The organism is Streptomyces sp. NPDC055189 (genome assembly GCF_053606765.1).
In genome coordinates this window covers 1-55,211 of sequence record NZ_JBSGSG010000039.1, presented here as the reverse complement: position 1 = coordinate 55,211, position 55,211 = coordinate 1, and the positions used below count along the sequence as shown (strand labels likewise).

56 protein-coding genes, 1 pseudogene and 1 riboswitch (1 of these 58 running past the window's edge) are annotated in these 55,211 nt (G+C 70.7%); of the genes and pseudogenes, 32 read left to right on the top strand and 25 right to left on the bottom strand.

All coding sequences use genetic code 11. The annotated features are described in order from the left end of the window. Positions 1-81, bottom strand: the 5' end (the start) of a protein-coding gene (locus tag ACWFR3_RS25690; RefSeq protein WP_453736978.1) for an MMPL family transporter. The gene continues 2,160 nt to the left of window position 1, outside the view; the window shows 81 of its 2,241 coding nt (coding positions 1-81); it begins with the start codon at positions 79-81; its stop codon lies off the left edge, out of view. A 132-nt stretch (positions 82-213) separates the two neighbouring features. On the opposite strand from ACWFR3_RS25690, the gene rpe reads away from it, so the two are divergent. From rpe to ACWFR3_RS25665, 5 genes are all read left to right on the top strand, one after another. Beyond that, positions 214-900 (top strand): ribulose-phosphate 3-epimerase, encoded by a 687-nt coding sequence (gene rpe, locus ACWFR3_RS25685; RefSeq protein WP_453736977.1) that lies wholly within the window; start codon positions 214-216, stop codon positions 898-900. A gap of 223 nt (positions 901-1,123) precedes the next feature. Then, the gene (locus tag ACWFR3_RS25680; RefSeq protein WP_453736994.1) at positions 1,124-2,122 is read left to right on the top strand and encodes a sugar-binding transcriptional regulator; all 999 of its coding nucleotides are present in this window, start codon (positions 1,124-1,126) and stop codon (positions 2,120-2,122) included. A gap of 75 nt (positions 2,123-2,197) precedes the next feature. Then, complete coding sequence (locus ACWFR3_RS25675) at positions 2,198-2,578, top strand: ribonuclease domain-containing protein (protein ID WP_453736976.1); 381 nt, start codon at positions 2,198-2,200, stop codon at positions 2,576-2,578. Positions 2,579-2,590: 12 nt separating this feature from the next. After that, positions 2,591-2,953: a barstar family protein gene (locus ACWFR3_RS25670; protein WP_453736975.1), complete on the top strand. Its 363-nt coding sequence runs from the start codon at positions 2,591-2,593 to the stop codon at positions 2,951-2,953. A gap of 174 nt (positions 2,954-3,127) precedes the next feature. Beyond that, the gene (locus ACWFR3_RS25665) at positions 3,128-4,570 is read left to right on the top strand and encodes a GuaB1 family IMP dehydrogenase-related protein (protein ID WP_453736974.1); all 1,443 of its coding nucleotides are present in this window, start codon (positions 3,128-3,130) and stop codon (positions 4,568-4,570) included. A gap of 72 nt (positions 4,571-4,642) precedes the next feature. Here the strand turns inward: ACWFR3_RS25665 and ACWFR3_RS25660 are convergent, their stop codons facing one another. Further along, complete coding sequence (locus ACWFR3_RS25660) at positions 4,643-5,455, bottom strand: NAD(P)H-binding protein (protein ID WP_453736973.1); 813 nt, start codon at positions 5,453-5,455, stop codon at positions 4,643-4,645. Between the two features lie 104 nt (positions 5,456-5,559). Here ACWFR3_RS25660 and ACWFR3_RS25655 point away from each other — a divergent pair, with 104 nt between their 5' ends. Further along, positions 5,560-5,988, top strand: coding sequence for a winged helix-turn-helix transcriptional regulator (locus ACWFR3_RS25655; protein WP_453736972.1), 429 nt, complete (start codon positions 5,560-5,562; stop codon positions 5,986-5,988). Here the strand turns inward: ACWFR3_RS25655 and ACWFR3_RS25650 are convergent. From ACWFR3_RS25650 to ACWFR3_RS25635, 4 genes and pseudogenes are all read right to left on the bottom strand, one after another. Beyond that, a complete protein-coding gene (locus tag ACWFR3_RS25650; RefSeq protein ID WP_453736971.1) occupies positions 5,964-6,938 on the bottom strand; it encodes a GDSL-type esterase/lipase family protein in 975 nt (324 codons plus the stop codon). The genes ACWFR3_RS25655 and ACWFR3_RS25650 overlap by 25 nt on opposite strands. Next, complete coding sequence (locus ACWFR3_RS25645) at positions 6,935-7,744, bottom strand: SDR family NAD(P)-dependent oxidoreductase (RefSeq protein WP_453736970.1); 810 nt, start codon at positions 7,742-7,744, stop codon at positions 6,935-6,937. Before ACWFR3_RS25645 ends, ACWFR3_RS25650 begins: the two co-directional genes overlap by 4 nt. Beyond that, a complete protein-coding gene (locus ACWFR3_RS25640; RefSeq protein WP_453736969.1) occupies positions 7,741-8,541 on the bottom strand; it encodes an LLM class flavin-dependent oxidoreductase in 801 nt (266 codons plus the stop codon). Before ACWFR3_RS25640 ends, ACWFR3_RS25645 begins: the two co-directional genes overlap by 4 nt. Positions 8,542-8,645: 104 nt before the next feature. After that, positions 8,646-8,855: pseudogene (locus ACWFR3_RS25635) on the bottom strand (LLM class flavin-dependent oxidoreductase); the annotation flags it as partial. A 330-nt stretch (positions 8,856-9,185) separates the two neighbouring features. On the opposite strand from ACWFR3_RS25635, the gene ACWFR3_RS25630 reads away from it, so the two are divergent. Both ACWFR3_RS25630 and ACWFR3_RS25625 read left to right on the top strand, forming a co-directional pair. Further along, positions 9,186-10,649, top strand: a complete 1,464-nt coding sequence (locus ACWFR3_RS25630) for an amino acid permease (protein WP_453736968.1) — start codon at positions 9,186-9,188, stop codon at positions 10,647-10,649. Positions 10,650-10,659: 10 nt separating this feature from the next. Then, positions 10,660-11,115, top strand: a complete 456-nt coding sequence (locus ACWFR3_RS25625) for an Lrp/AsnC family transcriptional regulator (RefSeq protein ID WP_190084898.1) — start codon at positions 10,660-10,662, stop codon at positions 11,113-11,115. A gap of 66 nt (positions 11,116-11,181) precedes the next feature. Here ACWFR3_RS25625 and ACWFR3_RS25620 read toward each other — a convergent pair whose 3' ends face one another. Beyond that, positions 11,182-11,814, bottom strand: coding sequence for a Repetin (locus ACWFR3_RS25620; RefSeq protein ID WP_453736967.1), 633 nt, complete (start codon positions 11,812-11,814; stop codon positions 11,182-11,184). A 342-nt stretch (positions 11,815-12,156) separates the two neighbouring features. On the opposite strand from ACWFR3_RS25620, the gene ACWFR3_RS25615 reads away from it, so the two are divergent. Beyond that, positions 12,157-12,945, top strand: coding sequence for a carbon-nitrogen hydrolase family protein (locus ACWFR3_RS25615; RefSeq protein WP_453736993.1), 789 nt, complete (start codon positions 12,157-12,159; stop codon positions 12,943-12,945). A 58-nt stretch (positions 12,946-13,003) separates the two neighbouring features. After that, positions 13,004-14,698 carry a flavin monoamine oxidase family protein gene (locus tag ACWFR3_RS25610; protein WP_453736966.1) on the top strand — a complete coding sequence of 565 codons (1,695 nt, stop codon included), beginning with the start codon at positions 13,004-13,006 and terminating at the stop codon, positions 14,696-14,698. Between the two features lie 79 nt (positions 14,699-14,777). Here the strand turns inward: ACWFR3_RS25610 and ACWFR3_RS25605 are convergent, their stop codons facing one another. Continuing rightward, on the bottom strand, positions 14,778-15,710 hold the full coding sequence (locus ACWFR3_RS25605) for an LLM class F420-dependent oxidoreductase (RefSeq protein ID WP_453736965.1): 933 nt from the start codon (positions 15,708-15,710) through the stop codon (positions 14,778-14,780). 88 nt (positions 15,711-15,798) lie between these two features. Continuing rightward, positions 15,799-16,503 (bottom strand): DUF5995 family protein, encoded by a 705-nt coding sequence (locus tag ACWFR3_RS25600; protein ID WP_453736964.1) that lies wholly within the window; start codon positions 16,501-16,503, stop codon positions 15,799-15,801. Between the two features lie 242 nt (positions 16,504-16,745). Here ACWFR3_RS25600 and ACWFR3_RS25595 point away from each other — a divergent pair, with 242 nt between their 5' ends. Beyond that, on the top strand, positions 16,746-17,873 hold the full coding sequence (locus ACWFR3_RS25595) for a glycoside hydrolase family 6 protein (protein ID WP_453736963.1): 1,128 nt from the start codon (positions 16,746-16,748) through the stop codon (positions 17,871-17,873). Here ACWFR3_RS25595 and ACWFR3_RS25590 read toward each other — a convergent pair. Together ACWFR3_RS25590 and ACWFR3_RS25585 are read right to left on the bottom strand one after the other, a co-directional pair. After that, positions 17,852-19,297: a uracil-xanthine permease family protein gene (locus ACWFR3_RS25590; RefSeq protein ID WP_453736962.1), complete on the bottom strand. Its 1,446-nt coding sequence runs from the start codon at positions 19,295-19,297 to the stop codon at positions 17,852-17,854. The two genes, ACWFR3_RS25595 and ACWFR3_RS25590, sit on opposite strands and share 22 nt — an antisense overlap. Positions 19,298-19,454: 157 nt before the next feature. Next, a complete protein-coding gene (locus ACWFR3_RS25585) occupies positions 19,455-20,666 on the bottom strand; it encodes an MFS transporter (RefSeq protein ID WP_453736961.1) in 1,212 nt (403 codons plus the stop codon). Between the two features lie 96 nt (positions 20,667-20,762). Here ACWFR3_RS25585 and ACWFR3_RS25580 point away from each other — a divergent pair, with 96 nt between their 5' ends. The 11 genes from ACWFR3_RS25580 (at position 20,763) to ACWFR3_RS25530 (ending at position 30,842) form a co-directional block, all read left to right on the top strand. Then, positions 20,763-21,923, top strand: coding sequence for an ROK family transcriptional regulator (locus ACWFR3_RS25580; protein WP_453736960.1), 1,161 nt, complete (start codon positions 20,763-20,765; stop codon positions 21,921-21,923). Between the two features lie 81 nt (positions 21,924-22,004). Then, positions 22,005-22,135, top strand: a riboswitch (FMN riboswitch). 150 nt (positions 22,136-22,285) lie between these two features. Next, positions 22,286-23,407: a bifunctional diaminohydroxyphosphoribosylaminopyrimidine deaminase/5-amino-6-(5-phosphoribosylamino)uracil reductase RibD gene (ribD, locus tag ACWFR3_RS25575; RefSeq protein WP_453736959.1), complete on the top strand. Its 1,122-nt coding sequence runs from the start codon at positions 22,286-22,288 to the stop codon at positions 23,405-23,407. 1 nt (position 23,408) lies between these two features. Next, entirely contained in the window at positions 23,409-24,065 is a 657-nt protein-coding gene (locus ACWFR3_RS25570; protein ID WP_453736958.1) for a riboflavin synthase, read from the top strand. 56 nt (positions 24,066-24,121) lie between these two features. After that, entirely contained in the window at positions 24,122-24,718 is a 597-nt protein-coding gene (locus tag ACWFR3_RS25565) for a nicotinamide mononucleotide transporter family protein (RefSeq protein WP_453736992.1), read from the top strand. Next, positions 24,715-26,013: a bifunctional 3,4-dihydroxy-2-butanone-4-phosphate synthase/GTP cyclohydrolase II gene (locus ACWFR3_RS25560; RefSeq protein WP_453736957.1), complete on the top strand. Its 1,299-nt coding sequence runs from the start codon at positions 24,715-24,717 to the stop codon at positions 26,011-26,013. The genes ACWFR3_RS25565 and ACWFR3_RS25560 overlap by 4 nt, the downstream gene beginning before the upstream one ends. Before the next feature lie 39 nt (positions 26,014-26,052). Continuing rightward, positions 26,053-26,538, top strand: a complete 486-nt coding sequence (gene ribH / locus ACWFR3_RS25555) for a 6,7-dimethyl-8-ribityllumazine synthase (RefSeq protein WP_453736956.1) — start codon at positions 26,053-26,055, stop codon at positions 26,536-26,538. Between the two features lie 35 nt (positions 26,539-26,573). Next, positions 26,574-26,846, top strand: a complete 273-nt coding sequence (locus ACWFR3_RS25550) for a phosphoribosyl-ATP diphosphatase (protein WP_055564821.1) — start codon at positions 26,574-26,576, stop codon at positions 26,844-26,846. Positions 26,847-26,908: 62 nt separating this feature from the next. Further along, positions 26,909-27,757: an ATP phosphoribosyltransferase gene (hisG, locus tag ACWFR3_RS25545; protein ID WP_453736955.1), complete on the top strand. Its 849-nt coding sequence runs from the start codon at positions 26,909-26,911 to the stop codon at positions 27,755-27,757. 23 nt (positions 27,758-27,780) lie between these two features. After that, positions 27,781-28,227, top strand: a complete 447-nt coding sequence (locus tag ACWFR3_RS25540) for a PH domain-containing protein (RefSeq protein WP_453736954.1) — start codon at positions 27,781-27,783, stop codon at positions 28,225-28,227. Between the two features lie 198 nt (positions 28,228-28,425). Beyond that, on the top strand, positions 28,426-29,769 hold the full coding sequence (locus tag ACWFR3_RS25535) for a hemolysin family protein (protein WP_453736953.1): 1,344 nt from the start codon (positions 28,426-28,428) through the stop codon (positions 29,767-29,769). Further along, on the top strand, positions 29,766-30,842 hold the full coding sequence (locus ACWFR3_RS25530; RefSeq protein ID WP_453736952.1) for a hemolysin family protein: 1,077 nt from the start codon (positions 29,766-29,768) through the stop codon (positions 30,840-30,842). Before ACWFR3_RS25535 ends, ACWFR3_RS25530 begins: the two co-directional genes overlap by 4 nt. A gap of 37 nt (positions 30,843-30,879) precedes the next feature. Here the strand turns inward: ACWFR3_RS25530 and ACWFR3_RS25525 are convergent, their stop codons facing one another. Together ACWFR3_RS25525 and ACWFR3_RS25520 are read right to left on the bottom strand one after the other, a co-directional pair. Beyond that, complete coding sequence (locus tag ACWFR3_RS25525; RefSeq protein ID WP_453736951.1) at positions 30,880-32,751, bottom strand: AAA family ATPase; 1,872 nt, start codon at positions 32,749-32,751, stop codon at positions 30,880-30,882. A 433-nt stretch (positions 32,752-33,184) separates the two neighbouring features. Beyond that, on the bottom strand, positions 33,185-33,829 hold the full coding sequence (locus ACWFR3_RS25520) for a uridine kinase family protein (RefSeq protein ID WP_453736950.1): 645 nt from the start codon (positions 33,827-33,829) through the stop codon (positions 33,185-33,187). A 219-nt stretch (positions 33,830-34,048) separates the two neighbouring features. Between ACWFR3_RS25520 and ACWFR3_RS25515 the strand changes: the two genes are divergently transcribed. Then, positions 34,049-35,413, top strand: coding sequence for a peptidase C39 family protein (locus ACWFR3_RS25515; protein ID WP_453736949.1), 1,365 nt, complete (start codon positions 34,049-34,051; stop codon positions 35,411-35,413). Positions 35,414-35,464: 51 nt separating this feature from the next. On the opposite strand, the gene ACWFR3_RS25510 is transcribed toward ACWFR3_RS25515, so the two are convergent. From ACWFR3_RS25510 to ACWFR3_RS25480, 7 genes are all read right to left on the bottom strand, one after another. Beyond that, entirely contained in the window at positions 35,465-36,106 is a 642-nt protein-coding gene (locus ACWFR3_RS25510; protein WP_453736948.1) for a hypothetical protein, read from the bottom strand. 43 nt (positions 36,107-36,149) lie between these two features. After that, the gene (locus ACWFR3_RS25505) at positions 36,150-36,782 is read right to left on the bottom strand and encodes a hypothetical protein (protein ID WP_453736947.1); all 633 of its coding nucleotides are present in this window, start codon (positions 36,780-36,782) and stop codon (positions 36,150-36,152) included. After that, positions 36,769-37,182: a hypothetical protein gene (locus tag ACWFR3_RS25500; RefSeq protein ID WP_453736946.1), complete on the bottom strand. Its 414-nt coding sequence runs from the start codon at positions 37,180-37,182 to the stop codon at positions 36,769-36,771. The genes ACWFR3_RS25505 and ACWFR3_RS25500 overlap by 14 nt, the downstream gene beginning before the upstream one ends. A 65-nt stretch (positions 37,183-37,247) precedes the next feature. Next, on the bottom strand, positions 37,248-38,603 hold the full coding sequence (locus ACWFR3_RS25495) for a hypothetical protein (RefSeq protein WP_453736945.1): 1,356 nt from the start codon (positions 38,601-38,603) through the stop codon (positions 37,248-37,250). After that, positions 38,600-38,812, bottom strand: a complete 213-nt coding sequence (locus tag ACWFR3_RS25490; protein ID WP_453736944.1) for a hypothetical protein — start codon at positions 38,810-38,812, stop codon at positions 38,600-38,602. Before ACWFR3_RS25490 ends, ACWFR3_RS25495 begins: the two co-directional genes overlap by 4 nt. A 190-nt stretch (positions 38,813-39,002) precedes the next feature. Beyond that, a complete protein-coding gene (locus ACWFR3_RS25485; protein WP_453736943.1) occupies positions 39,003-39,221 on the bottom strand; it encodes a hypothetical protein in 219 nt (72 codons plus the stop codon). A gap of 108 nt (positions 39,222-39,329) precedes the next feature. Further along, positions 39,330-40,826 (bottom strand): M1 family metallopeptidase, encoded by a 1,497-nt coding sequence (locus ACWFR3_RS25480; protein ID WP_453736942.1) that lies wholly within the window; start codon positions 40,824-40,826, stop codon positions 39,330-39,332. A gap of 266 nt (positions 40,827-41,092) precedes the next feature. Between ACWFR3_RS25480 and ACWFR3_RS25475 the strand changes: the two genes are divergently transcribed. Beyond that, positions 41,093-41,248: an SCO1431 family membrane protein gene (locus ACWFR3_RS25475; protein WP_453736941.1), complete on the top strand. Its 156-nt coding sequence runs from the start codon at positions 41,093-41,095 to the stop codon at positions 41,246-41,248. On the opposite strand, the gene ACWFR3_RS25470 is transcribed toward ACWFR3_RS25475, so the two are convergent. Genes ACWFR3_RS25470 through ACWFR3_RS25460 form a run of 3 tightly spaced genes read right to left on the bottom strand, consistent with a single transcriptional unit; the run spans position 41,226 to position 43,752 of the window. Then, entirely contained in the window at positions 41,226-42,149 is a 924-nt protein-coding gene (locus ACWFR3_RS25470; protein ID WP_453736940.1) for a hypothetical protein, read from the bottom strand. The genes ACWFR3_RS25475 and ACWFR3_RS25470 overlap by 23 nt on opposite strands. Next, on the bottom strand, positions 42,146-43,126 hold the full coding sequence (locus tag ACWFR3_RS25465; protein ID WP_453736939.1) for a DUF6114 domain-containing protein: 981 nt from the start codon (positions 43,124-43,126) through the stop codon (positions 42,146-42,148). Before ACWFR3_RS25465 ends, ACWFR3_RS25470 begins: the two co-directional genes overlap by 4 nt. Further along, on the bottom strand, positions 43,117-43,752 hold the full coding sequence (locus ACWFR3_RS25460) for a DUF6230 family protein (RefSeq protein WP_453736938.1): 636 nt from the start codon (positions 43,750-43,752) through the stop codon (positions 43,117-43,119). Before ACWFR3_RS25460 ends, ACWFR3_RS25465 begins: the two co-directional genes overlap by 10 nt. 134 nt (positions 43,753-43,886) lie before the next feature. On the opposite strand from ACWFR3_RS25460, the gene ACWFR3_RS25455 reads away from it, so the two are divergent. Then, a complete protein-coding gene (locus tag ACWFR3_RS25455) occupies positions 43,887-44,549 on the top strand; it encodes a TetR/AcrR family transcriptional regulator (RefSeq protein ID WP_453736937.1) in 663 nt (220 codons plus the stop codon). Positions 44,550-44,634: 85 nt separating this feature from the next. Here the strand turns inward: ACWFR3_RS25455 and ACWFR3_RS25450 are convergent, their stop codons facing one another. Beyond that, complete coding sequence (locus ACWFR3_RS25450) at positions 44,635-45,891, bottom strand: glycoside hydrolase family 18 protein (protein ID WP_453736936.1); 1,257 nt, start codon at positions 45,889-45,891, stop codon at positions 44,635-44,637. 375 nt (positions 45,892-46,266) lie between these two features. Between ACWFR3_RS25450 and ACWFR3_RS25445 the strand changes: the two genes are divergently transcribed. The 3 genes from ACWFR3_RS25445 (at position 46,267) to ACWFR3_RS25435 (ending at position 50,309) form a co-directional block, all read left to right on the top strand. Beyond that, positions 46,267-47,442: an acyl-CoA dehydrogenase family protein gene (locus ACWFR3_RS25445; RefSeq protein WP_453736935.1), complete on the top strand. Its 1,176-nt coding sequence runs from the start codon at positions 46,267-46,269 to the stop codon at positions 47,440-47,442. A 586-nt stretch (positions 47,443-48,028) separates the two neighbouring features. Continuing rightward, complete coding sequence (locus ACWFR3_RS25440; RefSeq protein WP_453736934.1) at positions 48,029-49,156, top strand: hypothetical protein; 1,128 nt, start codon at positions 48,029-48,031, stop codon at positions 49,154-49,156. Positions 49,157-49,217: 61 nt separating this feature from the next. Next, positions 49,218-50,309 carry a phosphotransferase family protein gene (locus ACWFR3_RS25435; RefSeq protein ID WP_453736933.1) on the top strand — a complete coding sequence of 364 codons (1,092 nt, stop codon included), beginning with the start codon at positions 49,218-49,220 and terminating at the stop codon, positions 50,307-50,309. A 3-nt stretch (positions 50,310-50,312) separates the two neighbouring features. Here ACWFR3_RS25435 and ACWFR3_RS25430 read toward each other — a convergent pair whose 3' ends face one another. After that, positions 50,313-50,756 (bottom strand): hypothetical protein, encoded by a 444-nt coding sequence (locus ACWFR3_RS25430; RefSeq protein WP_453736932.1) that lies wholly within the window; start codon positions 50,754-50,756, stop codon positions 50,313-50,315. Between the two features lie 199 nt (positions 50,757-50,955). On the opposite strand from ACWFR3_RS25430, the gene ACWFR3_RS25425 reads away from it, so the two are divergent. The 4 genes from ACWFR3_RS25425 to fxsA all read left to right on the top strand — a co-directional run bounded on the left by ACWFR3_RS25425 (position 50,956) and on the right by fxsA (position 55,122). Further along, on the top strand, positions 50,956-51,396 hold the full coding sequence (locus tag ACWFR3_RS25425; protein WP_361192179.1) for an Lrp/AsnC family transcriptional regulator: 441 nt from the start codon (positions 50,956-50,958) through the stop codon (positions 51,394-51,396). A gap of 68 nt (positions 51,397-51,464) precedes the next feature. Continuing rightward, entirely contained in the window at positions 51,465-53,108 is a 1,644-nt protein-coding gene (locus ACWFR3_RS25420; protein ID WP_453736931.1) for an amidohydrolase, read from the top strand. Between the two features lie 490 nt (positions 53,109-53,598). Continuing rightward, positions 53,599-54,459, top strand: a complete 861-nt coding sequence (locus tag ACWFR3_RS25415; protein ID WP_453736930.1) for a polyprenol monophosphomannose synthase — start codon at positions 53,599-53,601, stop codon at positions 54,457-54,459. Positions 54,460-54,540: 81 nt separating this feature from the next. Further along, complete coding sequence (gene fxsA / locus ACWFR3_RS25410) at positions 54,541-55,122, top strand: FxsA family membrane protein (RefSeq protein ID WP_453736929.1); 582 nt, start codon at positions 54,541-54,543, stop codon at positions 55,120-55,122. Positions 55,123-55,211: the final 89 nt, after the last annotated feature.

Here is a 55,211-nt window from a genome sequence, read left to right as displayed (position 1 = left end):
CCGCCCGCACACCAGCCACGCCACACCGCGGCTCGCCCGGCGCTGTCCGTCAGACCGTCGCTCCGACCGTTCGTCTGGCATGGCTACCCCCGCTGCCCCACGTGGTGCCGGTGGACCGCCCAGCATGGCACGCGGTCCATGGTCAGAGGAGCCCGGAAGCTCACGCTTCGGACCGCGGGAGGCAACGAGCGCCGGGCATGGCAGTCTTGGGGCATGGCCGTGCAGATCAACCCCAGCATCCTGTCCGCGGATTTCGCCCGTCTTGCCGAGGAGGCAACAGCGGTCGAGGGCGCCGACTGGCTCCACGTGGACGTCATGGACAACCACTTCGTCCCGAACCTCACCCTGGGGGTACCGGTCGTAGAGTCCCTGGCACGGGCGACGGACACGCCGCTGGACTGCCATCTGATGATCGAGGACGTCGATCGCTGGGCTCCGCAGTACGTCGAAGCGGGCGCCGGATCAGTCACCTTCCACGCGGAGGCCGCCGCCGCACCCGTCCGTCTTGCCCGTGAGATCCGTGCCAAGGGCGCCCGCGCGTCCATGGCGCTGAAGCCCGCGACCCCCATCGAGCCGTACGAGGATCTGCTCTCCGAGCTCGACATGCTGCTGATCATGACGGTCGAGCCGGGCTTCGGGGGGCAGGCGTTCCTCGACATCATGCTCCCCAAGATCCGCCGCACCCGTGAGCTGATCAGCAAGCATGGCCTCGAACTCTGGCTCCAGGTCGACGGCGGCGTCTCGGCCGAGACCATCGAACGCTGCGCCGAGGCCGGCGCCGACGTCTTCGTGGCGGGCTCCGCGGTGTACGGCAAGAACGACCCGGCAGCGGCGGTACGTGCACTGCGCACCCAGGCGGCCGATGCGACGGCGACCGCCGCATGGGCATGCGGCCACTGAGCCACGAGTACGTGAACGCAGTCCTTCAGGGCTGATCAAGTACGTCGGATCTGCAAGGATGAACGGCGAACCCAGGTTGCGCTGCGGCAATGCGCGATAAGCCGTGGCAATGCGCGCGAAGCCGCACCAATGCGTGTGAATGGCTATGCGCGTGAATGCGTGAACGACAGTTGCTTGAAATGACAGTGAGGAGATCGTCGTGTCGACGGGCGGCCGGTCAGCCATGCGGATGGGACCCGCGGAGCTGGTGCAGGCGGCGGCCATGGCCCGCCGCTTCTATCTCGAGGGCAAGTCGAAGATCCAGATCGCCGAGGAGTTCGGCGTGAGCCGCTTCAAGGTGGCCAGGGTCCTGGAGACGGCTCTGGAGCGGGATCTCGTACGGATCGAGATCCGGGTGCCCGCCGAGCTGGACGCGGAGCGCTCGGACGCGCTGCGCGCCCGCTACGGCCTGCGGCACGCGGTCGTCGTCGAGTCGCCCACCTCGGTCGACGAGATCGAGGAGTCGCCCGATCCCGAGAATCTCGGCGAGGTCGCGGCCGATCTGCTCGGCGAACTGGTGACCGAGGGCGATGTGCTCGGCCTCGCGTGGGGGCGCTCGACCATCCACATGGCCGCCGCCCTCGATCAGCTGCCGCCGTGCACCGTCGTGCAGCTGACGGGCGTGTACGACGCCGGAACGGCCGAACGCGGCTCTGTCGAGGCCGTGCGGCGTGCCGCGCAGGTCTCCGGCGGCGAGGCCCACCCCATTTACGCGCCGATGCTCCTGCCCGACCCGGCCACGGCCGCCGCGCTGCGGAACCAGACCGGGATCGCGCGGGCGTTCGAGTACTTCGACAAGGTCACCGTCGCCGCGGTCTCCATCGGCTCCTGGGAGCCCGGCATCTCCACCGTCCACGACATGCTCAGCGACGAGGAGCGCGCGCACTACGCCTCGCTCGGTGTCGCGGCCGAGATGTCCGCGCACCTCTTCGACGCCGAGGGGCGTCGGGTCGGGCGTGATCTGGGGGAGCGGTGCATCACCGTCGAAGCCGATCGGCTTCGACGGATTCCTGAGGTCGTCGCCATTGCCGGCGGGCAGCGGAAGGCGGCGGCGATCGACGCGGTGCTGAGGTCTGGGCTTGTCACCAGCCTGGTCACTGATACCGCCGCGGCTGATCAGTTGCTGGTTCGAGGGGCTACTCCGCATCCTGCGTTGGATCGGGAAGACCCGGACGGTAGCTGAGTATCTGCGGACCGGTGAGGGCTTGTCGCGCAGTTCCCCGCGCCCCTGACGGGGCCTCGTGGCAGCATCTGTCGCATGTCGACCCGGTTTGTCCCCCGTGCCCTGGCGGCGGTGTTCTTCTGCCTCGCCGTTCTCGTCGCGGGGTGTTCCTCCGCGTCGGGGCCGGAGTGGGCCCACGGCATGGGCACCGTCCAGGCCGACCGGCTGCCCGTCGAGGCCCGGCGGACCTTGCGGCTCATCGATGACGGCGGGCCGTTCCCGTATGCCAAGGACGGTTCCGTCTTCGGGAACTACGAGGGCGAACTGCCCAAGCAGCGGCGCGGGCACTACCGGGAGTACACCGTGCCCACCCCCGGCGAACGTGACCGGGGCGCTCGGCGCATCGTCACCGGGAGCGGCGACGAGACCTACTACACCGACGATCACTACGCGTCCTTCAAGGCGGTACTGAGATGAGGCGGTACTGAGATGACGTCCGAACCGCTGGCGCCGGTCCTGGAGGCCGTCCGTGCCGCAGGCCTGAGCACCGTCTCGCTCGATCTGGGCGGGGTGAGCGACAAGGCGGCCTTCATGGACCGCTGCGCTCTCGCGCTCGGGCTGCCCGACTGGTTCGGGCGCAACTGGGACGCGCTCGCCGACAGCCTCACCGACCTGCGAGGAGGGTCCGGCTCACCCGGATGCCTCCTCGTCGTCACCGGCTGGCAGGAGTACGCCGAAGCGGCTCCTCAGGACTGGATCGTCGCCCGGGAGGTCTTCACCGACGCGGTGCAGTACGCGCGGGAACGCGGGACGGGCCTGGAGATCGTTCTCGCGCTCGGCACCCGAACCTGAGCGGACCGTGATCGCCGCGAGGGGCATTTGGAGGATCCGACCAGGGCCTCCGAGTCCCGGCTGGGTGATCATCCCAGGCGGCGCAGGGCCCCGGACATGGGACACTGAAGTACGTGCTTTTCCCTCGGCCTAACTGTCCGGGGGCCACCTCTGATCGACTGGGATGAGCAGCACGTGCGTTTCCTCAATGACATCCAGCCTGCGTACGACCTGACGTACGACGACGTCTTCATGGTGCCGCGGCGTTCCGCCGTCGGATCGCGTCAGGGCGTGGACCTCTCGTCGCCGGACGGCACCGGCACCACGATCCCGCTGGTCGTCGCGAACATGACCGCCATCGCGGGACGCCGGATGGCCGAGACGGTCGCCCGCCGCGGCGGCCTCGTCGTGATCCCGCAGGACATTCCGATCGAGGTCGTCACCGAGGTCATCTCCTGGGTCAAGACGCGCCACCACGTCCTGGACACCCCGATCGTCCTGGCCCCCACGCAGACCGTCGCCGACGCGCTCGCCCTGCTCTCCAAGCGCGCGCACAACGCGGCCGTCGTCGTGGACGCCGACCAGAAGCCGGTCGGCGTCGTCACCGACACGGACCTGAACGGCGTCGACCGCTTCACCCAGATCTCCGAGGTCATGTCCAAGGACCTCGTGCTCCTGGACGCGGACATCGACCCGCGCGACGCCTTCAACAAGCTGGACGCCGCCAACCGCCGCTACGCCCCCGCCGTGGGCAAGGACGGCCGCCTCGCCGGCATCCTGACCCGTACGGGCGCCCTGCGCGCGACCCTCTACTCGCCCGCACTCGACGCCAACGGCAAGCTGCGCATCGCCGCCGCCGTCGGTATCAACGGCGACGTCGCCACCAAGGCCAAGCAGCTGCTCGACGCGGGCGCCGACACGCTCGTCGTGGACACCGCGCACGGCCACCAGGAGTCGATGATCGCCGCGGTCAAGGCCGTGCGCGCGCTCGACCCGCAGGTGCCGATCGTCGCGGGCAACATCGTCGCCGCCGAGGGCGTACGGGACCTGATCGAGGCCGGCGCCGACATCATCAAGGTCGGTGTGGGCCCCGGCGCCATGTGCACCACCCGCATGATGACCGGTGTCGGCCGCCCGCAGTTCTCCGCGGTGCTCGAATGCGCCGCCGAGGCCGCGAAGTTCGGCAAGCACGTGTGGGCCGACGGCGGTGTCCGCCACCCCCGTGACGTCGCCATGGCGCTGGCCGCCGGTGCGTCGAACGTCATGATCGGTTCGTGGTTCGCCGGGACGTACGAGTCCCCGGGCGACCTGCAACAGGACGCCAACGGCCGCCTCTACAAGGAGTCGTTCGGCATGGCGTCGGCGCGTGCGGTCAAGAACCGCACCAGCGAGGAGTCGGCGTACGACCGTGCCCGCAAGGCGCTGTTCGAGGAGGGCATCTCGACTTCGCGGATGTTCCTGGACCCCGAGCGGCCCGGCGTCGAGGACTTGATCGACTCGATCATCGCGGGTGTCCGGTCCTCCTGCACGTACGCGGGCGCCGGCTCCCTGGCGGAGTTCGCCGAGCGGGCCACCGTGGGTGTGCAGAGCGCCGCGGGCTATGCGGAGGGCAAGCCCCTGCACGCCAGCTGGAGCTAGCCGCTTCGCGGGGAGCTGTGCCATGCGGCTGCGGGTCCACCGTGGCTGGTCGCGCAGTTCCCCGCGCCCCTTTCAGGGGCGCACCGTGGCCGCGTATACATCGAGTGCCGGGAGCGGCTCCCTGCCCAGCAGGGTGCGCAGTGCCCCGCGGTCCTCGATGGACGTGCCGTCCAGGAAGCCGCCCGCTATCGCCGCGTACGTGCTCAGGAGCATCGGCACCTGGAAGGGCAGTGCCTGGCCGGCCGCGGTGATCGCCTCGCGGGTCGCGGCGAGCGTGCCGGGTTCGTACGAGCCGCCGATCGCGGCGGCCAGCTCGGCGCCGCCCAGGGCGTGTTCGCCGACCAGCTCGTAGGTGCGGCCCGCGTGGGCGGCCGGATCCGTCGCCACTCGCACCGCCACGTCGGCCAGGTCTTCGCGGGCCACGGCGGCCAGGCGGCCTGTCCCCAGCGGCGCGGCGATGGTCCCTTCGGGGCTCGGCGCGGCGACGGCGGCGAGGAACTCCGCGTACAGGCCGTTGCGCAGGACCGTCCAGTTCAGCGAGGAGCCGCGCAGTCTGCGCTCGGTCCAGCGGTGGGCGAGCGCGTACGTCAGATGGTCGCCGTCGCCGCTGAGGCTGGTGTAGACGAGGTGGCCGACGCCCGCCTTCTCGGCGGCGGATATCGCCGCCTCGTGCCGGGCGATGACGACGTCGTCCTCGGCGGCGCCCGCCGAGATGACGAGCAGGGTGTCGACGCCGGTGAAGTCAAGCGACGCCGGGTCGTCGAAGTCGACGCGGCGGCCGCCGGGGGCGGGGCTGCGGCTGCCGATGACGACGTCGTCGCGGTCCGCGAGGCGGGCGGTGACGAGCTTGCCGAGGGCGCCCGTGGCACCGGTGAGCATGAGCATGGGAAGGTTCCCCCCGTGGTGAGTGGTTGCCTGGTGACCGGGCTTGTGACCGGGCTTGTGACCATGGTGATCCGCGCGGCGCTGCCGCATAAGGAGGCACATTCATGTCAGCAGGGCACACGGCGGTAACCACTCCGCAGGCCACCGGGATCCCCGCCGAACCGGTGATCCGCTGTGACACCCCGCAGGACGAGTGCGGCGTGCGGGACGTCCTCGACCGGCTCGGCGACAAGTGGTCCGTGTACGTGGTGGTCGAACTCGCCGCGGGAGTCCTGCGGTTCAAGGAGCTGCAGCGCCGGATCCCCGGCGGTGTCTCGCAGCGCATGCTGACCCTGACCGTGCGCCGCCTGGAGCGGGACGGCCTGGTCACGCGGACGGTGTACCCGACGATTCCGCCGCAGGTCGAGTACGAGCTGACCGAGCTCGGCCACAGCCTCACGCACCTGGTCAAGGCATTGGCCGACTGGTCCATCGACCACCGCCCGGCCATCACCGCCGCCCGCGAGGCCTACGACGAAGCAGCGGGGAAGTGACCCCCGGGCAGCCCCTTCCGCAGCGCTGACGTCACCGCCTCCGCGAGGACGCCGTGGCCCGCGTCGCCCGGATGCACCCCGTCCACCAGCTGCCCGGCGTGCAGCAGCCCGCCGCCCGGCAGCAGATCCGCCCCCGCGTCCATGGCCGCCCGCTCCACCGCGGTCCGCAGCTCCCCGAGCGTGGCGCCGAGCGCGTTCGGCGCCGACTCGGCGTCCGGGCGGACCACGGGGGAGACCACCAGGAGGGGGACCTGCGGATGGCCGCGGCGCACCAGGCCCAGGAACGCCCGCGCCGTCTCGTACAGCAGCCCCGCCGAATGAGGCGTACGCGACCAGCAGTTGGTGCCGAAGGCGACGGTGAGCAAGTCGGCTTCGAGCGAGGCGAGTTGCCCGGCCGACGCCAACTCCCCGCGGGCCGCGCCCGCGTATCCGAGGTTCACCGACTCCACGCCCAGAGCCCGCCCCGCGAGCGCGGGCCACGCCAGATGCGGACGCGAGACCGACCACCCCTCAGCGATCGAGTCGCCGTAGACGAGCCAGCGCGGCCGACGGGCGGCGGGCGCCAGGGTGCCGTCGACCGGGCGCACTCCGCGAAGGACCGGTCGGAGTGATTCCGGCAGGTGCAGGGTGAAATCGCCGTCGCTGTGGGGGAGTTGGATCAGCGTCCGGTGCTCGCCCGGCGATGCGGGTGTGTCGATGGCTTTTTCGCCCGTGAGCAGCGTGAACATTGCGGGTGCGTCGCGGTAGGAGTCCTCCGCCGAGGGAGGTGACGCGGTGTACGCGATCTCCACGGCGCTCACTCCGCGCGCGGTGAACTCCAGGCGCACCCCGGCCGGGAGCCCGGCCCGCTCCCATGTGTCCCCGGGCAGCCGCTCGCGGTCGGCCGGGTCGGCGCGCACCACCCGGCCGTCCTCGGTCCACCAGGCCGCACCCCGCACGAACTCCCTCACCGCGCGTCCCCGATGGTCGGATACGGGAACTTCACGCCGACCCCGCCGTCCACGACGAGCGTCTGCCCGGTGATGTACGAGGAGAGCGGCGAGGCGAAGAAGAGCAGGGCCGACGCGATGTCCGATGTCCCGGCCACCCGGTCGAGCGGGGCGTTGCGGGCGTTCTGCGCGCGGCCCGCCTCGCCGATCAGGCCCGCCACGCGCGGCGTCCAGACGACGCCGGGCGCCACCGCGTTCACCCGTACCCCGCGCGGGCCGTACTCCACCGCCGCCGAGCGGACCAGGGAGATCAGGCCCGCCTTGGCCGCGCCGTACGCGGCGTGCAGGGGCGCCGCCGTCAGGCCCGACACCGATGCCACGAAGACCAGCGGGCCGCCGCCCGCGTCGGCGAGCGCCTCGCCGCCGTACTGGACCGCGAGCCACGCGTGCCGCAGGACGAGCGAGAAGTGCCAGTCCCAGGAGGCGTCGTCAAGGTCGGCCAGGGGCGTGTAGCGGGCCATTCCGACGATGTCGACGACGCCGCCGATCCCGCCCGACTCCCGCCGCGCGTAAGCGAAGAGCTCCCGCACCTCCTCGCGCCGCGTCACGTCCGCCACGTACGCGATGCCGCCCGTCTCGGCCGCGACAGCTTCGGCGCGCCCCTTGTCGAGATCCACGCACAGGACCCGCGCGCCCGCCGCCGTGAGCGCGTGCGCGGTCTGGCGGCCGATGCCGTTGCCCGCGCCCAGGAGGACGAACGTACGGCCGTCCAGGCGGTGCAGGGCCGCGTAGTCGGGTACGGGCGATGTGTCGAGCGGCTCGCTCACGGCGCGGCCCGCCGGGGCCGGTACGAAGCCAGTTCCGGGATGACTTCCTTGCCCAGGATCTCGATCGTGCGCAGGATCTCCTGGTGCTCCAGATAGCCCCACTGGACGTAGCAGATGAGCTGGTCGATGCCGAGGTCGGCGTAGCGCTTGGCCTTGCGGACGATGGTCTCCGCGTCGCCGATGAGGATCATGTCGCCGTCGTTGAACTCCTCTACGGGGACGTTCCCTTCGATGATCGGGGTGAGGAAGGGGAAGGTCCGCTCCCGCTCGTCGGGGGTCAGGTGCGGCAGCTCCCAGTCGAGGGTGAACTGGGCCAGGTTGCGGTACCACCAGGCCACCGAGTCCCAGACCCGCCGCGAGGGACGGTCCGCCACGTGCACCAGGGTGTACGCGCTGACGCGGTCCGTGGTGACGTCCGTGATGGGCGACGGCGTGCGCGCCGCCGCGCGGTAGGCGGCGACCTGACGGGCCATCGCGTCCAGCGGCTGCATGATCGAGAAGGAGAGCAGGCCGAGGCCCGCCGCGCCCGCCACCTCCGCCGAACCGGGGGACGTCGCCGCCATCCAGCAGGGCGGGTGCGGATCCTGGACCGGCTTGGGGGTGACCATCCGCCGGGGGAAGGTGAAGCGCTCCGACTCGTAGGCGAAGTACTCCTCGCGCCACATGCCCGTGACGATCTCGACGGCCTCGCGCCAGTCGGCGCGCGACTGCTCGCGGTCGACGCCGAAAGCCGTCTGCTCCATGGGAGTTGACCGGCCGGTGCCCCACTCCACGCGTCCGTCCGAGAGCACGTCCACGGCCGCCACCTTCTCCGCGATGCGCTGCGGGGGAGTGAAGCCGAAGGGGTGAGCGTGACGCCGAAGCCGAGGCGTATCCGCTCGGTGAGCGCCGCGAGATGCCCGAGCAGGACTTCGGGGGCGGGGCAGTGCGAGCGGCCCTCGCGGAAGTGGTGCTCCACGGCCCACACCGTGCGAAAGCCCACCCGGTCCGCGAGCCTGATCTGCTCCACGGCCTCGCGGTAGGCGCGCTGCTCGGCGGTGCGCTGGCCGAGCGGGTGGGGTCCGTTCCACGGCTTCGGTACGTCGATCTCGTACAGCACATCGAGGTCCATGGCCTGCTGACTCCCTCTCGACGGGGGTGTGCGATCGGCTCGACCGGAGTGCACGATGGGGGAGATCTGACGAAGTGTCAATGACCGACCAGGACCCTTTGCACGCAACGGACGAAACGGACTGCGCAACGAAGACCCGCAGGAAGGGGATGTACGCAACGATCGTTCGGGCTTGCGCAAGGTTGCTTCATTACATACGTGAAGCGTGCCTCATAGAGTCGTCCGCTGTACGTGGTGTGGCGGGGACCGCCTGCTCGGCGGTCCCCGGCCATGTCCGGGTGCTGCCGCCGGTCCCGCCGCCCTGACCAGGCAGCGATGAAGGAGCCATGCGTGCTCGACCAAGGCGCACCCCCGCAGAACCGCCCAAGCCCCTCGGGGGCCCGGGGGCTCGGCGGTCGCTTGATGCGGCGCAAGCCGGTGGAACTCCTGGTCGCGGAGGGCGGCCAGGGTGAGGGCGGCTCGCTTCGGCGCTCCCTCGGCATGTGGCAGCTGACCATGATCAGCATCGGTGCCACGCTGGGCACCGGCATCTTCGTCGTCCTCGGCGAGAGCGTCCCCAAGGCCGGGCCCGCCGTGACCCTGTCCTTCGTGCTCGCCGGTCTCACCGCCCTGTTCTCCGCGCTCTCCTACGCCGAGCTGGCGGGCTCCATTCCGGTCGCGGGGTCCTCGTATTCGTACGCGTACGCAACGATGGGCGAACTGATCGCCTGGGTCTGCGGCTGGTGCCTGGTCCTGGAGTACGGCGTGTCGGTCGCGGCGGTCGCCGTCGGCTGGGGCGAGTACCTCAACGAACTGCTCAACGGCACCATCGGCGTCACCATCCCGGACGTGCTCTCCTCGGCACCCGGTGAGGGCGGCATCATCAACCTGCCGGGCCTGATCGTCGTCCTGCTCGCCATGGTGTTCCTGCTCGGCGGCGCCAAGGAGTCGGCGACGGCCAACACGATCATGGTCATCGTGAAGATCGCCGCGCTCGTGCTCTTCTGCACCATCGGCTTCATGGGCTTCAAGTCGGGCAACTACTCCGACTTCATGCCGCTCGGCACGGCAGGCGTCAGCGCCGCCGCGGCCAGCCTCTTCTTCTCCTACATCGGCTTCGACGCCGCATCCACCGCCGGTGAGGAAGCCAAGAACCCGCAGCGCGACCTGCCCCGCGCGATCATGCTCTCGCTGATCATCGTCACGGCGCTCTACGTCCTGGTCGCCGCCGTCGCCGTCGGCGCCTGGAACTGGGCGGACTTCGAGGGCTCCGAGGCCACGCTCGCCGCGATCATGAACGACGTCAGCGGCCAGAGCTTCTGGGGCACGCTGCTCGCCGCCGGCGCGGTCATCTCCATCGCCTCCGTCGTCCTGACCGTCCTCTACGGCCAGACCCGCGTCCTGTTCGCGATGTCCCGCGACGGTCTGGTCCCCAAGGTGTTCGGCAAGGTCAGCAAGAAGACGGGCACGCCCCGCGTGAACACCGTCATCGTGTCGCTGTTCTGCGCGGCGCTCGCCTCCGTCATCCCGCTCGGCAAGCTCGTCGACGCCACCAGCATCGGCACGCTCTTCGCCTTCGGCCTCGTCAACATCGCGGTGATCGTGCTGCGCCGGACGCGCCCGGACATGCCGCGCACCTTCCGGGTGCCGCTCGGCTGGCTCTTCCCGGTGCTCGGCTTCGGATTCTGCGCGTACAACATGTTCAGCCTCGACTCCATCACCTGGATCGTCTTCGGTGTCTGGATGGCCGCCGGCCTCGTGTTCTACTTCCTGTACGGCATGAGCCGCTCCCGATTGGCCTCCGCAGAGAAGTGATCCACCCCCAGTGCGACTGAACGATCTCGACGAACGCATCGTGCACGCCCTCGCCGAGGACGCCCGCCGTTCCTACGCCGACATCGGCCAGCTGGTGGGGCTCTCCGCGCCCGCCGTCAAGCGGCGCGTGGACCGCCTCCGGGAGACCGGCGCCATCACGGGATTCACCGTGCGGGTCGACCCGGCCGCGCTCGGCTGGGAGACCGAGGGGTTCATCGAGATCTACTGCCGTCGCAACACCTCGCCGGAGGCGATCCGGCGAGGGCTCGAGAGGTATCCGGAGATCGCGTCCGCCTCCACCGTCACCGGGGAGGCGGACGCCGTCGTCCAGGTCTTCGCCGCCGACATGCGGCATTTCGAGCGGGTCCTCGAACGGATCGCCGGGGAGCACTTCGTGGAGCGGACGAAGTCCGTCCTCGTGCTCTCGCCCTTGATGCGCAGATTCTCCTCGGGGTCGCCGGCCTAGTGCCTTCGGTGCCGGTCCGCTGTGGCTGGTCGCGCGGTTCCCCGCGCCCCTGCGGGGCGCTCCGCGTCAGCCGGTCGGGTACGTCAGCTGCCAGGGTGTGACGTCGAAGTCGCCCGTGCCCTTCCTGACCTTCTCGAAGGGGGCCGAGCTCGTGCACTTGGTCAGGTTCTTCGTCCCGTCGGGGCCGCCCACCGCGGCCCAGCTGTAGCCCACGCGGTCCTGCTTGCCGCCCGTGTCGTGGACCGTGAAGCCCACGCGGCCGCCCTTGATGTCCTTGAGGTTGGTGTCGGTGATGATGCCCGTGGCCGTGGCGACCTTGCCGCCCGTGATCAGGCAGTCGATGCGGCCCTTCGCCCAGCCGCCCTTGCCGCCCGGCTTGTCGAGGTGGACGAAGCGGAAGGTGCCGGTCGCCTTGTCCGGGCGCATGGTGTCCCGCTTCGCCAGATGGGCGTCGAAGGTGAACGTCACGTCCTCGGTGGTCTTGCGGTAGAGCTTCGCGCTGCCGGTGAGCGCGGCGGCCTCGCGGGACTTCGCCTGGGACGCGGTCTTCTGCGGGGTGCGGCCTTCCGCTCCGTCCGACGCCACGGCCGCCCCCGCGGCTCCGGCGCAGATCAGCAGGGCGGTTCCGATGGCGATCGCCCGGCTGCGGGTGCCGGCCGGGCGGCTGTCGGTGGTCCGGGTGCTTGCGTTGCGGCTCACGGGGAGCCTCCGTCCGAAGTGCCGTTCACCCGGTCCTTCCGGGCGAGCTCACGGTCTCGCGGCAGGGGGTCGCGGCACGTCCGGCCACGGGCGGCAATCCGCCTCCGCCGCACGGCGGGGGAGCCCCTCGTACGCCGTGCGCCCGCCGGTGGACACCCCTACGACCCCGGCCCCACGTACCCACGCAACGAATCGCCGCTCAGGGCCCGCGACGCGCAACGGATCGTGTGGCAGCCCGCAACGCTCGCGCCTTGTCCGGGCGAGGCCGCCGACCGTACCGTCTAAACGTCCCCACCAGCCCTTCCGCCCCTTCGCATGCCCCGAGGTCCCGCCATGCCCCCGCTGCGCACCGCCCTGCTCCAGAGCTCGGGCACCCTTGGTTCCGTCGCCGCCAATCTGAAGGCGCTCGACGAGGCCGCCGCCCGTGCCGCCGCCGCGGGCGCGGGTCTCCTGGTGGCACCCGAGCTGTACCTCACCGGGTACGCCATCGGTGACGACGTGCCGCGCCTCGCCGAGGCCGCCGACGGGGCCTCGGCCGCCGCGATCGCCGGGAGTGCCGCACGCCACGGCGTCGCGATCGCCTACGGCTATCCGGAGCGGGACGGCGAGCAGGTCTTCAATTCCGTGCAGCTGATCGGCGCCGACGGGGCCCGCCTTGCGAATTACCGCAAGACCCACCTCTTCGGCTGCTTCGAGAAGGACTCCTTCACGCCGGGTGAACAGGCCGTCGTCCAGGTCGAGTTGGGCGGTCTGCGGATCGGACTGATGATCTGCTACGACGTGGAGTTCCCGGAGAACGTCCGCGCGCACGCCCTCGCCGGCACCGACCTGCTGCTCGTGCCCACGGCCCAGATGCATCCCTTCCAGTTCGTCGCCGAGTCCGTCATTCCGGTGCGGGCCTTCGAGAACCAGATGTACGTCGCCTACGTGAACCGGGTCGGCGAGGAGGGAGAGTTCGAGTTCGTCGGGCTCTCCACGCTGGCCGGACCCGACGGAGTCGCGCGCACCCGCGCCGGACGGGGCGAGCAGCTGGTGTTCGCCGACGCGGATCCGGCCTTCCTCGCCGCGTCGCGCGAGGCCAACCCGTATCTGAGCGACCGCCGCCCGGGTCTGTACGCGTCCCTGGTCTGACCCGCCCCGAAGCTTCCCCGTCTTCTGTTCTGCCGTTCCCGCAAGGAGTCCGTACCCCATGACGTCCACGGTGCCCACCGCCGTCCAGCACACCGACGCCCAGCCGCCGATCACCATGTTCGGTCCGGACTTCCCGTACGCGTACGACGATTTCCTCGCCCATCCGGCGGGCCTCGGTCAGATACCCGCGACCGAGCACGGCACGGAGGTCGCGGTCATCGGCGGCGGCCTCTCCGGCATCGTGGCGGCGTACGAACTGATGAAGATGGGCCTCAAGCCCGTCGTCTACGAGGCCGACCAGATCGGCGGCCGACTTCGTACCGTCGGCTTCGAGGGCTGTGACGGCGACCTGACCGCCGAGATGGGCGCGATGCGCTTCCCACCGTCCTCGACGGCGCTCCAGCACTACATCGACCTGGTGGGCCTCAAGACCCAGCCGTTCCCCAACCCCCTCGCGGAGTCGACCCCCTCGACGGTCGTCGACCTCAAGGGCGAGTCGCACTACGCCACCTCCGTCGACGACCTTCCCCAGGTCTACCGCGACGTGATGAACGCCTGGAACTCCTGCCTGGAGGAGGGCGCCGACTTCTCCGACATGAACCGCGCCCTGCGCGAGCGCGACGTACCGAAGATCCGCGAGATCTGGTCCAAGCTCGTCGAGAAGCTCGACAACCAGACCTTCTACGGATTCCTCTGCGACTCCGAGGCCTTCAAGTCCTTCCGGCACCGCGAGATCTTCGGCCAGGTCGGCTTCGGCACGGGCGGCTGGGACACCGACTTCCCGAACTCCATCCTGGAGATCCTGCGCGTCGTCTACACCGAGGCCGACGACCACCACCGCGGCATCGTCGGCGGCAGCCAGCAGCTGCCGCTGCGCATGTGGGACCGCGAGCCGCAGAAGATCGTGCACTGGGAGCTCGGCACATCCCTGAGCTCGCTGCACGAGGGCGGTGTGCCGAAGCCCGCCGTGACCCGCCTTGACCGCACCGCGGGCAACCGCGTCACCGTCACCGACTCCTCGGGCGACATCCGCACCTACCAGGCGGCGATCTTCACCGCCCAGTCCTGGATGCTGCTCTCCAAGATCGCGTGCGACGACACGCTCTTCCCCATCGACCACTGGACGGCGATGGAGCGGACCCACTACATGGAGTCCTCCAAGCTCTTCGTCCCGGTCGACCGGCCGTTCTGGCTGGACAAGGACGAGGAGACCGGCCGTGACGTCATGTCGATGACGCTCACCGACCGCATGACGCGCGGCACCTACCTGCTCGACGACGGCCCGGACAAGCCCGCCGTCATCTGCCTCTCCTACACCTGGTGCGACGACAGCCTGAAGTGGCTCCCGCTGTCGGCGAACGAGCGCATGGAAGTCATGCTCAAGTCGCTCGGCGAGATCTACCCGAAGGTCGACATCAGGAAGCACATCATCGGCAACCCGGTGACCGTGTCCTGGGAGAACGAGCCTTACTTCATGGGCGCCTTCAAGGCGAACCTGCCGGGTCACTACCGCTACCAGCGGCGGCTTTTCACGCACTTCATGCAGGATCGCCTTCCGGCGGACAAGCGGGGGATCTTCCTTGCGGGGGATGACATTTCCTGGACGGCGGGGTGGGCCGAGGGTGCGGTCACGACCGCCCTCAACGCCGTGTGGGGTGTCATGAACCACCTCGGGGGTGCGACCGACTCGACCAATCCCGGGCCCGGCGACGTGTACGACGAGATTGCTCCCGTCGAGCTGCCGGAGGACTGAGCGCCGTTTTCGCAGGGGCGCGTGGGAATCTGCCGGGCCGTCGTGGCTGGTCGCGCAGTTCCCCGCGCCCCTTCAGGGCTCATACCCCCGCCGCCCTCGCCTCGGCGTACACCTCCGCCGCCAAGTCCTTCAGTTCCTCCGCGTCCCTCGTGCTGCCCGCCAGTTCGATGAGGATCTCGTCCGCCGCGCCCGTCGACGCGTGTGCTTCCAGGTCCTCGATGATCTGGGCGACGTTGCCGCGGAAGGGGGCGCGGTTCTCGCCCTCGTACGGGTTCGGCGTGTAGCGGGTGTTGACCCGCAGGACGCTCTGGACCGGTTCCGTGCGGCCCCGCTCTGCGGCCAGTTCCTTCAGCGCTTGCGCCTGCTCGGCCAGCTTCTCGGCGCCCATGCCGATCGGCATCCAGCCGTCGGCGCGGTCGACCAGCCTGCGCAGGGCGCGCGGGCTGTTGGCGGGCAGCAGGATCGGGACGGGGCGTGCGGGCTTGGGGCCGACCACCGAGGGCGCGATCGTGGTCAGCTCGCCTTCGTACGACACCGGGTCCGGGCCCCACACCGCCCGGCAGACGTCGATCATCTCGTCCAGGACCTTGCCGCGCTTCTCGAAGGGGGCCACCCCCGATGCCGCGTACTCGTCGTGGGACCAGCCCGTGCCCAGGCCCGCGACGACACGGCCGCCGCTCGCCGCGTCCAACGTGGCGAGCGTGCGGGCCAGTTGGAACGGTACGTGCAGCGGGGCGATCAGGACGCTGGTGCCCAGGCGGGCACGCTCGGTGGCGGAGGCGGCGAGGGTCAGCGTGACCAGCGGATCGGCGACCGAGCGGTACGTGTCGGGCCAGGGCAGGCCCTCGATGCCGTACAGACCCTGCGTCGCGGGCTCGGGGAACAGGACGCGTTCATAGACCCACAGGCTCTCGTACCCGATCTCCTCGGCAGCGCGGGCCACCGCCGGTACGTCGCGTCCGATGCTGTACTGCCGGCCCTGCGGGAGGCTGAGCCCGAGTCGTGTGGCCATGCTGGTGCTCCTTTGCATCCGGGGTCACTGGTTTCAACGTACAGCTATTGCGGGGGAGTTGACCGGATCCGGACGCGAAGCGACCGGATCAGTCCGGCAGGGGAGTGAGCAGCATCCGGCCCACCAGCCCGACCGCTCCGTCGAGGCGGTCGCGGAACTGCTCGGCGACCACCGGCAGTTCGCGCAGGGCCCGCATCGCGAGGGCCGCCGCCCACGCGCCGTCCCTGGCCCGCTCCAGACTCCACGAGCCGAGCAGGTGGGTGAGCGGGTCGGCGATCTGGAAGAGGTCGGGGCCCGGCATCAGATCCTCGCGGATGCGCTCCTCCAGGGAGACGAGGATGTCGCCCACGCGGTCGAACTCGTCGGCCAGGTCCGCCGGTTCGCAGCCGAGCGTACGACAGGCGTCCACGACGGCCAGCGGAAGGTCGTGCCCGATGTGCGCGTTGATGCCCGCGAGGGCGAACTGCAGCGGACGTACGCCGGGATGGCGGCGGAGCTCGAACAGCGGTCGCCAGCAGGCGGGCGGCCTGCGGTCGGCGGCCACCGTTTCGACCGCCGTCAGATAGCGCTCGGCGAACAGGACGTCCAGTGTGATCGCCGCTCCGCGGTCCGGGAAGCTGCCGCTGTCCACGTGCCGGCCGACCTCTTCGGTGACCGACAGATAGACCCGGTTGAAGACCCCGACCCCGTCGCCGGAGGGGAAGCCGTCGCCCAGCGCGCGCATCCGCGTAGCCACGCCGTCAACCCCGTGTGCCGAGCCTGTGAACTCCGCGAACCGCTCCAACTGCGCCATGACGGCAGGGTCCCAGTCCTAGGCTGGCCCGAGTGCCGCCGCACCGGCCGCTTACCCAGAACGAGGGAAAAGCGACCGTTTGTGCCCCCGGGGAGGGGAGCCGGCATGCACGCCGTGTCAGGGGACGCGGGGGAGGGGGGAACGCCGTGGCAGGCAAGCGGGCGCGACATCGCGCCGGACGAAGGGGCGGAGGAAGCACCGGACGAAGCGCCGGACGAGGGCGCGCCGCCCGCCATGGGGTCATGGTCTCCGTGGCCTCGGTCGTGGCCGCCGTCGGCGTCGTCGCCGGAATGGTCTCCGCCCTGGACGAAGGCGGCGACGAGGACCGGGCCCGCCCGAAGGCGACGAAGTCGCCGACGCTCGAACCGCTCCCCGCGGTGCCGACGCCGTCCGCGTCCGAGTCCTCGGCCAAGCCGTCACCTGCGAAGTCCTCCGCCGCGCCGAGCCCGAAGCCGACGCCGAAGCCCTCGACGCGGCGCCCCGAGAAGCAGAGCACCGCGGCGCCCGCCGCCGACTCCCTCTACCGGCACGGCGATTCCCAGGTCCTCGACTGGGTCAGGGCCAACCGCGGCGACTCCCGGCGCCCGCTCATCGAGTCACGGATCGCCGCAAGGCCCGCGGCCGTGTGGTTCGCGGACTACGCGCCGGGGACGATCACCTCACGGGTGCGCGCGGTGACGTCGGCAGCCGGGAGCCGGGTGCCCGTCGTCGTGCCGTACGCGATACCGGACCGCGACTGCGGGGGCGCGTCCGACGGCGGGGCGCCGGACCTGGCGGCGTACGACGCGTGGATCGGGAAGTTCGCCGCGGGCCTCGGCTCGGGCGAGGTCATCGTCGTCCTCGAACCGGACTCGATCGCCCAGTCCGAATGTCTCCCGGCCAAGCAGCGCACCGCCCGCAACGCCTCGCTCGCCCGCGCGGGACGCACGCTGAAGGCCGCCAACCCCAAGGCCAGGGTCTATTACGACGCCGGGCACTCCGGCTGGAACTCCCCGGCCAAGCAGGCCGGGCGGCTGCGGGCGGCGGGCGCGGCGTCCGCCGCGTCGTCCGACGGCGTCTTCACGAACGTCTCGAACTTCCACCGCACCGCCGACGAGGCCGCCTACGCCCGCAAGGTCCTGGCAGCCATGGGCGGCCCGGCAGGCCAGGGCGCCGTCATCGACACCAGCCGCAACGGGAACGGCGCACCGGCGGACGGCGAGTGGTGCGACCCGGCGGGCCGGGGTCTCGGGTCGAGCCCGACGCTGCGCACCGGCGAGGCCCGCGTCGACGCCTATCTGTGGGTCAAGCTGCCGGGCGAGTCCGATGGCTGCCGGGGCGAGCCGGGGACGTTCTCGCCCGGCTACGCCTACGACTTGGCGCGCGGCTGAGAGCCGCCGGCACCTGCCTCAGGGGCCTCGTCGGCCTGGTCGTGGCCTCCGTCGCCCTCGTCGTACGTGGACGTGCCCGAATCGAGCAGGGGCTCCTGCGACTTGAGGTGCGGCGGGGCGAAGGCGCGAAGCACGTGGTAGCCCGTGATCACGACGATGGTGCCGAGCGCGATGCCGCTCAGCTCGAAGTTGTCGCTGATCTTCAGCGATACGCCGCCGACGCCGATGATGATGCCCGCCGCGGCCGGGACCAGGTTCAGCGGATTGCGCAGGTCGACCCCCGCGTTGATCCAGATCTGGGCGCCGAGCAGGCCGATCATGCCGTAGAGGATGACCGTGATGCCGCCGAGCACGCCGCCGGGAATGGCCGCCACGACCGCGCCGAACTTGGGGCAGAGGCCGAAGAGCAGGGCGAAGCAGGCGGCGGCCCAGTAAGCGGCCGTGGAGTAGACGCGGGTCGCGGCCATCACGCCGATGTTCTCGGAGTACGTGGTGTTGGGCGGGCCGCCGACCGCGGTGGAGAGCATGGACGCGGCGCCGTCGGCGGAGATCGCCGTGCCGAGCTTGTCGTCCAGGTTGTCGCCGGTCATCTCGCCGACCGCCTTGACGTGTCCGGCGTTCTCGGCGACCAGCGCGATGACGACGGGCAGCGCGACGAGGATCGCCGACCACTCGAAGCTCGGCGCGTGGAAGGTCGGCAGGCCGATCCAGTCGGCGTTGCCGACGGCGGAGAGGTCCAGACGCCAGTGGTCGACGACCTTGCCCGAGCCGTCCGCCGAGTGGATCTTGCCGAAGGTGAGGTCGAGGACCCAGGAGAGGACGTACCCGAAGATCAGGCCCAGGAAGATCGCGACGCGTGACCAGAATCCGCGCAGGCAGACCACGGCCAAACCGGTGAACAGCATCACCAGGAGCGCCGTCCACTGGTCCTGCGGCCAGTACGTGGAGGCGGTGACCGGCGCCAGATTGAAGCCGATCAGCATGACGACGGCGCCGGTGACGATCGGCGGCATCGCGGCATGGATGATCCGCGCCCCGAACTTCTGGACCGCGAGGCCCACCAGGAACAGCGCCGCGCCGACCACGAAGACGGCGCCCGTCACCGTCGCCGACGATCCGCCCTGCGCGCGGATGACCGCGGCCACGCCCACGAAGGAGAGCGAACAGCCCAGGTAGCTGGGCACCCGGCCGCGGGTGGCCAGCAGGAAGATGACGGTCGCGACGCCCGACATCATGATCGCGAGGTTCGGGTCGAGGCCCATCAGGACGGGCGCCACGAAGGACGCGCCGAACATCGCGACCACGTGCTGGGCGCCGAGCCCGAAGGTCCGCGGCCACGAGAGCCGCTCGTCGGGACGGACGACTGCTCCGGGCGCGGGGGTGCGCCCGTCGCCGTGCAGTCTCCAGCGCACGCCGAGATCCATGGTTCTGTTCCGCCTTCTGTGCGCCGAGCTGTGGGCCTGACCCGTGTCCGGGCACGACCCGTGTCCGGTAATGGCCCGTGAAAATGACCTGAAAGATCAGCGCAATGTTAGTGCGGCGTAAGTCGGGCTACCCGTCGGGGCGGATGCGGCGGCGGGCTCAGGGGCGCGGGCCGGGCGCCGCCGCATCCGCGGCGCCTGCCACGGTGGCCTCGCGGCTCTCCGTGCGCAGGACACCCGCGAACACCGCGAGCCCGCAGGCCAGCAGCGTCACCAGGCCGAAGGAGACCACCAGGCTCGTCGCGTCGGCGAGCGTGCCGATCGCCGACGGGGCGATGAGGCCCGACGTGTACGTGATGGTGGCGACGCCCGCGATGGCCTGGCTCGGATTGGGGCCGCTGCGACCCGCCGCGGCGAACGCGAGGGGCACCACGACCGCGATGCCGAGCCCGAGCATCGCGAACCCGCACATGGCGAGCGCCGGATGCGGGGCCAGGACCACGAGCAGTCCGCCGAGCGCGGCGATGACGCCGCCCACCCGCACCGTGCGCACCGACCCGAAGCGGTCGACCACGGAGTCGCCCGCGAGCCGCGCGATCGCCATGGTGAGCGTGAATCCGGTGGTGGACGCGGCGGCGACACCGGCCGACGAGTCGAGGACGTCCCGCAGATAGACCGCGGACCAGTCCAGGCTCGCGCCCTCCGCGAAGACCGCGCAGAAGCCGACGGCGCCGATGAGCAGGGCCGACTTGGGCGGCAGCGAGAAACGCGGCGGCGCGGCCTCCTCGGGCGCCGCCTGGAGGTCGAGCACGCCCTGGCAGGCGACGAGGCCGATCGCGGTGAGGGTCACGGCGGCGAGCGCGTGGTGCAGGCGGGCGTCCGAGCCCAGGTGTGCGGCGACCGTGCCGGCCGCGGAGCCGATCAGGGCGCCGACGCTCCACATGCCGTGCAGGCCCGACATGATCGACTTCTTCATGCGGGTCTCGACCTCGACGCCAAGGGCGTTCATCGCCACGTCGGACATGCCCGCCGTCGCGCCGTACACGAACAGGGCCATGCAGAGCGTGAGCAGGTTCGGGGCGAGCGAGGGCAGGATCAGGGCCATCGTCCACAGGGCGAGCAGGCCGCGCAGCGCCGTCCGCGCGCCGAAGCGGTGGCTGACCCAGCCCGCGAGGGGCATCGCCACGGAGGCGCCGATCGCGGGGAAGGCGAGGGCGAGGCCGAGGAGCCCCGCGCTGAGATCGGCGTGCTCCTGGATCCAGGGCACGCGGGTCGCGAAGGAGCCGGTGACGGCTCCGTGTACGCAGAAGACGGCGGCCACGGCATACCGCGCCCGCTTCAACTGCCTTACGTCCAGGACCAGTTCACTCATCGATTGTCCGCCCCTCCCGAGTTCCGCCCCACTACGGCGACGTAAACTATCAGGAACCCTGCCTGATAGTTAGCAGGTTTATGGAAGGATCCCGGCATGCCCGCATCACCGAGCACCGCCCGGGCCATCAACGACCGGCTCGCCCTGGGGCTCCTGCAGCGCGAAGGACCGCTGACGGCCAACCAGTTGAAGCAGCTGACCGGCCTGTCCCGGCCCTCGGTCGCCGATCTGGTCGAGCGCCTCCAGGGCTCCGGACTGATAGCGGTCGTGGGGGAGGCGGGTGCCCGGCGCCGGGGACCCAATGCCCGGCTCTACGGGATCGTCGCCGACCGGGCCCACCTCGCCGCGCTCGACGTACGCACCGGCGGCGTCTCCGTGGTCGTCACCGACCTGCTCGGCGCGGTGCTCGCCGAGGCCTCCGCGCCCATCGGCGGCGACACCGGCACCGGGACCGCCGTCGAGCAGGCCGTCGCCCTCGTCGAGCGCGCCGCGCGGGACGGAGGCGTCCGGCGGCTGCACACCGTGGCGATCGGCGCGCCCGGCCTCATCGACCCCGCCACCGGTGAACTGCGCGACACGACCTCGCTCCCCGCATGGCACCGCAGGCTCGCCGGCGCCCTCCAGGAGCGGCTCCCGGCGCGCGTGCTCGTGGAGAACGAGACCAACCTCGCCGCCCGCGCCGAACAGCGCGACGGCGCCGCCCACGACCGCGACACCTTCGTGCTCCTCTGGCTCGGCGAAGGCGTCGGCGCCGCCGTCATGCTCGACGGCACCCTGCGCCGCGGCGCCTCCGGCGGCACCGGGGAGATCGGCTTCCTGCCGGTGCCCGGCACGGACCGGCTGCCGTCCGCCACCCACTGCGACGGCGGCTTCCACTCCCTCGCCTGCGCCGCCGCGCTGCGCGACCTCGGCGCCGAGCACGGAATCCTGGAGCCGGACGCGAGCGCCGCCGACGTGGTGCGCCACGCCGCCGAGACCGGACACGAGGCCTATCTCGACGCGGCCGCCGACCGCATCGCCGTCGGCGCCGCGGCCATGGCCGCGATCCTCGACCCCGGCTGCGTGGTCCTGGGCGGCGAGGTGGGCCGCGCGGGCGGCAAGCCGCTCGCCGCCCGGGTGATGAACCGCCTCGCCGTGATGTCGCCGCTGCACACGGAGGTCAGGGCGAGCACCCTCGGCGGCGCGGCCGTACTGCGCGGCGCGCTGCTCGCGGCGCGGGACGCGGCCCAGGACGAGCTTTTCGGGCCACGCCCCTGACCGGGCGGCTGTGAGCCAGGCCACAGGGGTTCGCCCGTATGGCCTTCGATCAGGCGTGGCACACTGGCTTCGTACCAAAAGCAGCGCACTCCGGGGTCGGTGTAATTCCGAACCGGCGGTTATAGTCCGCGACCCGACCGCTTCCAGCGGCCGGTTGACCAGGTGAAATTCCTGGACCGACGGTGAAAGTCCGGATGGGAGGCAGTGCGCGGCGGGCGGGCATTCGTGCACGTCGCCGAGTGGCTTGTTTTTGGGATACCCGGATTCCGGGTTTCCCGGGAGAGGTCTCGTTTCCGGCGACGCTCCCGGTGTCGCAGTCCGTACATTCTGTCGTCATCGACAGGCCCCGGAGTCCGTGCCCCATGAGGCAGGAGGACCCGGTGGCCACCGCAGCCGCAGCGAACGACCATGAGCGCACCGCCATGCGTCGCGCCATCGAGCTCGCCGCACTCGGACTCGGCTCCACCAGCCCCAACCCGGTCGTCGGATGCGTGATCGTCGACGCCTCCGGAGAGACCGTCGGCGAGGGCTACCACCAGCGCGCGGGCGGCCCGCACGCCGAGGTGCACGCCCTGCGCGCGGCCGGAGAGAAGGCCCGCGGCGCCACCGCCCTGGTCACCCTCGAACCCTGTAACCACACCGGACGCACCGGCCCTTGCGCGCAGGCGCTCATCGACGCCGGGATCTCCCGCGTCGTCTACGCGGTCGGCGACCCGAACCCCGCAGCGACCGGGGGCGCGCAGCGACTGCGCACCGCCGGCGTCGACGTGGCGGCGGGCCTGCTGGAGGACGAGGCCGCTGCGGGCAACGCCGCCTGGCTGACCTCGGTGCGGCTCGGCCGCCCGCACGTCACCTGGAAGTACGCCGCCACGCTCGACGGGCGCATCGCCGCCGCCGACGGCACCAGCCGCTGGATCACCTCCGCCGGGGCCCGCGCCGACGTCCACCGGCTGCGCGCCGAGTGCGACGCGGTCGTCGTCGGCTCGGGCACCCAGCGCGCGGATGACCCGCACCTCGCCGTGCGGGGCATCGAAGGCGCCGTCCAGCCGCTGCGCGTCGTCGTCGACACGAACGGCACCGCCGTGGCACCCGGCGCCCGCGTCCTGGACGACGCGGCGCCCACGCTCGTGGCGGTCGCCGAGAACGTGACCACTGAGGGCCGGGTCGAAGTCGAAACGGTCCGACTGCCGCGCGCGGAGGTCGGGTTGGACATCCCGGCCCTCCTCGCCGAGCTCCACACGCGCGGCGTGCGTTCCGTCCTCCTCGAAGGCGGACCGACGCTCGCCGGAGCCTTCGTCGCCGCGGGCGCCGTCGACCGCGTCATCGCCTACCTCGCCCCCGTCCTGCTCGGCGCGGGCCCCGCCGCCCTGACCGGCGGCGGAATCAAGACCATCACCGAAGCGTTGCGGCTCGACGTGAGCGAGACCGTCCGCATCGGCCCCGATCTGCGCGTCACCGCGACCCTCGTAGCGAAGGAGCACTGAAGTGTTCACCGGAATCGTCGAAGAGCTGGGCGAGATCACCGCCGTCGAGAACCTGGACGACGCATCCCGCTTCCGCGTCCGTGGCCCCGTCGTCACCGACGGCGCGAAGCACGGCGACTCCATCGCGGTCAACGGCGTCTGTCTGACGGTCGTGGAGCACGAGGGCGACGAGTTCACCGCCGACGTGATGGCCGAGACCCTCAACCGCTCCAGCCTGGGCGCGCTCGCGGCGGGCTCACGGGTCAACCTGGAGCGGCCCACCGCCGTGGGCGACCGCCTGGGCGGACACATCGTGCAGGGGCACGTGGACGGCACCGGCGAGATCGTCGACCGCAAACCCTCCGAGAACTGGGAGATCGTCAAGATCTCGCTCCCCGCCGACCTCTCCCGGTACGTGGTGGAGAAGGGCTCCGTCACCGTCGACGGCGTCAGCCTCACGGTGGTCGACGCCGGGCCCGACTACTTCACCATCAGCCTCATCCCCACCACCCTCGCCCTGACCACGCTCGGCATCAAGCAGCCGGGCGACCCGGTCAACCTCGAGGTGGACATCATCGCGAAGTACGTCGAGCGGATGCTCGGCGACCGCGTCACCGCCGCCGCTCCGGCTGTCGCTCCCGCTCCGGTTGCCGCTCCCGCTCAGGAGGCCACGAAGTGAACTGGCTCAACTCCGAAGCCTTCACGGCCTTCGGGCAGCACGTGATCTGGTCCGACATGGTGGGCAACACCGTCGGCCTGATCGCCCTCGCCCTCGGCTGGCGGCGCTCCATATGGACCTGGCCCGCCCAGTTCCTCTCCGGCGTCATCCTCGTCGGCGCCTACGCCTCCGCCCACCTCTCCGGCGGTGTCGGCAAGCAGCTGCTGGTCATCGGCGTGGCCCTGTGGGGCTGGCGCATGTGGACCAACGGCAAGCAGCAGGCGCAGGACGGTTCCATCGCCGTCCGGTTCGCGACCTGGAAGGAGCGCGGGATCCTGCTCGGCGGCACGGCCGCCGGCACCCTCGCGGTCGGCTCCCTGTTCGCCGCCGTCCCCGACCTGTCCTGGAACCCCTGGCCCGACGCGTACATCTTCGTCGGCACGCTCGCCGCGATGGTCGCCCAGGCCCGCGGTCTGGTCGAGTTCTGGTTCGCCTGGCTCCTGGTCGACGTGGTCGGCGTACCGCTCGCGTTCAGCAGCGGCCTCGCCTTCTCCGGTCTCGTGTACGTCATCTACCTCGCGCTCGTCCTGTGGGGCATGCGCGACTGGTGGCTGCGGTCGCGCGCTGCGTCCTCGCAGGCCTCGCAGCCCGTCATGGAAGGAGCCCCGGCATGAGCGCGGCACCGGTTTGGTACAGCACGGGTCACGAAGAAGACGCCTCCGACCTCGCCCTCGACCCCGTAGAGGCGGCCATCCGCGACATCGCCGCCGGGCGGCCCGTCGTGGTCGTCGACGACGAGGACCGCGAGAACGAGGGCGATCTCGTCATCGCCGCCGAGAAGGCCACGCCCGAGATCATCGCCTTCATGATGAGCGAGTGCCGCGGTCTGATCTGCGCGCCCATGGAGGGCGACGAGCTGGACCGCCTCAAGCTCCCGCAGATGGTCGAGAACAACACCGAGTCGATGCGCACCGCCTTCACGGTCTCCGTCGACGCGAGCGGCGCGCACGGCGTCACCACCGGCATCTCGGCCGCGGACCGCGCCACCACGCTCCAGATGCTCGCGGCGGGCACGTATGAGCCCACCGACTTCGTGCGTCCCGGCCACATCTTCCCGCTGCGCGCCAAGTCCGGCGGCGTCCTGGTCCGCAACGGCCACACCGAGGCCGCGGTCGACCTGGCCCGCCTCGCCGGTCTGCGCCCGGCCGGGGCCATCGTCGAGATCGCGGGCGAGGACGGCACGATGCTCCGCCTGCCGGAGCTGATCCCGTTCGCCCGCAAGCACGGCCTGACGATCATCTCCATCGAGGACCTGATCGCCTACCGCAGCAGCTCCGAGCCGACCGTCCGCCGCGAGGCCGAGGTCCGCCTGCCCACCGCCTTCGGCGAGTTCACGGCGTACGGCTACCGCTCCACCGTCGACGGCGTCGAGCACGTCGCCCTCGTGCACGGCGAGATCGGCGAGGGCGACGACGTCCTGGTCCGCATCCACTCCGAGTGCCTGACCGGCGACGTCTTCCACTCCCTGCGCTGCGACTGCGGCCCGCAGCTCGAAGCGTCGATGCAGCGCATCACGGACGAGGGCCGCGGCATCGTGGTCTACCTCCGCGGCCACGAGGGCCGCGGCATCGGACTGCTCTCCAAGCTGCGCGCCTACGAGCTCCAGGAGCGCGGCAGCGACACCCTGGACGCCAACCTGGAGCTCGGCCTGCCCGCCGACGCCAGGGACTACGGCGCGGGCGCGCGGATCCTGGACGACCTCGGCGTCCGCAGCGTGCGCCTGATGACGAACAACCCCGACAAGACCGACGCGGTGGTCCGGCACGGCATCGAGGTCACCGGGCGCGAGCCCATGCCGGTCAAGGCGGGCGAGCACAACCTCCGGTACCTGCGCACCAAGCGGGACCGGATGGGTCACGACCTGCCCTGGCTCGACGCCCCCGAAGTGTCCGCCTGCGGCAATCAGTAAGCAACGTACAGAGAACTTTCGAGCGACCAGGAGAAGCGCGTGAGCGGCAAGGGTGCACCCGAACTGACCGTGAAGAACTGCGGAGACCTGCGGGTCGCCGTGATCGCGGCCCAGTGGCACGAGAAGGTCATGGACGGCCTCGTCGACGGCGCGCTGCGCGCCCTGCACGAGCTCGGCATCGACGAGCCGACCGTCCTGCGCGTCCCCGGCAGCTTCGAGCTGCCGGTCGTCGCCAAGGTCCTCGCCGGACGCGGCTACGACGCGATCGTGGCGCTCGGCGTCGTCATCCGCGGCGGAACCCCGCACTTCGAGTACGTGTGCCAGGGCGTCACCCAGGGTCTGACCCAGGTGACGGTGGACACCGGGGTGCCCGTCGGCTTCGGCGTGCTGACCTGCGACACCGAGGAGCAGGCCCTGGACAGGGCGGGCATCGAGGGCTCCCGCGAGGACAAGGGACACGAGGCGGTCACCGCCGCCGTCGCCACCGCGACCACGCTCCGTACGATCTCCGAACCCTGGCGGTGAGCGGGGCCGGGGAGCCGCGTAAAGTAAGAGCCATCATGTCCAAGAAGACTTTCGAGGAGCTCTTCACCGAGCTCCAGCACAAGGCCGCCAACGGCGACCCCGCCACGTCGCGCACCGCCGAGCTGGTCGACAAGGGCGTCCATGCCATCGGCAAGAAGGTCGTCGAGGAGGCCGCCGAAGTCTGGATGGCCGCCGAGCACGAGGGCAAGGAAGCCGCCGCCGAGGAGATCTCGCAGCTCCTCTACCACGTGCAGGTGATGATGGTCGCCCGCGGCATCTCCCTCGACGACGTGTACGCCCATCTCTGAGCCGTACCGCCCGCCGTACCAACTCTCCTGCAACGCACCCTGAAGACAAGGAATCCGACCTCATGCTGCGCATCGCCGTCCCCAACAAGGGTTCACTGTCCGGACCTGCGTCGGCGATGCTCCATGAGGCCGGATACCAGCAGCGCAAGGAGTCCAAGGAGCTCGTCCTCGTCGACCCGGACAACGAAGTCGAGTTCTTCTACCTCCGGCCCAAGGACATCGCGATCTATGTCTCGGCCGGCAAGCTCGACATCGGCATCACCGGCCAGGACCTCCTGATCGACTCGGGCGCGAACGCCGAGACGATCCTGCCGCTCGGTTTCGCCCGCTCCACCTTCCGCTTCGCGGCGAAGCCGGGCACGGCGAGCACCATCGCGGACCTCGCGGGCAAGACGGTCGCGACCTCGTACGAGGGCATCGTCGCCAAGCACCTCGCGGACAGCGGCGTCGACGCCTCCGTCGTCCACCTGGACGGCGCCGTCGAGACCGCCATCGAGCTGGGCGTCGCCCAGGTCATCGCGGACGTCGTGGAGACCGGCACTTCGCTGCGCAATGCGGGCCTCGAAGTGTTCGGCGACCCGATCATGAAGTCCGAGGCTGTCGTCATCCGGCGCACCGGCGCCGACACCGACGACCCCAAGGTGCAGCAGTTCCTGCGCCGCCTGCAGGGCGTCCTGGTCGCCCGGTCGTACGTGATGATGGACTACGACTGCCGCGCCGAGCACCTGGAGCAGGCCGTCGCTCTGACGCCAGGCCTTGAGTCGCCGACGATCTCGCCGCTGCACAACGAGGGCTGGGTCGCCGTCCGCTCCATGGTCCCGGCCAAGGAGGCCCAGCGGATCATGGACGACCTGTACGCCATCGGCGCGCGGGCCATCCTGACCACGGCCATCCACGCCTGCCGCCTCTGATGACCCGGCAGGAGACCCCGGCGATGACCGACAAGCCCGAAACCCCCGCCCTGCCCGTCACCTTCCGGCCCGGCCGGACCCGTGCGGTGCTGCTCACCGCGGGCGCCGCGATCCTCGTGGTCCTCACGGTGATCTCGCTGCTCATCCCCGGCCTCAGCGCGGGGGAGCGGCTCAGCTTCATCTTCACCGGCGTGCTGCTCTTCGGGGTGCTCGCACTCCTGAGCAGGCCCAAGGTCGTCGCCGACGAGTCCGGCGTGACCGTCGTCAACATCGCCACCAGCAGGCGTCTGGACTGGGCGGAGATCGTCCAGGTCAATCTGCGTCCCGGCGACCCCTGGGTGTTCCTCAACCTCAGCGACGGCACCAGCCTCCCCGTCATGGGCATCCAGCCCGGCATCGCCAAGCAGCGGGCCATCAGCGACGCCCGTGCGCTGCGTGCCCTCGCCGAGGACCGCACCCCGCAGGGCTGACGTTTGCGGCCGGGTCTTGATTAATCTGGTGGCGGGGCACGCATGGTGTGCCGCCCCGCCCCTGTCGGGCCCGCCCGGTCCACAGTGGCTCCTGCTACCCGAGGAGTGACTCCCTCCGGCGATGGACGGTTCGTCCTGTAGTACATGCGCCGCCCCCTCCCGGCATACCGGGACAGGTCAGACCAGGGAGGCGGCGGCATGACCACTTCCCTGCTGCTTCTCGGGGCGGCATTCCTGCTGATTCTCGCCAACGGCTTCTTCGTGGCCGCCGAGTTCGGGCTCGTCACCGTCGAGCGCCCGGACGCCGAGAAGGCCGCCGCGGACGGCGACCGACGGGCCCGCAGGGTCGTCGACTCCCTCAAGGAGCTGTCCTTCCAGCTCTCCGGCACCCAGCTCGGCATCACCATCACCTCACTCGTGGTCGGCATGCTCGCCGAACCGGCCCTCGCGCATCTGCTCGCCGGGCCCTTCACGGCGACCGGCCTGCCGGAGGGTGCCGTACCGGGCGCCTCCGTGGTGGTGGGGATGCTCTTCGCCTCCGCCGTGCAGATGGTGATCGGCGAGCTGGTCCCCAAGAACTGGGCGGTGTCCAAGCCGCTCCAGGTCGCGCGGTTCGTCGCGGGCCCCCAGCATGTGTTCGCGCGCCTCTTCAGGCCCGTGATCTCCCTCCTGAACGCCGTGGCCAACCGGCTCGTGCGGCTCCTCGGCGTCGAGCCCGCCGAGGAGCTGGCCTCGGCCCGCACCCCCGGCGAACTGGTCTCCCTGGCCCGGCACTCGGCGCAGGCGGGCGCCCTCGAACAGGACACCGCGGACCTGTTCGTCCGTACGCTCTCCCTCGGCGAGCTGACCGCGCAGCACGTCATGACCCCGCGGGTGAAGGTCAGCGCGCTGCAGACGTCGGCGACCGCCGAGGACGTGGTGAACCTGACCCGCGCCACCGGGCTCTCGCGCTTTCCCGTGTACAGCGAGCGCATCGACGAGATCGTCGGCATGGTGCATCTCAAGGACGCCCTCGCGGCCCCGGCCCACGAACGCCTGAGAACGCCCGTGGGCCGCATCGCGCAGGCACCGCTCCTGGTCCCGCAGACGCTGCCCGTGCAGCAGCTCCTGGAGCAGCTGCGCAGCCAGCAGCCGATAGCCGTCGTCGTCGACGAGTACGGCGGCACGGCCGGCGTGGTCACCCTGGAGGACATCGTCGAGGAGCTCGTCGGCGAGGTCCGCGACGAGCACGACCTTCTCGACCTGCCCGAGATCGCGGCGGCACCGGCCGAGGACGGCCGCCCCGCCTGGGACGCCGACGGCAGCTGCCGCGTCGACACGCTCCAGCGGATAGGGCTCGACGTCCCCGAGGGGCCGTACGAGACCGTGGCCGGCCTCGTGGCCGACCTGCTCGGCCGCATCCCCGTCCCCGGCGACCGGGTCGAACTGCCGGGCTGGCGGCTCGCGGTGCGGCAGGTGGACCGCTACCGCGCCGGGCGGGTCCGTCTCGTACGCACGGCACAATCCCCGGAAGCCATGAGCGTGCCGGAGGCCGCCCGATGAGCATGTTCCAACTTCTGTTCGCGCTCCTGCTCGTCCTCGCCAACGGCTTCTTCGTGGGGGCCGAGTTCGCGCTCGTCTCCGTGCGCCGCAGCCAGATCGAGCCGCTGAACGGCAAGCGGGCCCGCCAGGTCCTCTACGGCCTCGAAAATCTGCCGCAGATGATGGCGGCCGCCCAGTTCGGCATCACGGTGTGCTCGCTGACGCTCGGCGCGGTCGCCGAGCCCACCGTCGCGCATCTCCTGGAGCCCGTCTTCGAGGCGGCGCACATTCCCGAAGGGGCGATCCACCCGCTCGGGTACGCCATCGCGCTCGCCGTGGTCGTCTTCCTCCACCTCGTCGTGGGCGAGATGGTCCCGAAGAACCTCGCGATGGCCGCCCCGGAGAAGACCGCTCTGTGGTTCAGCCCCGGCCTCGTCGCCTTCGCGCGGCTCTGCCGTCCGGTCACGGCGGCGCTCGGCGCGTGCGCGCGGCTCGTCCTGAAGCTCTTCGGGGTCGAGCCCAAGGACGAGGTCGAGGCCGTCTTCACCAGCGAGCAGCTCAACCGGCTCGTCGGCGACTCGGGCCAGGCGGGGCTGCTCGACCCCAAGGAGCAGGAGCGCCTGGAGGACGCTCTTGAGCTGGGCTCGCGCCCGGTGACGGACGTCCTGCTCGACCGGGCCTCACTGGTGACGGTGGGCGCCGCGGTCACGCCGTCCGAGGTCATCGCGCTCACCGGGACCACCGGCTACTCCCGCTTTCCGGTCCGCGCGGAGAACGGCGCCTTCATGGGCTACCTGCACGTGAAGGACGTACTGGATCTCACCGACGGTGCGGAGGCCGACCGCGCGGTGCCGCAGCAGGTCTGGCGTTCGATGACGACGCTGCGCGCCGAACTGCCCCTGGACGACGCCCTGACGGTCATGCGCCGGGCCGCGACGCATCTGGCGCAGGTCGCCGACGCGTCGGGCAAAGTGCTCGGCCTGGTCGCCCTGGAGGACGTCCTCGAACTCCTGGTCGGCGAGGTCCGCGACCCGGCGCACCGGGTCGCGGTGCCCCGCAAGCCCCGGGAGTCCAGGGACGGCGCCCTGGTGTGAGCGGGCGGGGCGGGGTCCTCGGATCCCCGGCGGGTCCTCAGATCCCCGGCGGGTCCTGCGGCCCCCGCCCCGAGAGCACCTCGCCGTACGCCTGCATCAGGTCCGGGAGCCGCAGTGTCGACAAGTCGTCACGGCTCGGTTCGCCGGGATAGCCGGAGAGCCGCAGATCGCGGTAGGCGCAGCTCTTCTCGTAGAGCGTGCGCAGGAAGCGGCCGTTGCCGAGCTCGTCGATCCACGCCTGGTCGACGACGTGCCCGCTGATGGAGCGCAGCTCGTCGAGCGCCTCCTCGTCCCACACGTCGCCGTTCTCGTCGGCCAGGACCTCGCCGATGGAGGTGAGCTCCAGAGGGCGGTACGAAGGGAAGTCCACGCGGGTGGTGAAGCGGGAGGAGAGCCCGGGATTGGCCGCAAGCAGGCGGTCCATGCCCTCGGGATAGCCCGCGAGGATCACGACCAGGTGGTCGCGGTTGTCCTCGGCGCGCTTGAGGAGCACCTGGAGGGCCTCGTCTCCGTACGCGTCGCCCTTGCCGTAGCCCGAGTTGGACAGGGAGTAGGCCTCGTCCACGAAGAGGACGCCGCCGATCGCCGAGTCGATCAGCTCATTGGCCTTCACGGCCGTCTGGCCCAGATACTCGCCGACCAGGTCCGCGCGCTGCGCCTCCACCAGGTGGTCGCCGCCGAGCAGGCCGAGGGCGTAGAACGCCCGGCCCAGGATGCGCGCCACCGTGGTCTTGCCGGTGCCCGAGGGGCCGGAGAAGACGAAGTGTCGTTTCGGCGGTTGTACGGGCAGTCCCTGCGCGGCCCGCAGGCGTGCCATGTTCAGCTGCGCCGAGAGCGCCTTGACCTGCCGCTTCACCGGTTCCAGGCCGACCATGCCCTCCAGTTCGGCGAGCGCGGCCTCCAGGAGCTGGGGATCGGTGGGGCCCGGCGGCAGCTGGGAGATGCCCGGCTGGACGGGGATGACGGCCTTCTCGCGCACGGAATCGGTCTCGGCGGGGCCGCCGGCGCCCGGCAGGTCGGGTCCGGTGACCTTCAGGTCGCGCCCTTCGCCGCCGAGGAGCGGATCGATCCCGTCGGGACCCTCCATCACGTCCTGCCCGAAGCCGGTCAGGGCGATCGCCGCCAGGTCGGTGACCTCGTCGTACCCGTCGCCCTCGGAAATCGCCGCGAGCCGCGCGGAGGTGTCCATGAAGGAGGGATCCACCCGGTGCACCGCGCGGTACAGCGGCATGGCCGCCGCCGAGCGGCCCGTGCCCTCGTGCGCGCGGGCCAGCCAGTAGCGCAGCTCCTTGCGCTGCGGCTGCTCGCTGCGGCAGCGCATCAGGGCGGCGGACAGCAGGGGCTCGGCCTGGCCGTACATCTCCAGGCGTACGCGGGCCATGCCGCCGAAGAGACCCGCCTCGATGCCCAGCATCGTGTCGTCGATCAGCGAGTCCGTGTGCCGGACCAGCTGTTCCCAGTCCTTGACCAGGTACGAACGGCAGGCGTGCAGGAACCGCACCTGCGGATCCGCGTCCACCGGCGGCAGGCCCGCCAACGCCCGGTCGAGCTCGGGGACATGGCGTCCGTCGAGCCAGTGCGAGGCGTGCGCGAGCAGCAGATCGCGCGTGCTCTCCAGGACGGGCTGCACCCACCAGCCCAGCCAGTACCAGGAGTTGAGCGTGCGCCCGTGCCGGGTGCGCTGTTCCCCGAATCTGTCCCTGTGCTGGAACATCCGCAGCAGTGCCGTCGTCGTGTCGATGCGCAGCGCGTGCAGTCCGAGCCAGCCGTCGGCCATGCCCGGATCCATCCGCACCGCCGCCCGGAACTCCTCCTCCGCCTGCGGATAGGCGCCCATCGTGTAGGCGTCGACGCCCCTCAGCCAGGCGAGGTCGGCCGGGGCGGGTGAGCCCACCGCGTCGAAGTCCATCACGTCCCCCACAAACCGTGCCCCCGTTTGTGTACCGCCGGACCGGTGCCCGTCGGCAACTTCGCTGAACCGCCGTGCTGCGGACGGACGTTGAACCGGTGCGCAGAGCAGCCGTCCGTAAGTCGCACCGAAGGGCATCGTACCTGCGGGGGAGCGCTCGGCCGTAGGGTGCCGCAGCGCGGGATCAGGCAGGTGAAGGGGGACCTCGTCGTCACCGAGGGTGAGCGAAAAGCGGCTCGCAGAGTCCGTTATGCGAGATCCGGGGGCAGAACGAAGCCCCCGATCACGGGGGAACAACCGGGGGCTTCGCGTCTGCGGGCGGCCTCGAAAGGCCGCACATTCAGAACGTAAGTCCTGTAAGGGCCCTCGGTCAAGCAGAGTTGAGGCACTCATGGAAACTCGTGAGAACTTCCGGAAGTCACTTTCCGCGGGTTCAGCGCACCGCCTCCGGTCCCTCACTCTGTGTGACGATTTGACTCGGCGCAGCCGTCTCATTTGGACCCTGCAGTACCTCATATCCCTCGTGCCACTGTCGCACCAAAGACTGAGCGAAGGGTCGTGAAGGGTCTTGTGCGAAGTGCCGGCGCTCCGCCGGCTCCCATCCGTCCCAGAAGTCGTTCTGGACCGACCCGTCCCGATGGCGCCCCCGCCCCCAGGCCTCTTCACGGGGCAACTCCATCCACAGCAGCCGCGCCAGGAACGGGCGCAGCGCGCGGCGGCCCGCTCCGACGCCCTCGACGAGGACCACGGGAGCGGGCGGCAGGGAGCGGGCCCCGGGGCCGAAACGGCGCGCGTTCCAGTCGTACGTCTCGTAGTGCGCCGTTTCGCCGCGCGAGAGCGGACCGACCACCTGCCGGAGCAGCCGCTCCGTCCAGCCGAACAACTCGTCGTGGCTCGCGATGTCGTCCAGTCGCAGGACGGGCGCGCCGCCCAGCGCGTCGGCGAGGCGGTCGGCGAAGGTCGACTTGCCGGAGCCCGCGTGCCCGTCGACGGCGACGAGACGGACGGGGCCGCAGGAGGTCGGCAGGTCCAAGAGGCCCGCGGCGACGCGGGACAGGGGAGTGGCGTGAGCGGTCATCGCCTCCAGCGTACGGGGGGTGGAATCACGGGCGCGGAAGGGCGCACTCCGCGCGCCGTGCCTGCTCACGTCAGTGGTCGAGGCCAATATTGGCGGAGGCGGTGGTGGTCGAAGCGCTGGCAGAAGTCGGCGTGGAGCAGCCATAGTTGGCCTACCGCCCTGCACCTGACCTGCCCCTTCCGGATCCGTCCGGAGCCCACGTCGACTGGGGGTCCCGCCATGGACCGAGCTGATGACATGTCCCGCAGAACCGTCCTCGCCACGGCCGCCGCCGTGGCCGCGCTTGCCGCCACGGCGAGCCCCGCACTGGCCGCGGGCGGCCTGAGCGGCGCCCCGCGCGCGAAACGGCCGGTGAGCAACCGTTTCTGGGCCTCGCACGCCGACTGGAGCGCAGGCACCGCCGAAGGCACCCGCGCCGTGTCCGGGGCCCGCCCGGCCGTGGAGATCGCCGAGGCCGCGGGCCGCACCGACTACGCCGATCCGCACACCGGCAAGACCGCCACCTGGGAGTACGCCCGGTGGACCTCGCCCGTGCACCGCCCCACCGTGCCCGCGACGGAGGTCGTCGCCTCCTGGAACGCCCGCACTCCCACCGGGACGTGGCTCCAGGTCGAGCTCCAGGGAACGTACTCGGACAAGGCGACGACTCCCTGGTACGTCCTCGGCCGCTGGACCTCGGGCGACGACAAGGAGAAGGACATCAGGCGTACGTCGGTCGACGACCAGACCGACGGCAAGTCCAGCATCTGGACGGACACCTTCTCCATCAACGACACGACGACGGGGCTGCGCCTCGCCTCGTACCGGCTGCGCCTGACCCTGTACCGCAAGCCGGGCGCCACCCACACCCCCACGGTGTGGCGGCTCGGCGCGATGGCGTCCGCCGTGCCCGACCGCTTCACCGTCCCGGCGTCCAAGCCGGCGCTCACCAAGGAGCTGAAGGTCCCGCGCTACTCGCAGGAGATCCACGCGGGGCAGTACCCGGAGTACGACAACGGCGGCGAGGCCTGGTGCAGCCCCACCTCCTCGCAGATGATCATCGAGTTCTGGGGCCGCAAACCGACCGCCGCCGACCTCGCCTGGGTCGACCCGTCCTACGCCGACCCGCAGGTGTGCCACGCGGCCCGCCACACCTTCGACTACCAGTACGCGGGCTGCGGCAACTGGCCCTTCAACTCGGCCTACGCGTCGACGTACAAGGACATGCAGGGCGTGGTCACCCGCCTCGCCTCGCTCACCGAACTGGAGTCGCTGATCGCCGCCGGTATCCCGGTCATAACGTCCCAGTCGTTCCTCAAGGAGGAGCTCACGGGTGCCGGTTACGGCACGGCGGGCCACCTGATGACGGTGATCGGCTTCACGTCGAAGGGCGACGTGATCGCCAATGACCCGGCGTCCGAGAGCAACGCGGCGGTACGCCGGATCTACAAGCGCAGGGAGTGGGAGAACATCTGGCTGCGCACCAAGCGCTACAACTCCACGGGCAAGGTCGTCTCCGGCACGGGAGGCGTCTGCTACCTGTACTTCCCGGTGAAACTCTCGGCGAAGCAGAAGGCGGCGCTGGCCGGGGTGGGGATTCACTGAGGCAGCACGAAGGCCCCCTCTCCCTCGGTGGAGAGGGGGCCTTCGTACTGGCTACACGGCCACCCCGGGCAGCCGGAGCGTACGGGCGAAGTCGTCCAAGGGCTCGATGACCGCGGCCATCACCTCCGGATCGTCGTGATGCCCGCGCAGGCAGACGTCGGGGACGCCGGGCGGAGTGTGCCAGTGGTACGTCACCGAGGTCATCATGATGCTGCTGTCCGCCGGGTAGGAGCGGGTGACCCGGACCCCGTCCGCGCCCAGATGCGGGGAGCCGAAGGGAACACTGCCGGTCCGCTGCTGCCACTCGGGGATCTCCGGGTTCGGCACGGTGGGCGCGGCAAGTCCCTCGCAGGAGGCCGCGTCAGGGGCGTCGCAGTGGATGCGGGTGGCGTGCATGACCAGGGGCATGTAGGTCAGGGGGACGGGGTTGTAGATGAACGCTTCGTCCGCCTGGAGTTTGTCCCTGAGCGTCACGATCGTCCGCTCGTAGAAATCCTTGTGGAACCGGCGGAGCTTACGGGTGAGCTCGATTTCGTGAACGATGGCCAGACCGGTCAGGTGCAGGTCCAGCCACTCCTTGAAGGTCTTCTTGTCGATCTGGAGGTGCAGATAGCCCCAGAGATCTGGATTGGCATCCGTGTCGATGTGGAGCGGGGCGCCGAGGTCGGTGCTCCACAGGGTGCCTTCGGACATGCGCGGTCTCTTTCGTCGGGGGCGCGAGCAGAGAGGGGAGCCTTCAGGCGTAGCTCCAGCGGAAGGTGCCCATGACGGCGTCGAACAGTTCCACGAGGGTGTCATGGAAGGCGGGGTCCGAGCCGGGCGCGATCAGGGCGCTGAACGAGAAGGTGGGGTACTTGTCGGGGGTGCTGTCCGGGATCGGCACGAAGTACTCGACCTGACGGTGTGCGACTTCGACGCCCTGGGCGGGGTCGGCGGGGACCTCTCTCTCCGAGCGCAGAGCCGCGGTCTCGTCGAGCTCCCGCACTTCGGCCCCAGGGGTCTGGGAGGCCAGCGCGAGGAGGACCGCATCCGGGCCCCTGTCGGGGCTGACCCTCGGAATCTCGATCGGTTCGGAGGCGACGAACGAGACCGGCAGCGTGACGCCGTGGAGAGGCTCGGTGGGGAGGTAGAGGGTCATTCCGCCCTTGGCACTGGCCCGGCGGACGACCTTCTTCATCTCCTGGAGGAGCTTCAGCCGAGCCTTCGGAATGTCGTCCTTGGGGAAGCCGACGGGCAGTTGCGCGACGGCCTTGCGGACGATGCGGTCCATCGCTTCCCGGGTCCCCGTTTCCAGCGGGATCACGTCCCAGCCGGGCGGCGGCACCAGGTTGAAGCCGTTCGGGGGCCGGCGGTGCTCAGCGACTGCCACGATGCTCCCGCATCCCTTCCACGACGTAGACAACCCCGACGAAGACCGCCCACGCAGGGGCAGCGATCATGCCCGGCCAGAAACCGAGCATCAGTGAGGGCAGGAAGAAGCCGCCGCCCATGGCGAGATCCCGGGTGAGGTAGGGCGGGCGGCCCGCGTAACGGGGGTACTTCGCGAAGACCCAGACGTAGTGCAGGAGGCAGCCGATGATCCCGGCCTGATAGGCGATCAGAACCTCGTCTCTCAGGGACTTCGGCACCAGGATCATGATTCCGATCACCGGAAAGACCAGCGGCATTCCGATGAACAAGGTCAGCCGGAGCCGACGGTTGGGGCCGGTGCCAAGTCCGGTGCGAGCAGCTTCGGCTTCGGCGATGCGTTGTGCCGAGTGCAGGTCCATGGTCGTTCCTCAGGGATCAAATGCGGACGGGCAGCAGGATGTGTCGCGCCGGGTGGTCTGCCTCGCTACCAGTGGGTGTCGGGGGCGGGTTTCAAGGTGTTGTCCTTCATGTCCGAGTACCACTCGTTGAACGGCTTCTCGCCGGTCCCGAGATTCTCGTGCGTCCAGCTCGTCAGGTCGCTCTTGCCCAGTGCCTTGTCCGTGACGTCCATCCCCATGCCACCCCACGCGAGGCCGAGGCCAACCCGGTAGGACTTGTACGCCTTGTCAGCCGCGGCCCCCGCTGCCGCCGGGAAGGTCGCCTTGTTCGCCTGCAGCATCTTCGCCATGCCGGCCATCTCCTTGTCGCCGAGGTGCAGCAGAGTCGACAGCGGGCTGACCCTCAGCGGCCCCTTGGCCACGAGGCCGACGTTCTGGGAGATGGACTTGCGGATCGCGTTGCGGCTGGTCGCGACGACCTGCCGCCCGGGCCCTTGGGGCATTTTGGACATCGTCCGCCCCATGTCGTCCAGTACGCCCTTGACGCCACCGAGCCCTCTGCTGAGGCCGGCGGTCCGGGCGGCCTGAGCAGCGCCCACGGTGGCCTTCGCGCCCTTGGCGAGCTTCGCGGCGGCCCCGAGGCCACCCACCACCAGCACCGCACCCACGACGTCGAAGATGACATCCATCATGCTCGCGTCGCCGGAGGCCACCAACAGGAGCCTGAGTCCGATCGTAAGTAGCGCGATGCCCAGGACGAGGAAGTTCAGGCCGGGAATGGCGAGTGCCAGGAAGCCTGCGAAGGTCGCCACCCAGCCGAGAACATCGATGAAGGCCTTGATCAGGTCCGCATTGTCATGGACCCAGCCCTTGACGTTGTCCCACCACGAGTCCTCGATGACATCATCGATCTCATCGTTGATCTTGTCGGCGTAGTGGCCGGCGTCGCTGTCGCGGTTTCCGATGACGGTGTTGAGGCGAGTTCTGTACGTCTGGAGCGGGTCGTCATCCGTTCCGTTCGCCGGCGGGTTGGGCTTCTTGTCCTCGTCCGCCTTCTCGGCTTCCTTGGCCTTCCCCCGCTCGACCTCTGCGTTCTTCTCCTTGGCCTCGCGCAGAATCCGGTCGGCGTCGTCCTGGTGGTCCTCCAGCTTGTTCGCCCACTTGGTGAGGTGCCCGTGGACCCGCTCGTACCGGAAGGCCACCTCCCGCATGTGCTTCTCCAGCGTCTCGGAGTCCTCCCGCAGGCGCTGGACGTACTTTCCCTTGAGCTTGTCCTCGTCCGAGATGGCCTTGAGGTTGCCCGCCTGCTTACGCAGCTTCTCGGCGACCGAGACCATGTGCCGGACCTCTTCCCGGATCTCCTCCGGGTCGCCGGGAACGGGGTCGGACTCGTACAGCGGCTCCCAGTCCACGGGGCGGCGCTTCGACGCCGTGGTGGTCACTGGCCCTTCCCCTTACCCTTGCCCTCGCCCTTGCCCTTGGTCTGCTTCTCGAGTTCCTCGTCCAGTTCCTCGAACGCCTTCTTCGTCTCCGCGACGAGCTTGCCCGTCGATTCCAGGCCCTCGATGAGCCTGGTGCGGTAGTCGTCCCAGCTGTCGACGAAATCGCCCATGGCGTCCGCGATCTTCCCGGCGCCCCAGTGCTCTTCCATGCCGTCACGACGGTTCTCGATGTCCTTGAACGTCGTGTGCAGATTGCCGAGTTGGCGTTCGCAACCGCTCAGGAACTCATAGAGAGCATGTCCAGTTCATGACCCGGGGATCGTAACCGACGGGGCGGATGCGATCAGCAGCGCGAAGGCCCCTCCCGCATCAGCGGGAGGGGCCTTCGGCCGGACCGGATTACTTTGCTTCGGGTGTGCCCCGGCGCAGGCGTGCGGCCTTTTCGTCCACCTCGGTCTGGGAGGTGCCGGCCTGCACGACGATCACCGCCTGTGAGCCGTCGGGCAGCGTCGCCTCCCGCATCTCCGTGCCCAGCAAAGGCGGCCGCTTGCGGTCCTGCTCGTTGTCCGCGGTGTTTGCGACGTTCGCGTTGTCTGCGTAGTCCTCGTCGTCCGACATGAGACCTCCCAGCTCGACGGGACGCCCACCGTACCCGCGGATCATGCGCGGATCCCGGCGTACGGGCGCCGGACGGCGTACTTCACACGAACGCCGCCGTCAGGGGCCTCAGCCCTGGACCGGATCCACCACCCAGTCCGGGTGCCCCGGCATCGGCGGAGTCTTCGAGCCGTACAGCCACGGCTTCAGGAAGCTCTCCAGGTCCTCGCCCGCGACCTTCGACGCCAGGTCGACGTACTGCTGGGTGCTCGCGGTCTTCCCGCGGAAGCCGGTCACCCACGCCCGTTCGATCTTCTGGAACGTCGCGTCGCCGACCTGCTCCCGCAGGGCGTACAGGACCAGGGCCGAGCCGTCGTACCGCATCCGCTTGAAGAGGTTCGGCTCGGTCGGCTCGGCGGGGGCGCCGTAGTCGCGGCGCCACTGGTCGTGGGCGGCGTAGGCCGTCTTCATGGCGGCCTCGAAGCTGTCGCCGCCGTGCTCCTCGGAGTACATCCGCTCGTAGAAACGGGCGTGCCCCTCGCTCACCCACAGGTCGGACCAGCTCTTGAGGGCCACGCTGTCGCCGAACCACTGGTGGGTCAGCTCGTGCACCATGTTCCGCTCGGCGTCGACCTTCGTGCCCAGAAGGTCGGCCTTCGGGATGAGCGAGAGCGTCTGGGTCTCCAGGGCGACGCCCAGGTCCGTGTCGCCGACCAGGAGGCCGTAGCGGTTGAAGGGGTAGGGGCCGAGCTTCTCCTGGAGCCAGGCGAGGTGGTCCGGGGTCAGCTTGCGGTACTCGGCCGTCGGCTCGACCAGGGCGTCCGGGACGACGTCCCGCAGCGGCAGGCCGCCCGGACCCTCGCCGTCGACCAGCTTGAACTTGCCGACCGCCATCTGCACCAGCTGCGTGGACAACGGCTGTTCGGAGTCGTACGTCCAGCGCACCCGGTCACCGGGGCGTTCCGCGCGCTCGACCAGCTTGCCGTTCGCGACCGCCGTCAGGTCCTTCGGCGTGGTGATGCGGAAGGTGATCGGCGCCCGCTGGCTGGGGTGGTCGTTCGCCGGGAAGATCAGCCGGGCCCCGTTCGGCTGGGGGTAGACCACCGTGCCGTCTGCGGTGGGTATCCAGCCGTAGTCCTCGATGGCGTCGTCGCGGTGGCGCGTCTGCGTCGGGTCGGCGGTGTACGTGACCTTGGCCGTGAACGTACGACCCTTGGTGATCGGGGACTTGGGCGTGACCGTCAGCTCGTCCCCCGCGCGGGACGTCCGCGCCGTCGAGCCGTCGATCTGCACGCCGTGCAGGGTGTTGCCCCCGAAGTCCAGGTTGAAGCGGGAGAGCGACTGCGTGGCGGTGGCCTTGATCGTCGCCGTGGCCCGGAACGGTGTCTTCGGGGCCTGCCAGTCGAAGTCCAGGGTGTAGCGGTCGACGCGGTACCCGCCGTTCCCGTCCAGCGGGAACATGGGGTCGCCGAGGCCGGGCGCGCCGGGTGTCGGTGCCCCCGGTGTCGGTGCCCCTGGTGCGGCCGGCGCGGCCTGCGACACCGTCCCGGTGAGGGCCGCGGTGACGGTGACGGCGGCCGCGAGGGCGAGCCGTGCCCTGCGGCGGTGCGTCCGGTACGAGCTCATCGGAAACCTTTCGGTCAGAAGGTTGCGCGGACGAGTCAGCGGGGGTGCGCTTGGGGGTGTGCCCCGCCGCTTGTAGTGAGACGCACATCTCTCTGCCCGAGTTGTACGGGAGTCTCCGGGCCGGAGTCGCAGGGGATCCGGCGGCCCAGTGACCAAGCTCTCTCCCGCGGCGGCGCGATCCGATGGCAAGGTGGACGGGTCAGTGGGGGGAGTCCGCTGCCGGACGTCACACCGCGAGGCGTGACGCATACGTATCGAGTGATGCCATGACCGCTGCCACAGCCACTGCCACCGCACAGCCCCGTGCGACGACCCGCACCGGCGGCCCCGACGAGGACGGCCCCAAGGTCCTCGAGCACGTCCTCGGCTGGACGCTCGTCGTCGTCCTCGCGATGCTCGTCACGCAGATCGGTCTGATGTGACCCGGGTCTCGCGGCCCTCTTCACCGTCCCGGAGCAGGTCCAGGTCGGCCCGCCAGTGCTGGCGGGGCACGCCCACGAGCCCGTAGAGCCATCGCACGGGCGAGCGCCGCGACAGCAGCGTGAGCCCCGCGAGGACCGCGAACAGGAGCAGGCCGAGCCATCCGCCCATGAGGCGCACGAGGACGCTCGCGACGAGCGCGCCGACGAACGGCAGGCCGTAGACCCCGGCCGCCGCGATGGCGATCGCCAGGAACCGGTGGACCTTGCGGTCCTCGTCCGCGCCGGGCAGCGACCAGCCCTCCATCAGCCAGCCGATCTCGGTGAGCAGCATCGTGCCGATCACGGCCGCACCGAAGATCAGCAGGGCGAGGAACGTCCCGGACGTCAGGAAATCCAGTACGTGGTTGACCACGCTGTCCTGCCGCCAGCCCGCGAAGTCCCGTGTCTCGGCGGAGAAGAACCGCTCGTACCCCCTGCCGTCCCAGCCGTGGACCAGCGTCCCGAAGAGCAGGAAGTACCCGCCCACGCACTGGAGGTAGGCCCAATAGCCCGCCCCCACCAGGACGAGCCCCTGCGCCACCAGGAACCCGAGGATCGCCGCGACCGGAATGCCGCCCGCGTAGAAGAGCACGAACCCCGCCCACACCCCGTCGTGCCCGTCCGCGACGTGCATCGTCGCCCACGCCGGGTTCTGCCAGAGCAGGAAAAGACCCGTCGGGACCAACAGGACCGCCGCGAACAGCGCCGTGAGCGCCAGATACGGATTGGCGGCGCGGCTGCGCGTCCGCGGTCCCTCGCCCGCGTTGATCCGCTCCCACACCTGCAACTGCCGCCCGGCCGAGAGCGCGAACGTCGCGCCGATCGCGTACGCCCAGAAGAGGGCGGCCTGGATCTGGATCATGACGATGCCTTCAGGGTGAGTCCGCCAGCGACGATCAAGTCCGAGGTCACCAGGGCCTGTTCGGCCTGTACGTCGGTCATGAAGATGAACGGCGGCACGACGGGCGGCACCGGCAGCTTGTCGGGCGTGAAGGTCACACAGAGCAGCCCCTCCAGGCAGCCCTTGAACTTCGTCAGGTAGAGCGTGACGGAGCCGCTCAGGTCCAAGGTGTCGGCACCCAGGGAGAGTTCCCTGCTCCCGTCGCGCGTCTTCAGCCGGTAGTCGGTGAGCGACGCGGCCTTCATGCGCAGCACCATGACCTTCAACGGCCCGTCGGCCGTGGGGATCTCGCGCACGCCGGCCAGCGTGAAGCCCTGCGGCGAAAAGAGCGTGGTGGTGACCGTCGGCGGAGTCCGCGCCGCCACGATCGCCTCGCCGGGTGCGGCCTTCGCCGGAGTACCGCCCCACAGCGTCGCCCCGACGATGACCACGGGAAGCAGCACACCGAGCGTCCGCGTCCCCTGCCCGTCGCGCACCCGCGGTCGCTCGCGCTCTTCCTCCGCATCCTCCGGCACCGGCGTCCAGCCGAACCCCATCGCGCTGCCGACGATGCCGAGCACCATGCCCACCAGGAACCCGCCGAGGTTGGTGGCCGCGAACGAGAGCACCGAAAGGATCAGGGCGTTGACGCTCACATAGTGGTGGGCGTGCGGCAGGAGCCACAGGAAGATCCCGGCGGCGATCAGGGCGAGCCCGATCCCGATGGCCGCGAGCCCGCCCAGCCCCAGGCTGACCAGGACCGTCAGCGGCGACAGCGGCACCAGGAGCAGCTCGGCGCCGCCCAGGACGAGCAGCAGGCCGCCCCAGAAGGGCCGGGTGCGCCGCCATCTGCGCAGCACCCGGCGTGCTTCCGGAAGCGGCAGCCGCGCATCCAGCCGGCCGCCGCCGTCCCTGCCCCACGCTCTGACTCCGGCCCTGCGGCCGCCGGTCAGAAGCACTTCTTGCCCCCGACGCTCACATCGAGCTTCATGCCCTTGAGCCGGAAGTTGCCGCCGGTCGCCGACCAGGCGTGGGACTTCACCCCGGAGACGGTGATGTCCCCGGCCTGCAGCCCGAACTTCCCCTTCTCGCCCTTGACGCCCGGCACCTCGTCCAGGGTCGAGGCGTCCCTGCCGATCTCGGCCGTGCCGAAGCGGGCGTCGCCCTCCAGGTCCTCGCCGTCGATGATGAGATTGCTCGCGGTCACCTCGCCCGCCGGGCCGCCCGCGGTCAGCTTGAACACCACGGTGCCCACCGGGGTCTTCACCTCGGCGGCCTGGCAGATGTCGGAGAGGGTCGCGTCACCGATACCGAGGAGCGCCACAGGGTGCCCCTTGCCGTCGATGTCCCGGTCGGTCTGTACGTAGGAGGACAGGCCCTGGCTGGTGAGCTTGCCGGACGACACCTGGAAGCTGGTGCCCGAGACGGCGAAGGAGGCGGCGAGCGCGCCCTCGGCCATCACGGAGGCCATCGCGCCGACGGCAAGGACGGCCGGCAGGGCCACGACGGCCGTCTTCTTCCAGGAGGTTCTGCCTTCGCGCAAAGGGCTGCTGCCTTCCCGCGAAGGGGTGCGCGCTGCGCTCATGAGTCTTCCTCCCGTACGTCGGTCCGCGTGCGTAGGGGGAGTGCGTGAGAGAGCGCCTTCGGACACCGAACCGGCAGGTGGCGTGCTTCTGCCATACTGCGGATTCCCGAGGCAGTTGGAGACTAGGGCCGAAATTGAATAATAGTCAACAGCGCGGCACCGACCGTCCCGCGGACGCTCGCCCGCAGGCGCGCGGCACCGACCGCTCCGTGGCGCGCCGCGCCGAACTCATCACCATCGGGCGGAAGTTGTTCGCCGACACCTCCTACGACGCACTCTCGATGGACGACATCGCGAAACAGGCGTCCGTCGCCAAGGGGCTGATCTACTACTACTTCAAGTCCAAGCGCGGCTATTACCTGGCGATCATCGAGGACTCGGTCGCCGAACTGGTCGAGCGTGCCGGGCGCCACGACGACCTGCCGCCCGTGGAGCGGGTGCACAGCACCATCGACGGCTATCTGCGCTACGCGGAGCACCACCAGGCGGCGTACCGCACCATCATCAGCGGCGGCGTGGGCTTCGACGCCGAGGTGCACGCCATACGCGACGGGGTGCGCGAGGCCCTGATCGGGGCGATCGCCGACGGCGCCTACGGCCGCCGCGACATCCCGGAGCTGGCGCGCACGGCGCTGCTCGGCTGGCTGTGCAGCGTCGAGGGGGTCACGCTCGACTGGATCGGGGTGCGGGAGCTGTCGCGCGAGACGGTCTGCGACCTCCTCGTGCGGACCCTGGGCAACACCCTGCGCGTCATCGAGGAGTTCGAGCCGTCCTTCCCCGCCCCGCCGCGGCCATGAGAGAGCCGCGGTCATGAGAATGCCGCAGCCATGAGAAAGGGGCGGGAGCCGGCCGGCTCCCGCCCCGATCACCGCGCCGGGGGGATCAGTTGACGGCCTTGATCAGCTCGCCGTCCGCCGTGTCGCCGCTGAGCTCCCAGAGGAAGGTGCCGCCCAGGCCGGCCTGGTTCTTGTAGTCCATCTTGCCCGCGATGGTCGCCGGGGTGTCATAGCTCCACCAGTCGGTCCCGCAGTGCGCGTACGCGGTCCCGCCGACGGTGCCGTTGGCCGGGCACTTGGTCTTGAGTTCCTTGTAGTCGTCGATGCCCGCCTCGTACTTGCCCGCGGCGGCCCCGGTCGCGGTGCCGCCGGGCTCCTTCTGCGTGACGCCGGTCCAGCCGCGGCCGTAGAAGCCGATGCCGAGCAGCAGCTTGTCGGACGGGATGCCGAGACCCTGCAGCTTCTTGATCGTGGAGTCGGTGTTCCAGGTCGCCTTGGGCGCGCCCTCGTACGCCTTCAGCGGCGAGTGCGGGGCGGTCGGGCCCTTCGCGTCCCAGGCGCCGAAGTAGTCGTACGTCATCGGGTTGTACCAGTCGACGTACTGGGCCGCGCCCGCGTAGTCGGCGGCGTCGATCTTGCCGCCCTCCTCCGCGTCGGCCGGGATGGCGGCGGTGACGAGGTTGTCGCCGCCGAACTTCGAACGCACCGCGGACATCAGGTCCTTGTACGCGGCGCGCCCGCTGGTGTCGCAGGTCAGACCGCAGGCGTTGGGGTACTCCCAGTCGATGTCGATGCCGTCGAAGACATCGGCCCACTTGGAGTTCTCGACCAGGTCGTAGCAGGACTGGGCGAAGGCGGCCGGGTTCTTGGCGGCCTCGGTGAAGCCGCCGGACCAGGTCCAGCCGCCGAAGGACCACAGGACCTTGAGGTCCGGGTGCTTCTTCTTCAGCTTGCGCAGCTGGTTGAAGTTGCCGCGCAGGTCCTGGTCCCAGGTGTCGGCCACGCCGTCGACGGACTGATCGGCGGTGTACGCCTTGTCGGTCGCCGCGAAGGCGTCGCCCATCGCGCACTTGCCGCCCTGGACGTTGCCGAAGGCGTAGTTGATGTGCGTGAGCTTGTCGGCCGAGCCGGACGTGTCGATGTTCTTGACGTGGTAATTCCGGTCGTAGACACCCCATTCGGTGAAGTACCCGACGACCTTGGAGCCGGCCGCGGCCTTGGAGCTCGCGGACTGTGCGGAGCCGGTGTCGGGGCCTGCCGCGGCGGTGCCCGCGCCGGCGAGCAGACCTCCGCCGAGGGCAGCACAACACGCGGCGGCGACGAGCGCCTTGAAGGGGGCGCGGGGGAGGTGCGGTCTGAGCATCGTTTCTCCTCGTGGGGGGAGAGGGCGCATGGGGGGACATGGTGCTTTTGACCTGCGGATGTCGCAGTGACATCGGTGAATCTTGAATTGGCATGAACGCGGTAAGGCGCTCGGCTGGACTCTAGGAGGACTAGACCAGTGGGGTCAATGGTTCGGACCAATTCGGCGCCCCTCTTGCGGCCGTCGGTTATCTTTTGAGTAAGCGGTCGTTAACTAGTGACTGGCCGTCGCCGATCGGGCATACTCAACGCGCCAGAGCCGCTGGTCACAGCACCTTCCGCGACCCGGGAGGGCACCATCGGCCGGGCGTGAGACACGGTGGCGCCGCACTACCCCGCGGTCCGCCGCAGTGCCGAAAGGGAGGATGCGATCGCCATGCCTGAGCGAACCTTGCAGCAGTCGGTGGACCGTCAGTTGCCCACGGACGAGGCGCGGGATCTGTTCTCGCTCGTACGTGATCTCGTCCAGCGGGAGATAGCTCCCCGGGCGGCCGACGAAGAGGAAGCCGGGCACTTCCCGCGCGAGGTCTTCACCCTCCTCTCCGATTCCGGACTGCTCGGGCTTCCGTACGCCTCCGAATTCGGCGGCGGCGACCAGCCGTACGAGGTCTATCTCCAGGTCCTGGAAGAGCTCGCCGCGGCCCGGCTCACCGTCGGCCTCGGCGTCAGCGTCCACTCCCTGTCCTGCCACGCGCTCGCGGGCTACGGAACCAAGGAACAGCAGGCCGAGCACCTCCCCGCGATGCTCGGCGGCGGACTGCTCGGGGCGTACTGCCTCTCCGAGCCCGCCTCCGGCTCGGACGCCGCGTCCCTGCGGACGAAGGCCGTGCGCGAGGACGACAGCTGGGTGATCACCGGGACGAAGGCGTGGATCACGCACGGCGGAGTCGCCGACTTCTACACCGTGCTCGCCCGCACCGGCGGCGAAGGCGCGCGCGGCATCTCCGCGTTCCTGGTGCCGGGCGACGCCGAGGGCCTGAGCGCGGCGGTGCCCGAGAAGAAGATGGGCATGAAGGGCTCACCCACCGCCCAGATCAACTTCGACGGAGTACGGGTCTCCGACGCCCGTCGTCTCGGCGAGGAGGGCCAGGGCTTCGCGATCGCGCTCTCCGCGCTCGACTCGGGTCGCCTCGGGATCGCGGCCTGTGCCATCGGCGTGGCCCAGGCGGCGCTGGACGAGGCGCTGCGATACGCCACCGAGCGGCGGCAGTTCGGGCGGCCGATCGCGGACTTCCAGGGCCTGCGGTTCATGCTCGCGGACATGGCGACGCAGATCGAGGCGGGCCGGGCGCTCTATCTCTCCGCGGCGCGGCTGCGCGACGCGGGCAGGCCGTTCTCCAAGCAGGCGGCCATGGCCAAGCTGCTGTGCACGGACGCCGCGATGAAGGTCACCACGGACGCCGTCCAGGTCCTCGGCGGCTATGGCTACACCGCGGATTTCCCCGTGGAGCGCTTCATGCGCGAGGCCAAGGTGCTCCAGATCGTCGAGGGCACCAATCAGATCCAGCGGATGGTCATCGCCCGTCACCTCGCGGGTCCCGACTCGCGCTGAACTGGCCGAGCCTGACCGGGGGCGCCGCGAGCCGCACCCACTCCGGGTCGTGGCGCCCCGGCAGGGTCCTGCCCCGCTCGGCCCAGTTGTGGATGAGGGCGCGGTAGATCGGCGGGTCGAGCAGGTGCGGCGGCTGGGGGTGGGGCGGCTGTGGCTGCTGCGATTGCTGAGGATGCGGAGAGTACTGAGGGTTCTGCGGGTGCTGAGGAACCGATTCTGCGGCGGGCGGGGGAGCCGTCAGGAGGGTGCGCCTGCGTCGGCCGGTCGGCGGGTGCGCCATGGGCATCGGCGTGGGGGTGGTCATGCAGGGCCAACGCGTGCCGCGGGGGACAGGTCACCGCCCGCCGCATTCGACCGTGCGTTCGCGGCATGCCCGTGCGGCGGCCGCAGGCGTGCCCCGCGGTGCCTTCCGTCCCGGCGAACCGCGCCGGGCCCGCGCCTTTGCGAACGCGGGCCCGCGCGCCGGTGAACACGGGCCGACGCGTCTCTGGCTCCGTCGCCTGAGCTGACGTACCGTCAACTCCGCGCCGGAGGTCCGGCATCGGAGCCGGGCCCGCCAACTGCCGTGCGCCCAGGGAGGTTTGCCGTGGCAGACGACCGTCCCGTCCCGCTCGACGAGTACCCGATCCATCAGGTGCCGCTGTCCATGAAGCAGGTCGCGACGGGCGACCGCAACGCCTACGACCGCTGCATCTTCCACCTCTTCGACCACGAGGGGCGATCGCTCCTCATCCTCGGGCTCGGCGTCTACCCGAACGTCGGTGTGATCGACGCGTACGCCACCCTGCGCAGAGGGGATACGCTCCACGCCGTACGCGCGTCGGACGCACTCGGCGACGACCGGATGAACCTCTCCGTCGGTCCGCTGACCATCACCGTCGAGGAGCCGCTGCGGCGCCTGCGCCTGCGGTGCGCCGCCGATCCCGAAGACCCCGACTCCCTCTCGTACGACATCACGTGGACCGCCTCCTTCCCCGCGCTCTGGGAGCCGCACCACATCCAGCGGCGCGGCGACCGGCTCTCCCTCGAAGGGCGCCGCTTCGTCCAGGCGGGCGGCTGCACCGGAGTGATCCGCGTCGGCGGCGAGGACATCCCCGTGACGGCGGGGGAGTGGACCGCGACCCGCGACCGCAGCTGGGGCGTGCGGCCGATCCCCGGCGAAGAACGCGGGCGCCTGGAGGAGGAGTTCGGCACGGAGGGCTTCCACTGGATCTGGAGCCCGGTGCGCTTCGACGACCGCTTCCTGATGGTCATCGCCCAGGAGGACGCGGACGGCTACCGCACCCTCAACGAAGCGACGCTCGTACGGCACGGGGTGCGCGACCGGCAACTGGGCTGGCCACAGGCCGACATCAGCTACCGCTCCGGCACCCGTCACCCGGAGCGCGCCGTCATCCACCTCACAGACCCCGACGGACGCAAGCCCGTGGAGCTCGGCGTCGAGGTCCTCGCCTCCCTGCCGCTCGCCGTGGGCGCCGGATACCCGCCCGCGGACGACTGGCAGCACGGCACCTGGCAGGGGCGCGGCTGGACCGACCGCCGCCAGTACGACCTGTCGGACCCGGCGGCGCACCCGATGGCCGCGTACGGCGTCATCGACCACGCCGCCCGGTTCACCCTCAACGGGCAGACGGGGTACGGAATTTTCGAGCACGGCAGCTTCGGCCGCCACGACCCGAGCGGCTTCACCGGCTTCGACTCGGTCGCGCCCTGAGATCCGGCAGTCGAATCAAGCCGTCGAGCAGTCGAATCCAACCGTCGAAAGGAGCCCGGCGATGGCGACAGCACCGCGTCCCCGCACCACCACCCGCGACCCGGAGGAGCTGGCCCGCAGACTCACGGCCTGGCTCGGCACACGGCTGCCCGGCGCCAAGGCCACCGGTGTGCGGGTCCCCGAGTCCAACGGCATGTCCAGCGAGACCCTGCTCTTCGACATCGAGCACCCGCAACCACCGTTGCGGGCCTGCGCGTTGCGCGTGGCGGCGGATCCGGCCGCGTACACGATCTTCCCGGTCTACGACCTGCCGCGCCAGCACCGCACGATGCGGCTCGTCGCCGAGCACACGGACCTGCCCGTGCCGCGCGTGCTGTGGCTGGAGGAGGACCCGGGGCCGCTCGGAGCGCCCTTCTTCGTCATGGAGCGCGTCGAGGGGCGCGTGCCGCCGGACGTCATGCCCTATACGTACGAGGGCAATTGGCTCCACTCGGCGGGCGACGCCGAACGCGCGCGCCTGGAGGAGGCGTCGATCCGTCTGATCGCCCGTCTCCACGACCAAGCGCCCGTCAAAGAGGCCGGGTTCCTCGCCCTGCCCGGCGACGGCAGTCCGCTGCGCCGCCACGTCGCCGCCCAACGCGCCTACTACGCCTGGGTGGTCGACGGACTGCCCCGTTCGCCCCTCATCGAGAGCGCCTTCGAGCGCCTTGAGGAGTGGTGGCCCGGCGACGAGGGCGAGACCGTCCTCAACTGGGGCGACGCGCGCATCGGGAACGTCATCTACGACGGCTTCGAACCCGCGGCCGTACTGGACTGGGAGATGGCGGCGCTCGCACCCCGCGAGGTCGACCTCGGCTGGACGGTCTACCTGCACCGCTTCTTCCAGGACCTGACGGTGAGCTTCGGGCAGGACGGCCTGCCCGGCTTCCTGCGCCGGGAGCGCGTCGAGGAGAGCTATGCCCGGCTCACCGGCCACACGCCGCGGGACATGGACTTCTACACGCTGTACGCGGCCCTGCGGCACGCCGTCGTCATGCTGCGCGTCGCCTACCGCCAGGTGCACTTCGGCGAGGCCGCGGTCCCCGAGGACCCGGACACGCTGATCCTGCACCACGCCAGCCTGGCGGCCATGGTGCAGGGCAGCTACTGGTAACCGTCAGGCCGCGGAGCGCCGCTCCTGCCCGGGCACGCGGAGCGGGCGCGAGCCCTGGCCGCCGACGTGCGAGAAGGGCTGTGTCCGCCAGTCGAGTCCCTGAGGGAGCGTCAAAAGCAGGCCCATGTCCTGCTCCTGAGCCTCCATCGAATCGTCCGCGGGCTCCGCGTCGGCCGCGGCCCGTCCGGTGCCCGCACACACCGTGAGCCCGAACGGGTCCCACCGCGTGGCGCACAGCGCGTGCTCGGGCAGGACGTCCTCGTCGGCGAGGAGCGCGATCGGCTGCGCGCAGTCGGGGCACGTCACCCGGTACATCTCGAAGGTGTCGTACGCGTCGAACTCGGTCTCTGCCGGTTCGACGCCCTCCGATACGGAGGTGGACGCGGATTCATCGGAGCGCTGCTGCTTACTGCGGGCAGAGCGACCGGGGCGCTTCAAGTTCTGCATGGGATTCTCCCCCTTGGGTGGGCCGAGAAGGCGCTGCGGCCTCGACCACAGCAAGCACTTCCCGTCCCGTCGTAGAGGTAATCGTGGCATCCCTTTGGACACGGTCACAGGTATGTGGTGTTCGTCACATGCCCCGAGAAGATGCCGCCGCCGTCCCTACAGGTATCCGGAGGGATCAAGAGCCCTGTAGGTTCAGCGCATGGAGGAGCTGGACCGACAGATTGTGCAGCTGCTCGTCAAGGACGGGCGGATGAGCTACACCGACCTGGGCAAGGCCACGGGCCTGTCCACATCGGCCGTGCACCAGCGGGTGCGCCGCCTGGAGCAGCGCGGCGTCATCCGCGGCTATGCCGCGGTCGTGGACCCGGAGGCCGTCGGCCTGCCGCTCACGGCATTCATCTCGGTGAAGCCGTTCGACCCCAGCGCACCCGACGACATCGCCGAACGCCTGGCGGGCGTCCCCGAGATCGAGGCGTGCCACAGCGTGGCGGGCGACGAGAACTACATCCTCAAGGTGCGCGTCTCGACACCCCTGGAGCTCGAACACCTGCTGAGCCGCCTGCGCGCACTGGCGGGCGTCTCGACGCGGACGACGGTCGTGCTCTCCACTCCGTACGAGGCGAGGCCCCCGCAGGTCTGAGCCGCCCCCGCGGTCGTTGTGGGCGACCCCTGCGCGGGGCCCGCGCCGGCAGGGGCCAGACTGGTCCCATGAGCGAGAGCACCACCCCCCAGAACGGCCCCCGGGGCCACCGCACCGTGCTGCTGCGCGGCGGAGACGTCCACAGCCCCGCAGATCCGTTCGCCACGGCGATGGTCGTCGAACGCGGGCACGTCGCCTGGGTGGGATCCGAGGGCGCGGCCGACGCGTTCGCCGACGGTGTGGACGAGGTCATCGACCTCGACGGAGCACTCGTCACCCCGGCGTTCACCGATGCGCATGTGCACACCACGGCGACCGGACTCGCCCTGACGGGACTCGATCTGACGGGTGCGCGCTCCCTCGGCGACGCGCTCGCCCTCGTACGCGAGCACACCGCCGCCCGGCCGCACGACCGGGTGCTCATCGGCCACGGCTGGGACGCCGCCCGCTGGAGCGACGGCCGGCCGCCCACGCGCGGGGAACTCGACGAGGCGACCGGCGGCCGTCCCCTCTACCTCTCCCGCATCGACGTCCACTCCGCCGTCGTCACCACCGCGCTGCTCGACCTCGTCCCCGGTATCACCGGGCGCACCGGCTTCCACGCGGACGCGCCGCTGACCGCCGACGCCCACCACGCGGTGCGCGCCGCAGCCCTCGGCGCCCTCACCCCGCAGCAGCGCACAGAGGCCCAGCGCGCGGCGCTGCAGCATGCCGCGGCCCTCGGTATCGGCTCGGTGCACGAGTGCGCGGGGCCCGACATCTCCGGCGAGGACGACCTGACCGGCCTCCTTCGCCTCGCGGCGGAAGAGGCCGGGCCGCGCGTCGTCGGCTACTGGGCGCAGCACGGCGAGGAAGGCATCGCCCGTGCAAAGGAGCTGGGTGCCGTCGGCGCCGCGGGCGACCTCTTCGTCGACGGGGCGCTCGGCTCGCACACCGCCTGCCTGCACGAGCCGTACGCCGACTCCGGCCACACCGGCACCGCCTACCTGGACGCCGCCGCCGTCGCCGCGCACGTCGTCGCCTGCACCGAGGCCGGGGTCCAGGCGGGCTTCCACGCCATCGGGGACGCCGCGATGTCCGCCGTCGTCGAGGGCTTCCGCGCCGCCTCGGAGAAGGTCGGCCGGGCCCGCGTCCGCGCCGCGAGGCACCGCGTCGAGCACGCCGAGATGCTCACCCCGGAGGCGATCGCCGCCTTCGCCGAACTCGGCCTCACCGCCTCCGTGCAGCCCGCCTTCGACGCCCTGTGGGGCGGCGAGGACGGCATGTACGTGCAGCGCCTGGGCGCCGAGCGGGCCCGCACCCTCAACCCGTACGCGGCCCTCCTGCGCACCGGCGTGCCGCTCGCCCTGGGCTCCGACAGCCCCGTCACCCCGATGGACCCCTGGGGCACCGTCCGTGCCGCGGCGTTCCACCAGACCCTTGAGCACCGGGTGTCGGTGCGGGCCGCGTTCGCCGCGCACACCCGCGGCGGCTGGCGGGCCATCGGCCGGGACGACGCGGGGATCCTGGTGCCGGGAGCACCCGCCGACTACGCCGTCTGGCGGACCGCGGACCTCGTGGTCCAGGCCCCGGACGACCGGGTCGCGCGCTGGTCGACCGATCCGCGCTCCGGCACGCCCGGACTGCCCGACCTGTCACCGGGCGCCGAACTCCCCGTCTGTCTGCGCACGGTGGTCTCCGGAGAGCCGGTCTTCGTACGGCCGGACGAGTGATGTCCCGGCGGTGCGTACCGCCGATCGCGGTCCGTTGGCGCGTCGCACGACCTGCGTATCCTCGGCACTGACCTGGCTGTCTTTGGGATCCTCCCAGGTCAAACGGCTATTGACAGAACGCCGCCGTGGGCCGGTAGGTTCGGCCGGGTCCACCAAAGGACGTCCGACCGGAGAATTTCCCCGCAAGCCGTCGAACGCCGCTGGGCCATGGGTGGTGTGCCGCACCGGCGCACCACCACTGGGAGCCAGGTCCAGCGCCCGCGCCGCGGATGCGAGGGAACGTTCCACCGGGCCGGCAGGTGTGACCCGGGTGGGGCCCGGACGCTCAGTAGACAACGGCTCTCGGTCGACCCGCAGCCAGCGGGCCCCAGGTCGGCCCGAAGGGCGCCGGGCCCCGACCCGCAGTACTCCCCTCAACCGCCCGTGCCGTCGTGGCCGTCCGCGACGCGACCACTATGGTGGTCCTCTGCGTACGAACGAAGGGGCAGTAGTGAACGACGGCGGTGGGGTCTCCGGAACCGGTGACCAGGGGAGGCAGTTCGGCCCGCTCGGCACGGCCTTGGTGATCATTCCGACCTACAACGAGGCGGAGAACATCAAGTCCATCGTCGGCCGTGTCCGCACGGCCGTGCCCGAGGTGCACATCCTCGTCGCCGACGACAACAGCCCCGACGGCACCGGCAAGATCGCCGATGAGCTCGCGGCGGACGACGGACACGTCCACGTACTGCACCGCAAGGGCAAGGAAGGCCTCGGCGCCGCCTATCTCGCGGGCTTCCAGTGGGGCCTGGACAACGACTACGGCGTGGTCGTGGAGATGGACGCCGACGGCTCCCACCAGCCCGAGGAGCTGCCCAGGCTGCTCACCGCGCTCAAGGGCGCCGATCTCGTGCTCGGCTCGCGCTGGGTGCCGGGCGGGCGGATCGTGAACTGGCCCAAGTACCGCGAGCTCATCTCGCGCGGCGGTAGTACGTACTCCCGGCTGATGCTCGACGTGCCGATCCGCGACGTCACGGGCGGCTACCGCGCCTTCCGCCGCGAGACCCTCGAAGGCATCGGCCTCAGCGAGGTCGCCTCGCAGGGCTACTGCTTCCAGGTCGACCTGGCACGCCGGGCGATCAAGTCGGGTTATCACGTCGTCGAGGTGCCGATCACCTTCGTCGAGCGGGAGCTCGGCGACAGCAAGATGAGCCAGGACATCGTCGCCGAGGCGCTGTGGCGCGTCACGGCGTGGGGTGTGGGGGAGCGCGTCGGCCGCGTGGGCCGCGTGCTGGGCCGCAAGGACGACAGGGACGGCGGCAAGGACCCGGCGGGATCGCAGGAACCCCCGAGGGCTCCCGAGACCTCCTGATCCCCCTGGTCGCCGCTCCGGCGGTCACTTGTTGATCATCCCTTTATGCCGGTCTGAGCCGGGTCCAGGCACACTGGAGCCATGACGACTGGCGCATCGCCCACCCGACCCGCCCGGCCCCGGCGCTCTCGCGTCCTGAGGTTCCTGCCGCTCGGCATCGCCCTGTGGCTGGTCCTGGAGATCTGGCTGCTCACCGTGGTGGCGGGCGCCGCGGGCGGGCTCACGGTGTTCCTGCTGCTCGTGGCCGGTGTGGTGCTCGGCGGCATGGTCATCAAGCACGCCGGGCGGCGGGCCTTCCGCGAGCTGAGCGAGGCCGTGCAACAGCAGCAGAGCGGCCTGGCGCCGCACCCCTCCGAGCGGGGCGGCGGCAACGCCCTGACGATGCTGGGCGGCCTGCTGATCATCCTGCCGGGGCTGATCTCCGACGCCCTGGGGCTGCTCCTCCTGGTGCCGCCCGTCCAGAAGGCCGTCAGTCGCACGGCCGAGAAGACTTTCGAGCGCAAGGTCCGCGAGGCCGCCACACAGGGCGGCCTCGGCGAGGCCTTCCAGCAGGCGCGGATGCACCGCCCTGACGGCAAGGTCGTGCAGGGCGAGGTCATCAGGGACGACGAGCGGCCGGCCCGCGGGGCGCACCCGGACGACCCGCAGCTGCCGCCCCGCTGAGCGGGCTTCAAGGGCCGCCCGCGAGGGCGGCCCTTCGAACAGAGCGGAACAGGCGGAACAGCACGAAGGCCGGGGCCACTGCTCAGCAG

Bases quoted from the DNA above. Each gene is read 5' to 3' on its own strand.
- rpe (WP_453736977.1), top strand. From the start codon at position 214: ATGGCCGTGCAGATCAACCCCAGCATCCTGTCCGCGGATTTCGCCCGT.
- ACWFR3_RS25680 (WP_453736994.1), top strand. From the start codon at position 1,124: ATGCGGATGGGACCCGCGGAGCTGGTGCAGGCGGCGGCCATGGCCCGC.
- ACWFR3_RS25675 (WP_453736976.1), top strand. From the start codon at position 2,198: ATGTCGACCCGGTTTGTCCCCCGTGCCCTGGCGGCGGTGTTCTTCTGC.
- ACWFR3_RS25670 (WP_453736975.1), top strand. From the start codon at position 2,591: ATGACGTCCGAACCGCTGGCGCCGGTCCTGGAGGCCGTCCGTGCCGCA.
- ACWFR3_RS25660 (WP_453736973.1), bottom strand. From the start codon at position 5,455: ATGCTCATGCTCACCGGTGCCACGGGCGCCCTCGGCAAGCTCGTCACC.
- ACWFR3_RS25655 (WP_453736972.1), top strand. From the start codon at position 5,560: ATGTCAGCAGGGCACACGGCGGTAACCACTCCGCAGGCCACCGGGATC.
- ACWFR3_RS25610 (WP_453736966.1), top strand. From the start codon at position 13,004: ATGACGTCCACGGTGCCCACCGCCGTCCAGCACACCGACGCCCAGCCG.
- ACWFR3_RS25605 (WP_453736965.1), bottom strand. From the start codon at position 15,710: ATGGCCACACGACTCGGGCTCAGCCTCCCGCAGGGCCGGCAGTACAGC.
- ACWFR3_RS25600 (WP_453736964.1), bottom strand. From the start codon at position 16,503: ATGGCGCAGTTGGAGCGGTTCGCGGAGTTCACAGGCTCGGCACACGGG.
- ACWFR3_RS25595 (WP_453736963.1), top strand. From the start codon at position 16,746: ATGGTCTCCGTGGCCTCGGTCGTGGCCGCCGTCGGCGTCGTCGCCGGA.
- ACWFR3_RS25590 (WP_453736962.1), bottom strand. From the start codon at position 19,297: ATGGATCTCGGCGTGCGCTGGAGACTGCACGGCGACGGGCGCACCCCC.
- ACWFR3_RS25585 (WP_453736961.1), bottom strand. From the start codon at position 20,666: ATGAGTGAACTGGTCCTGGACGTAAGGCAGTTGAAGCGGGCGCGGTAT.
- ACWFR3_RS25580 (WP_453736960.1), top strand. From the start codon at position 20,763: ATGCCCGCATCACCGAGCACCGCCCGGGCCATCAACGACCGGCTCGCC.
- ribD (WP_453736959.1), top strand. From the start codon at position 22,286: ATGAGGCAGGAGGACCCGGTGGCCACCGCAGCCGCAGCGAACGACCAT.
- ACWFR3_RS25565 (WP_453736992.1), top strand. From the start codon at position 24,122: ATGGTGGGCAACACCGTCGGCCTGATCGCCCTCGCCCTCGGCTGGCGG.
- ACWFR3_RS25560 (WP_453736957.1), top strand. From the start codon at position 24,715: ATGAGCGCGGCACCGGTTTGGTACAGCACGGGTCACGAAGAAGACGCC.
- ACWFR3_RS25550 (WP_055564821.1), top strand. From the start codon at position 26,574: ATGTCCAAGAAGACTTTCGAGGAGCTCTTCACCGAGCTCCAGCACAAG.
- hisG (WP_453736955.1), top strand. From the start codon at position 26,909: ATGCTGCGCATCGCCGTCCCCAACAAGGGTTCACTGTCCGGACCTGCG.
- ACWFR3_RS25540 (WP_453736954.1), top strand. From the start codon at position 27,781: ATGACCGACAAGCCCGAAACCCCCGCCCTGCCCGTCACCTTCCGGCCC.
- ACWFR3_RS25535 (WP_453736953.1), top strand. From the start codon at position 28,426: ATGACCACTTCCCTGCTGCTTCTCGGGGCGGCATTCCTGCTGATTCTC.
- ACWFR3_RS25530 (WP_453736952.1), top strand. From the start codon at position 29,766: ATGAGCATGTTCCAACTTCTGTTCGCGCTCCTGCTCGTCCTCGCCAAC.
- ACWFR3_RS25525 (WP_453736951.1), bottom strand. From the start codon at position 32,751: ATGGACTTCGACGCGGTGGGCTCACCCGCCCCGGCCGACCTCGCCTGG.
- ACWFR3_RS25520 (WP_453736950.1), bottom strand. From the start codon at position 33,829: ATGACCGCTCACGCCACTCCCCTGTCCCGCGTCGCCGCGGGCCTCTTG.
- ACWFR3_RS25515 (WP_453736949.1), top strand. From the start codon at position 34,049: ATGGACCGAGCTGATGACATGTCCCGCAGAACCGTCCTCGCCACGGCC.
- ACWFR3_RS25510 (WP_453736948.1), bottom strand. From the start codon at position 36,106: ATGTCCGAAGGCACCCTGTGGAGCACCGACCTCGGCGCCCCGCTCCAC.
- ACWFR3_RS25500 (WP_453736946.1), bottom strand. From the start codon at position 37,182: ATGGACCTGCACTCGGCACAACGCATCGCCGAAGCCGAAGCTGCTCGC.
- ACWFR3_RS25490 (WP_453736944.1), bottom strand. From the start codon at position 38,812: ATGGAAGAGCACTGGGGCGCCGGGAAGATCGCGGACGCCATGGGCGAT.
- ACWFR3_RS25485 (WP_453736943.1), bottom strand. From the start codon at position 39,221: ATGTCGGACGACGAGGACTACGCAGACAACGCGAACGTCGCAAACACC.
- ACWFR3_RS25480 (WP_453736942.1), bottom strand. From the start codon at position 40,826: ATGAGCTCGTACCGGACGCACCGCCGCAGGGCACGGCTCGCCCTCGCG.
- ACWFR3_RS25475 (WP_453736941.1), top strand. From the start codon at position 41,093: ATGACCGCTGCCACAGCCACTGCCACCGCACAGCCCCGTGCGACGACC.
- ACWFR3_RS25470 (WP_453736940.1), bottom strand. From the start codon at position 42,149: ATGATCCAGATCCAGGCCGCCCTCTTCTGGGCGTACGCGATCGGCGCG.
- ACWFR3_RS25460 (WP_453736938.1), bottom strand. From the start codon at position 43,752: ATGAGCGCAGCGCGCACCCCTTCGCGGGAAGGCAGCAGCCCTTTGCGC.
- ACWFR3_RS25450 (WP_453736936.1), bottom strand. From the start codon at position 45,891: ATGCTCAGACCGCACCTCCCCCGCGCCCCCTTCAAGGCGCTCGTCGCC.
- ACWFR3_RS25445 (WP_453736935.1), top strand. From the start codon at position 46,267: ATGCCTGAGCGAACCTTGCAGCAGTCGGTGGACCGTCAGTTGCCCACG.
- ACWFR3_RS25435 (WP_453736933.1), top strand. From the start codon at position 49,218: ATGGCGACAGCACCGCGTCCCCGCACCACCACCCGCGACCCGGAGGAG.
- ACWFR3_RS25430 (WP_453736932.1), bottom strand. From the start codon at position 50,756: ATGCAGAACTTGAAGCGCCCCGGTCGCTCTGCCCGCAGTAAGCAGCAG.
- ACWFR3_RS25425 (WP_361192179.1), top strand. From the start codon at position 50,956: ATGGAGGAGCTGGACCGACAGATTGTGCAGCTGCTCGTCAAGGACGGG.
- ACWFR3_RS25420 (WP_453736931.1), top strand. From the start codon at position 51,465: ATGAGCGAGAGCACCACCCCCCAGAACGGCCCCCGGGGCCACCGCACC.
- fxsA (WP_453736929.1), top strand. From the start codon at position 54,541: ATGACGACTGGCGCATCGCCCACCCGACCCGCCCGGCCCCGGCGCTCT.